Source organism: Stenotrophomonas sp. MH181796 (assembly GCF_009659995.1).
GTDB lineage: Bacteria > Pseudomonadota > Gammaproteobacteria > Xanthomonadales > Xanthomonadaceae > Stenotrophomonas > Stenotrophomonas riyadhensis.
Window position 1 is genome coordinate 1 of record NZ_RAHU01000004.1, and the last position, 57,160, is coordinate 57,160.

Consider the following 57,160-nt stretch of genomic DNA (forward strand, 5'->3'; position numbering starts at 1 on the left):
GGCGATTTATCGCGCGCCGTTACACCAAGCTGGCCGCTGCCGCCGTCGCCGGGTCGGCGGTGATCACCAAGGTGATCCCGATGCCGGCCGAGCTTGACGAAAACGACATGGAAGCCCAGATCGAGCTGGAAGCGGTCAACTACATTCCGTACCCGATCGAGGAAGTGAACCTGGACTTCGAGGTGATCGGGGCGATCCCGAACAACCCGGAGATGGTCCAGGTGCTGCTGGCCGCGTCGCGTTCGGAGAACGTGGAACTGCGCCAGTCGGCGCTGGAGCTGGGTGGCCTGCAGGCCAAGGTGATGGACGTGGAGGCCTTCGCGGTCGAGAACGCCTATGCCCTGGTCGCCAGCGAGCTGCCGGTATCCATCGAGGGTGTGGTCGCGCTGGTCGACATCGGTGCCACCATGACCACCCTCAATGTCCTGCGCGGCGGCCGCAGCCTGTACAGCCGCGAACAGGTGTTCGGTGGCAAGCAGCTGACCGACGAGATCATGCGCCGCTACGGCCTGAGCTACGAGGAAGCCGGACTGGCCAAGCGCCAGGGCGGGCTGCCGGAAAGCTACGAGATGGAAGTGCTGGAGCCGTTCAAGGAAGCCACGGTCCAGCAGATCAGCCGCCTGCTGCAGTTCTTCTATGCGGGCAGTGAGTTCAACCGCGTCGACCACATCGTGCTGGCCGGCGGCTGCGCCGTGCTCGGCGGTCTGCCGGAAATGGTCGAGGAACAGCTGGGTGTGCCGACCGTGGTCGCCAACCCGCTGGCACAGATGACCCTGGGCCCGAAGGTGAACGCGCATGCGCTGGCCCAGGATGCCCCCGCGCTGATGATCGCCACCGGTCTGGCGCTGAGGAGCTTCGACTGATGGCACGCATCAATCTATTGCCCTGGCGCGCCGAACGGCGCAAGCAACGCCAGCGCGAGTTCTACGCAATGCTGGGCATGGCCGCGATCGGTGGCCTGCTGCTGTCGCTGCTGATCTGGTTCTACTACGACCGCCAGGTGAGCGGCCAGATGGACCGCAACGCCTATCTGGAAGCCGAGATCGAGAAGGTCAAGGAACAGAACAAGGAGATCGATCGCCTCGACGCCCAGAAGGACCGCCTGCTGGCCCGCAAGAAGGTGATCGAGGAACTGCAGGCCAAGCGCTCGCAGATGGTGCACCTGTTCGATGCGTTGGTGCGCACGATCCCCGATGGCCTGGTGCTGACCGCGCTGAAGCAGGAAGGCGATGTGCTGACCCTGGAAGGCCGTACCCAGTCCAATGCCCGTGTTTCGGCCTACATGCGCAACCTGGAGACCTCCGGTTGGATGACCAACCCGGAGCTGTCGATCATCGAAGCGCGTGACCCCGAGAAGGACAAGGACGGCAAGACCGGCCCGGTTGCGGATATCAAGGCGCTGCCGTACGTGTTCGTGGTCAAGGTGAAACTGCCGGCACAGAGCGAGGAAGTGGCGGCGACGCCGGGCCTGAACGCCGACGGTTCGGTGGCGACGGCTGCGCCGGCGCCGGTGGCACCGCTCGCCGCTGGCCCGGATGCGGCCACGCCTGCGGCTCCGGCTGCAGGTCCTGCAGCGAACCCGGCTGCGCCGACGCCGGCGGCACCTGCTGCCGCGCCGGCAAGTGCGCCGGCCGCTGCTCCGGCCAAGCCGAACCAACCGGCCGCACCGGCTGCCCAGCCTGCCCCGAAGCCTGAGGGCAGCCGCCTGGCGCAGCCGCCGCAGGCCTTCAATGCCCCGCTGCAGGGGGACCGCGCATGAGCCAGAAGATCGATCTGAAGAACCTGGATTTCAACGACATCGGCAACTGGCCGCAGAAGGCCAAGATCGTCTTCTGCTCGCTGCTGGCACTGGTGATCATGTTCCTGGCGTGGATGCTGCTGATCAGCGGCAAGCGCGAGGAACTGGCCGGCCTGGAATCGAAGGAAACCGAGCTGCGTTCGGAGTTCACCAAGCAGCAGGAACGCGCGGTGAACCTGGCGCCGCTGAAGCAGCAGCTGGCGCAGATGGAGCAGGTGCTGCAGCAGATGCTGCGGCAGCTGCCCAGCAAGACCGAAATGCCGGACCTGATCATCGACATTTCGCAGACCGCGCTGTCCAGCGGCCTGACCAACGAGCTGTTCGAGCCCGAGCAGGAGCAGGTCAAGGAGTTCTACGCCGAGAAGCCGATCAAGCTGCGGATGGTGGGCAGCTACCACCAGTTCGGCGCGTTCGTCAGCGGCGTGGCCTCGCTGCCGCGGGTGGTGATCCTGACCATGCACGACATCAACCTCAAGCCCAAGGACAAGACCAGCGGCAACGTCCGCAGTGGCGCGCTGGAACTGTCCGGCACGGTCAAGACCTATCGCTACCTGGACGAGACCGAGGTGCAGGAACAGCAGAAGGCTGAAGCCGGCAAGGAGGACAAGAAGTGATCCGTTCCTTCTTTGCACGTTGTGGAATGGTGGCTGCCGTGCTGCTGCTGGCCGCATGCGGCCGCGGCGTGACCAGCACGCCGGGTGATGCGCCGAATCTTGAAAAGTGGGTGGAGGGCGAGCGTGCACGACCGGCACAGCCGCTGGAGCCGCTGCCGGTAATGCAGCAGTTCGAGACCTTCGAGTACTCCGCGCAGGGCATGCGCGACCCGTTCACCGATGCCTGGACCAATCCGCAGCAGGGGAATGGCGGAATGCGTCCGGATCCGAACCGGCGCAAGGAGCCGTTGGAAGGCTTCCCGCTGGATGCACTGGACATGGTCGGTACCATCGGCACCGGTGCAGGCACCGTTGCGCTGGTGATGGGGCCGGACAAGGTGACCTACCGGGTGCGCCCGGGCGGTTACCTCGGGCAGAGCGACGGGCGGGTCACGGCGGTCTTCGAAGACCGCGTGGAGCTGATCGAACTGGTGCCGGATGGCGCGGGCGGCTGGCTGGAACGGCCGGCAACGCTCTCGCTTGAAGATCAATGATCGTTTACTGGGGATAGCACGATGACCTTTCACCAAGCCAAGGGGCTGCGTCCCATCCGGCGCTCTACCTTGAACCGTGTCAGCGCGTTGGGAGTCGCGCTGATGCTGGCCTGCGCTCCGGCGCTGGCCGCCGCACCGGCGGAAAAGCCGGTGGGCGCTACCGTGGCCCCGGCGACCGCGCCGGCCGGCCTGTCGGTGGCCAAGATCGATTTCAAGCGTGGCGATGATGGCGCCGGGCGCCTGATCGTCCAGTTCGACGGCCAGGGTGCGATCCCGGACCTGCGCACGCAGGGCAACAGCGTGGTGGTCGATGTCGGCAACGCCCGACTGCCGGCCAACCTGCAGAAGCCGATGAACGTCACCGACTTCGCCACGCCGGTGCAGCGCATCGACGCCAAGCCGTCCGGTGCCGGCACCCAGCTGGTGCTGAGCACCGGTGGCGCCGTGGAATCGCTGGCCTACCAGAGCGGCAACGAGTACGTGGTGGAGATCAGCCCGCGGCAGGCTCCGGCCGCCGTCGGTGCGGTCACTGCCGGCAGCGTCACCCAGGCCGCCAAGGCTGTCGGCCAGCGCGGTTTCACCGGCAAGCCGGTGACCTTCAACTTCCAGGACGTGCCGGTGCGCACCGTGCTGCAGTTGATCGCTGAAGAATCCAATCTCAACGTGGTGGCGTCCGATTCGGTACAGGGCAATGTGACCCTGCGCCTGGTCAATGTGCCGTGGGACCAGGCGCTGGACATCGTGCTGCGTGCCAAGGGCCTGGACAAGCGCCGCGACGGCAGCGTGATCTGGGTCGCTCCGCAGGCTGAACTGGCCAAGTTCGAGCAGGAGAAGGAAGACGCGCGCATCGCCATCGAGAACCGCGAGGACCTGGTTACCGACTACGTCCAGATCAACTACCACAGCGCCACCCAGATCTTCAAAGCGCTGACCGAAGCCAAGGGTATCGGCGGCAGCGGAAGCGGTGGTGCGGGTGGCTCGGGCTCGCCCTCGCAGGAAGACAGCGGCTTCCTGTCCTCGCGTGGCCGCATCGTCGCCGACGAGCGCACCAACACGCTGATGATCAGCGACATTCCGAAGAAGATCGCGCGCATGCGCGAGCTGATCGGGGTGATTGATCGCCCGGTCGACCAGGTGCTGATCGAAAGCCGCATCGTCATCGCCACCGATACCTTCGCCCGCGAGCTGGGTGCGAAGTTCGGCATCAGTGGCAGCCGTGACAATGTCTACTTCAGCGGCAATCTGGAATCCAATCGCCTGACCCGCGAATCGCAGGTCAAGACGGCGCAGGACAATGCCAAGGCCGAGCGTGACTGGATTGCTGGCGGCCGCGTCGGTCCCCCGCCGGTGCCGACGGGCTCGACCATCACCCGTGGCCTGAACTGGAGCCTGCCGGTCGCGACGGCCAGCAATCCGGGTTCGCTGGCCCTGTCGATCCTCAACGCCGGCTACCTGCTGGATGTGGAGCTGTCGGCCATGCAGGAAGAGTCCCGTGGCGAAGTGATCTCCAACCCGCGCGTGGTCACCACCAACCAGCGCGAAGCGCTGATCAAGCAGGGCAAGGAAATCGGCTACGTCACCATCAGCGGTGGTGGTGCCGGCGGCATTGCCACGCCGAACGTGCAGTTCAAGGAAGTGGTGCTGGAGCTGAAGGTCACCCCGACCATCACCAACGACAACCGCGTCTTCCTCAACATGCAGGTGAAGAAGGACGAAGTGGACCAGCTCATCCAGCTGGACGGTTACGGCACGGTGCCGTCGATCAACCGCCGCGAGGTCAACACCGCGGTACTGGTCGAGGATGGGCAGACCGTGGTCATCGGTGGCGTATATGAGTTCACCGACCGCAACAGCATCAACAAGGTGCCGTTCCTCGGCGACGTGCCGTTCCTCGGCAACCTGTTCAAGAAGCGTGGCCGCAACAAGGACAAGGCCGAGCTGCTGGTGTTCGTCACCCCGAAGGTGCTGCGCGTGGCCAAGCAGAACTAAGCCCGCGCAACCCACGATGCGAAGAAGGGCCGCCGCGTGCGGCCCTTCTTCGTTTCCGCCGGTAGATCCACGCCATGCGCGGATGGGCCGTTCAGCCGTTCTTGATGCCAATCGCAGGGCACCCTGCGATGATGTCGGGAACCCGTGCCGTCCCGCGCCGGTCAAAGGCCCCCATGAACCTGCCACCGCCGATGCCCGAAACCGCCTCGCCGCCGCCTGCGCCGGCCACCTCCCGCCTGCATGCCGCCTTCACCCAGCTGCGCGACGCGCTGTCAGCGGAGATCGTGGGCCAGGCCGCACTGGTCGAACGTCTGTTGATTGCCCTGCTGGCCGACGGCCATCTGCTGGTGGAAGGTGCCCCGGGCCTGGCCAAGACCACCGCCATCCGCGCGCTGGCCGCGCGCCTGGAGGCCGATTTCGCCCGTGTGCAGTTCACCCCCGACCTGCTGCCGGCCGATCTGACCGGCACCGAGATCTGGCGCCCGCAGGAAGGCCGCTTCGAATTCGTGCCCGGTCCGATCTTCCATCCGATCCTGCTGGCCGACGAAATCAACCGCGCACCGGCCAAGGTGCAGTCGGCGCTGCTGGAAGCGATGGGCGAGCGCCAGGTCACCGTGGGTCGCCACACCTACGCACTGCCGTCGCTGTTCCTGGTGATGGCCACGCAGAACCCGATCGAGCAGGAAGGCACCTTCCCGCTGCCCGAAGCGCAGCTGGACCGTTTCCTGATGCATGTGCGCATCAGCTACCCGGACCAGGCCGCCGAATCGGAGATCCTGCGGCTGGCCCGCGAGCGTGCCCGCGGCGCGCTGGGCGAGGCGGCACCGGCACCGGAGAAGCTGCCGATGCAGGATGTGTTCGACGCCCGCCGCGAAGTACTGGACCTGCACATGGCGCCGGCGCTGGAGCGCTACCTGATCGAACTGGTGCTGGCCTCGCGCGATCCATCGCGCTATGACGCCGGTCTCGGCCGCCGCATCGCCTGGGGTGCAAGCCCGCGTGGATCGATCGCGCTGGAACGCTGCGCACGTGCGCGCGCCTGGCTGGCCGGCCGCGATTTCGTCACCCCTGATGACGTGCGTGCGGTCGCTGCCGACGTGCTGCGCCATCGCGTGCTGCCCAGCTACGAGGCCACCGCCGAAGGCTGGGATGGTGAGCGCCTGGTGCAGGAACTGCTGGCCCGGGTGCCGGCACCCTGAGCCTGCGCATGACCGATCCGTCCCTGGAACCTGCATCCAACGCCAGTGATGGCGACGGGCTGCGCCCGCAGCTGTCCGAACTGGTGGCGCTGCGCCGCCTTGCACAGCGGCCGCCACCGCCGCGCCGTGGCCGTGCGGGCAACGCCGGGCAGGCGCCGTCGCCGCTGCGTGGGCGCGGCATGGAATACGCCGAGTCACGCGAGTACGTGGCCGGTGATGATGCGCGGCATATCGACTGGCGGGTGACCGCGCGGACCGGCCGTGCCCACACCAAGCTGTTCCAGGCCGAGCGCGAGCGGGTCAGCCTGATCGTGGCCGATACGTCGCCGGCCCTGTATTTCGGCACCCGCGTGCGCTTCAAGTCGGTGCAGGCCGCGCGCGCGGGCGCCGTCGCCGCATGGTCGGCGCAGCGTCGGGGCGACCGCATCGGTGCATTGCGCGGCAGTGATCGTGAGCCGCCCATCGCACCCGCCGGCGGCCCCCGTGGCGTGTTGCGCGTGCTCGATGCACTCACCCGCTGGTATGCACAGCCGCCTGCCGATGACCTCGGCCTGGAGCGCGCGCTGGACCACGCCGCCCGCGTGCTGCGCCCGGGTGCGCGCATGCTGGTGCTGGCCGATCCGCAGCAGGCCATCCGCATTCCACCGGCGCGCTGGGGCGCGCTGGCCCAGCACCATGACCTCAGCCTGGTGCTGCTGGTCGATCCGTTGGAGATGCAGCCGCCCTCGGCCGCGCTGCAGTTCCAGACCGCGCAGCAGCGCATCGGTCTCGACCTGCGCCGCAGCGAGGTGCAGGCACATTGGCAGGCGCACTTCGTCGAACCGTTGCAGGCGCTGCGGCGCCAGCTCGGCGCACGCCGCGTCGACGTGCAGGTACTGTCCACCGATGCAGCCAGCGACGCCTGGCTGGCGCCGTCACCGACCGAGGTGCCGGCATGAGCGCGAACCTGCCGCTGCGCGACGTGCAGCTGCCGCCCGCGCCCTCATGGTGGCCGCCGGCACCGGGCTATCTGATGATCGCAGGTGCGGTCCTGCTGGTGCTGCTGGTGGTCGCATTCTTCGGCTGGCAGCGTCGCCGTCGCCGCCAACGCTGGTTGCAGCTGTTCGACCGGGAGCTGGCATCGACCGCCGATGCTGCTGCGGAACTGGCGGCGATCGCAGGATTGCTGCGTCGCGCCGCACGTCAGGCACGGCCTGGCAGTGAATCCCTGCGCGATGATGCCTGGTGGCGGCGGGTGGATCCGCAGGGCACGTTGCCCGATGCCCGCCGCAGCCTGCTGGCCGAAGGGGCCTACCGTCCACGCGTTGACGCCAGCGAAGTGGCCGCCGTGCGCAGTTGGGCGCGTGAGCGCTATCTGGCCATGCTGCTGGAGCGCCGTCGATGAACCTGCTGGCGAGCTACTGGCCGTGGCCGGACCTGCAGCTGGCGTGGCCGCTGGCGCTGCTGGCGTTGCCGTTGCCGTTGCTGATGCATTGGTGGAAACGTCGTGCCGATCCGGGCGCTGCGCTGCGCGTGCCATATGCGGCCACCGAACTGGAAGCGTTGGCCGGTGGTGGACGCGTTGATGTGTCGTGGCTGCGTACGCTGCTGCTGTGGCTGGGCTGGTGCGCGCTGTGCATCGCGCTGACCCGTCCGCAGCAGTTGGGTGAGGCAGTCACGCCACCGCAGGAGGGCCGGCAGATGATGCTGGCGATGGACGTGTCCGGCAGCATGGGCGAGGGCGACATGGTGCTGGGCGGGCAGGCGGTCGATCGCCTCACCGCCGCCAAGGCCGTGCTGGCCGATTTCCTCGACCGCCGTGCCGGTGACCGCATCGGCCTGCTGGTGTTCGGCGACCGCGCTTACACACTCACGCCGCTGACTGCCGATCTGGCCAGCGTGCGCGACCAGTTGCGCGACAGCGTGGTTGGTCTGGCCGGGCGCGAGACCGCCATCGGTGATGCCATCGGCCTGGCGGTGAAGCGCCTGCGCAGCCAGCCCGAAGGCCAGCGCGTGCTGATCCTGCTGACCGACGGCGTCAGCAATGCCGGCGTGCTGGAACCCCTGCGTGCCGCCGAAGTCGCGCGTGCGGAAGGCGTACGCATCCACACCGTTGCGTTTGGTGGCGATGGCAGCATGCGCCTGTTCGGCATTCCCATTTCCGCCGATCAGGACCCGGTCGACGAGGCCACCTTGAAGAAGATCGCGAGCATGACCGGCGGCCAGTTCTTCCGCGCCCGCGATACCGCGCAGCTGGCCGGCATCTATGCCGAGCTGGATCGGCTGGAGCCGATCGCGGCGAAGGGGCCGAGCCTGCGCCCGCGCGAAGAACGCTATGCATGGCCGTTGGGCCTGGCGTTGCTGCTGGGCGCATTGGCCTGGCTGTGGCCGGAGCGACGCCGATGATCGCATTGGCTTCGAATCTTCCCGACTGGAACGCGCTGCACTTCCTGCGCCCGGAATGGCTGTGGGCCTTGCTCGCGTTGCCAGTGATCCTGGTGCTTGCGCTGTACCGGCAGCGACGCAGCGATGTGTGGCGACAGGCGGTGGATGCACACCTGTTGCCGCATCTGCTGGCTGCCGGAACGCGCCGTCGTGCGCGCCTGCCGTGGGCACTGCTGCTGGGCTGGGCGCTGGCCTCGCTGGCGATGGCCGGACCGAGCTGGCGCCAGCAGGCGCAACCGATGTTCCAGGCCAGCGCGCCGTTGCTGGTGGTGCTGGACCTGTCCAGCCGGATCACCGCCACCGATCTGCCGCCCTCGCGCCTGCTGCAGGCGCGGGCCAAGGTGGGTGAACTGCTGCGCGCACGCCAGGGCGGACAGGTCGGCCTGGTGGTGTATGCCGACGATGCCTATACCGTCGCGCCGCTGACCGACGACGGCAGCAATGTTGCGTTGTATCTGGATGCCTTGTCGCCCGATGTGATGCCGCGCGAGGGCCAGCGCGCCGACCGCGGCATCGACTGGGCCACCCGGTTGATGCGACAGATTGCTGCGCCGCAGGGGCAGATCCTGCTGGTCACCGATCAGGCCGACGGTGAAGCGACGCTGGCGGCCACGCAGGCGCGCAGTCTCGGCATGCAGGTGTCGGTGCTGGGCCTGGGCACGCCAGCCGGTGCCGCCTATCGCGACAGCAGTGGCCAGGTCCGCCAGGCCGCGCTGGATGAAGGCAGCCTGCGCGCGCTGGCCACGGCAGGCGGTGGGCGCTATGCGCGCATCGCGGCCGATGACAGTGACCTGCGCGCACTGGGCGTGCTGGATGCGCGCGAGGGTACGGCAGCGCAACGGCCGGGCGAAGGCAAGCAATGGCGTGACGAGGGCTTCTGGCTGCTGCCGCCGGTGATGCTGCTGGCGCTGCTGGCCTTCCGTCGCCGCGCGGTGCTGGCCGCCGTGCTGGCGGTTGGCCTGTTGCCGTGGATGACGGATGTACAGGCACAGACGCCTGCTGCACCGTCTTCGCCGCCCGTGCAGGGCACCCTGTGGAAGCGCGCCGACCAACTGCAGCACCAGCGCCTGGCCGAAGGCGTACAGGCCTACCGCAATGGCGACTTTGCCAGTGCACGCAAGCAGTTCGAAGGCATCGACAGCGATGCAGGCTGGTACAACCTGGCCAACGCGCTGGCACGCCAGGGCAACTACGATGAGGCCATCGCCGCCTACGACCGCGCGCTGGCACTGCATCCCGGCATGGCCGATGCGGTGGCCAACCGTGCCGTGGTCGATGCCGCGCGCAAGCGCAAGCAGTCGGGGGGGCAGGGCCAGGATCAGCAGAAGCCGCCGCAGAACGGCCAGCAGAAGCAGCAGGACGATTCGCGCGGCAAGCAGAACCCGCAGGGCCAGCAACCGCAGCAGGGCCAGCAGGATCCCGGCCAAGGGCAGCCGCGGTCGGGCCAGCAGGGGCAGCCCAAGGCGGGTGACGACACATCCCAGTCGAGCCCGCAGCCCGGCGAGCGTGGCCGCGATGGCCAGCAGGCACCGCCGCAGGTGGAAGATGCCAAGGCACAGGCGCAGGCCGACCAACAGCAGCGCCAGCGCATGCAGCAGGCAATGCAGCAGGCGCGCGAGGGCAAGGCTGACAAGGACGGCAAGCCGGTGCCGGGCAGTGAGGGCAGCACCCCGCGCCAGCGCGAGGAGCAACAGGCGGTGGAGGCGTGGATGCGGCGTGTACCGGATGATCCGGGTGCGCTGTTGCGGGCCAAGTTCCAGCTGGAAAACGAACGCAGGAAGAGGGAAGGGCGATGACGCGGGCGATCAACATGCACGGGCGCTGGCCATTGCAGGTACTGGCGGCACTGCTGCTGTGGCTGCCGCTGCTGGCCTGGGCGCAGCCGCGTGCCTGGCTGGACCGCGACCGCATCGCGATGGGCGACACGGTCACTCTCAATGTCGAGAGTGATCAGGGCGCGCCAGACTTCACACCGCTGCGTACCGACTTCGATCTCAGCGGGCAGACCAGCAGCCGCCAGGTGGAGTGGAGCAACGGCAGCATGCAGCAGCGCAACCTGTATGGCGTGGCGCTGACGCCACGGCGCAGCGGCGCGCTGGTGGTTCCGGGCCTGCAGGTGGGTAGCACGCGCACCGCGCCGCTGACCCTGCAGGTGGATGCGGCCGTCGTGGCCGGTCCGGACAGCAATGCGATGGCGTTCATCGAGACCGTGGTCGATGACGAGACGCCTTACGTGCAACAGAGCGTGGGCGTGGTCGTGCGTCTGTACTTCGCGTCGCAGTTGGCGTCGGGCGAACTGGTGCTGGATACCCCGGCGGGTGCGTCGCTGCAGCGGGTAGGTGACGACCGCACCGATGTGCGCCAGGTCAACGGCCGCCGCTACAACATGGTCGAACGCCGCTTCCTGCTGATTCCGGAGCGCAGTGGTGCGTTGCGCCTCGCCGGTGCCCGCTTCAACGGGCGCAGCGCTGGCGGTTTCTTCGATGACTTCTTCGGTGGCGGCGACGGCCGCATGAATGCCACCGGTGCGGACCGCACGCTGCAGGTGCAGGCACAACCGGCACAGGCGCCGCAGCCATGGCTGCCGCTGCAGAGCCTGCAGCTGCGCTACACCAGCGCGCCGACCAGCGCCCGCAGCGGTGAGGCCGCCAACGTGGTGGTGGAGGCGATTGCCGAAGGCGCGACCCGCGCGCAGTTCACCGACCTGCCGGTGCCGGACGTCGGCAACGCTGCGCAGGTGTTCGCCGAACCTGCGCAGTACGAAGAGACCTTCAACGGCAGTACGCCGCGGCTGAAGATCACTCGCCGCTATTCGATCGTGCCGCGCCAGCCGGGTTCGCTGGTGGTGCCGGGGCCGCGCCTGCCGTGGTGGGATGTGCGCAACGGCAAGGCACAGGAAGCGAAGCTGCCGGACCTGACGTTGGTCGTCGCCGCGGGTAATGGGGGTGGCACGGCCACACCGGCACCGTTGCCGCCGATCGACACCGATGCGGCGCTGCCCGGTGCCGATGGCCAGGACAGCCGCATCGCGGCGGCCGATCCACGCGCTAGTGGCCTGGCCGAACGTCCGTGGCCATGGATGGGCGCCGCCATCGGCCTGGCATTGCTATGGCTGTTGACCCTGCTGTGGGGCTGGCAGCGTGGCCGGCGCCCGCGTGCAGTGGCGCCTGTGGCGGGCAAGCCCGCTGTGCCGACTATGGCGAGCGGGCGTGCCGGCCTGGCCGAACTGCGCCGCGCGCTGGATGGCGAAGGCTTCGACCAGGTGGAAGCACAGCTGTGTGCGATGGCCGGCGTTGAACGCATCGAGCAGGTCATCGCGCGGCTTGAGGATGCTGCCCAGCGCCAGGTGCTGCAGGACCTGCAGCAGGCGCGCTGGGGCGGGCAGGGTGATCTGGCGCCGCTGCGTGCGCGCCTGCGCGAGGTCTTCCGTGACGGACCGCACTGGTCGGCGGCTACGGGTACCGCCGACACTGGCCTGGCGCCGCTGTATCCGCCACGGCGAACCTGAACCGGCGCCGCTTGCGCGCTTTGTTAGAGTGCATTCATTTTTCGAGGAAACCCGCGTATGACAGCAGCTGCTGCCGACAAGAAGAAGTTGCCCCTGCATTGGAAGATGGGCATCGGCTTTGCGATCGGCCTGGTCCTGGGACTGATCGTGCACGCCCTGGGCGGCAGCGTCGATGGTCTGCAGGCCGGTGCCAAGTGGGTAATGGACTACGTCACCACCCCGGCGTCGGGCCTGTTCCTCAATCTGATCTTCATGCTGATCGTGCCGTTGATCTTCTCGGCGCTGATCATGGGCGTGTCGGAGATGGGCGACATCCGCGCCCTCGGCCGCATCGGCTGGAAGACCCTGGCCTACACCGTGCTGCTGTCCGGCATCGCCGTGGGCATCGGCCTGGTGCTGGTCAACCTGCTCAAGCCGGGTGCAGGCGTCGACCCGCAGGTCGCCGCGATGATGCTGTCTGAGAACGCCGAGCGCAGCAAGGAAATCGTCGCGGGCATCCATGGCACGCCGAAGGGCATGGACATGCTGCTGTCGATCGTGCCGAGCAACGTGCTGCAGGCGGCGTCGGACAACGGCGCGATCCTGTCGCTGATGTTCTTCGCGCTGATGTTCGGCATCGGCATGGTGCTGACCGACAACGAGAAGGTCGCCCCGCTGCGCCGCGCCATCGAAGGCGTGTTCGAAATCTCGATGACCCTGATCAACCTGGTCATCCGCCTGGCCCCGTATGCGGTGGCCTGCTTCATGTTCAACCTGGCCGCACTGTTCGGCTTCGAGCTGATCATCCGCCTTGGTGCCTACGTGGGCGTGGTGGTGCTGGCGCTGGGCCTGCACATGATCGTGACCTACGGTACCGCGGTGTGGCTGTCCGGACGTTCGCCGCTGTCGTTCTTCCGCGATACCCAGGAAGCGACGGTGATGGCGTTCTCCACCGCGTCCAGCAACGCTACACTGCCGACCGCGCTGCGCGTGGCCGACCAGATGGGCCTGCCGCAGCGCGTGTCGCGCTTCGTGCTGACCGTGGGCGCCACCGCCAACCAGAACGGCACCGCGCTGTTCGAGGGCGTGACGGTGATCTTCCTGGCCCAGTTCTTCGGCGTGGACCTGAGCATCGGCCAGCAGATCATGGTGATGGCGGTCTGCATCCTCGGTGGCATCGGCACGGCCGGCGTGCCGTCGGGCTCGCTGCCGGTGGTGGCGATGATCTGCGCGATGGTGGGCGTGAACCCGCTGGGCATCGGCCTGATCCTGGGCGTGAACCACTTCCTGGACATGTGCCGCACCGCCCTGAACGTGACCGGCGACCTGGCCCTGACCACCCTGGTGGCCAAGGGCGAATCGCACGACGGCCCGGCGCTGGGCCCGCAGCAGGACTGAGTCCAACGCCACTGCTGGCGACCTGATCGGGGTCGGATTCCTTTCCGCAGGGAAAGGGCTCCGACCCCGTTTCACATGCGGAATCCGGCGGAGGTGACGACGTTGCCGGCCAGCGGCCGGCACGACCGGGCAAGGTGAACCGACCCCCCGCCCGGCGACTATGGGACAATAGGCCGCCCGCACGTCCGCGGCCGCCTCCCGATTCCGACAGAACCATGACGCAGCCTACCCGTCGCCAGTTGGCCAACGCCATCCGCTTCCTTGCCGCCGATGCGGTTGAAACCGCAAAGTCCGGCCACCCCGGCATGCCCATGGGCATGGCCGACATCGCCGAAGTCCTCTGGAACGACTACCTCCGCCATAACCCGAGCAACCCGCACTGGTTCAACCGCGACCGTTTCGTGCTGTCCAACGGCCACGGTTCGATGCTGCAGTACGCGCTGCTGCACCTGAGCGGTTACGACCTGCCGATCGAGCAGCTGAAGCTGTTCCGCCAGCTGGGCAGCCACACCGCCGGCCACCCGGAACGCCACGAGACCCCGGGCGTGGAAACCACCACCGGCCCGCTGGGCCAGGGTTTCGCCAATGCCGTGGGCTTCGCCCTGGCCGAGAAGCTGCTGGCACAGCGCTTCAACCGCCCGGAACTGGAAGTGGTCGACCACCGCACCTGGGTGTTCATGGGCGATGGCTGCCTGATGGAAGGCGTGTCGCATGAAGCCGCTTCGCTGGCCGGTACCTGGGGCCTGCACAAGCTGGTCTGCTTCTGGGACAACAACCACATCTCCATCGACGGCAACGTCGAGGGCTGGTTCACCGACAATACCCCGGAGCGTTTCGAGGCCTATGGCTGGAACGTCGTGCGCGATGTCGATGGCCACGACCCGGAAAGCATCAAGGCCGGCATCGAGGCCGCGCTGTCGCAGAGCGACAAGCCGACCCTGATCTGCTGCCGCACCACCATTGGTTTCGGTTCGCCGAACAAGGCGGGCAAGGAATCCAGCCACGGCGCTCCGCTGGGCAAGGACGAGCTGGAAGCCACCCGCAAGCAGCTGGGCTGGGAATACGGTCCGTTCGAGATCCCGCAGGCGATCTACGACGGCTGGCGCGCCAATGGCGCTGGCACCCTGCGCCAGGCCGAGTGGGAACAGCTGTTCGACAAGTACGCCAGCCAGTACCCGGCTGAAGCGTCCGAGCTGACCCGCCGTTCGCACGGCGAGCTGCCGGCCGACTTCGTTGCCAAGGCCGATGCCTACATCGCCCAGGTGGCCGCTGAAGGCCCGACGATCGCTTCGCGCAAGGCCTCGCAGCTGGCCATCGAAGCCTACGCCCCGCTGCTGCCGGAAATCGTCGGTGGCTCGGCCGACCTGGCGCACTCCAACCTGACCCTGTGGAAGGGCAGCAAGTCGGTTGCCAGCGACGACGCCAACGCCAACTACGTGTACTACGGCGTGCGCGAGTTCGGCATGACCGCCATTGCCAACGGCCTGGCCCTGCACGGCGGCTTCATTCCGTTCGACGCCACCTTCCTGGTATTCAGCGACTACGCCCGCAACGGCGTGCGCATGAGCGCACTGATTCCGGCGCACGCCATCCACGTCTACACCCACGACTCGATCGGCCTGGGCGAAGACGGCCCGACCCACCAGCCGGTGGAGCACCTGGCCTCGCTGCGCTACATCCCGAACAACGACGTGTGGCGTCCGTGCGATGCGGTCGAGTCGGCGGTGAGCTGGAAGGCTGCGATCACCCGCCAGGACGGCCCGAGCTGCCTGGTGTTCAGCCGCCAGAACCTGCCGCACCAGCCGCGCAACGCCGAGCAGATCGCCCAGATCGAGCGCGGTGGCTACGTGCTGGCCGATGCCGCCGGTACCCCGGACGTGATCCTGATCGCCACCGGTTCGGAAGTTTCGCTGGCCACCGAAGCCAAGGCCCAGCTGGACGCGGCCGGTATCAAGACCCGCGTGGTCTCGATGCCGTCCACCGACGTGTTCCTGCGCCAGGATGCGGCCTACCGTGAATCGGTACTGCCGAACGCCGTGCGCAAGCGCGTGGCGGTGGAAGCCGGTGTCACCGGTTTCTGGCGCCAGTTCGTCGGCCTGGACGGTGCCGTGATCGGTATCGACACCTTCGGTGCCTCGGCCCCGGCCGACCAGCTGTACAAGCACTTCGGCATCACCACTGCCCACGTGGTGGAAGCCGCCAAGGCGCTGTAAGCAGCCTCGCGAAGCAGGAAGGGAAAGGCCGGCGCAAGCCGGCCTTTCTCGTTGCCGGAAGAAAAAGGGGACGGAGGGGATTAAGTCGTTTTTGCACAAACGACTTAATCCCCTCCGTCCCTTTTTTTGTCCGGCATGTTGCCCCCCGCGGCACCAGTGTCGCGTTGGCCTCTTCATCTAACCTGCATTCCTTGCGAAAAGGAGGGCCTGCCGAGGTACCCCCGGAAGTAGTCATGGACAAGAAGAGCGGCGCAGAAACCCATGGTGGATTTGCGGGGGTGTAAGGTGATGCCTTACACTGGGGCCGCATGATCGTCAGCTTCAGGCACAAGGGCCTGAAAGCGCTCTATGAGCGGGGCGACATTTCCGGAGTCCGTGCCGATCATGTGGCTCGGTTGCGGCGTTTGCTTCTGCAGCTGGATCAGGCACGCGTGCCTGGGGACATGGGGCTGCCCGGAAATCGCCTGCATCCCCTGCGCGGGAGCTATAGCGGCTACTGGGCTGTAAGTGTCTCGGCGAGTTGGCGATTGGTGTTCCGCTTTCGTGGGCTCGACGTCGAACTGGTCGATTACCTTGATTACCACTAGGAGTCTGCTCGATGCCGTTGCATGATCCGCCGCATCCCGGGGAATCGCTGCGCGAAGACATCCTGCCAGCGATCAGTATGTCGATCAGTGCGCTGGCGCAGCATCTTGGCTATTCGCGCGGACAGCTGTCGACAATCATCAACGGGCACGCGGGCATCTCCGCGGAACTCGCATTCCGCCTTGAGCTTGCAGGTCTGGGCAATGCCCGCATGTGGCTGGCGATGCAGGCGGCATATGACCTGTGGCAGGTCGAGCATCGAGCGCATCCACCGATTGCCCGTCTGTATCTTGAGGATGCAGTGAGGATAGAGCGGTAGATCCACGCCATGCGTGGATGAGAAAAAGGGGACGGAGGGGATTAAGTCGTTTATGCACAAACGACTTAATCCCCTCCGTCCCCTTTTTTTCAGGCGGTGCGTGCCAGTGCGAGGCGCAGCAGTCGCGCGTCCAGGCGTTCGGCGAAATCCTTCGGGGCCTGCAGGCCCATGCGCTGCAGGTACACCGCATCGCCGTCGCCAGCCGGTTGGCGCAGCGCTGACCAGACGGTACGCAGCTTGTCGCCACGGGTCTGCGTGTTGGCCTTCAGCCAACCCAGCGCCTTCACCAGCACCTGCTCGATCTCGTTGAAGTCGCTGCCCAACGGATAGTCGGGCAGGCTGCCATCGGTGCGGAATGGGGCCAGTGCCGCAGCCAGTGCCTGCGGCGTGTTGCGTTGCTGATGCTGTGGATCCGGCTGCGTGGCCGCCAGCAGCTTGCGCGAGGCGTGTGCCTGCTGCAGCAGGCCTCCCTGGAACGGGGCTTCGGTGATCGCCGTCATCGCATGCACGCAGTCCTCGTCGGTCAGTCCACGCAGGTCGGCGATGCCGTACTCGTTGAGGTAGATGTCGCGCAGGTGGCGCGGGATGGTGGTGTGCCCGTAGTTCCAGCGCACGTTGGATTCGCGCCGGCCCTTGTCATCGCGCGCCGCGCGGAACATCAGGACGCTGCGCGCTTCCGGCAGGGCATGTGCCATCGCCACGAAGTTGTACTGGCCACCCACGCCGGACACCACACGTCCGTCGTCCAGCGCATCCGACACGGCCGCGCCCAGTGCAGTGGCCATCATGCAGGAGTTGAAGAAGCGCGCATGGCGGCGTTGCAGGCGCTCCAGCGTCTCGTTGCCGCCGTAGAGCTGGTTGATCTCGCTGATGCGGCGCATGCCGATCGCACGGCATTCGTCTTCCGGTAGCGTGCGCAACCACTCGTAGAATTCCGGCGAACCCAGGTAGAAGGCGCCATGCAGGTACTCGCCTTCGGCGGCCAGGGTGGCGTGGTCGATGGACAGCGTGCTGCCATTCTCGATGCGCTGCATCAGCGCCAGGTCGTCGTGCACCTTGCGCTTGATCACGCCGGTCTGCACCAGCCGGCGGAAGCCCTCGTTGAGCATCTCGCTGCAGCCATACAGGCCGACCTCGAACGGATCCAGTCCGCCGATCTCCTGCACCAGCGGGTGGCTGGCCAGCTGTGGATCCAGCGCATGCAGCACGCGGCGGTAGCGCGCGTTGTCGGTGTGGCGCAGCACCAGCGCATGGCTGAGCGCGTCGGCCAGCGTGCCGATGCCGATCTGCAGGGTGCCGCCGTCGCGCACCAGTGTGCTGGCGTACAGGCCAATGGCGTAGTCGGCATCGCCGACCGGCTGCCGCGGCAGCCCGAACAGCGCCGGGTACGGCGGCGGTGGGGTGATCACCAGATCGAAGAACGACACATCGACCGTCGCCGAGCCCCCCAGATAGGGCAGCTGGGGATCGATCTCGGCGATCATCAATGGGCGCGGCAGGCCGCGCGCGGTCATCGCATCCAGCGTGTCCTGGGTGATGTCGTTGTTGCACGACAGCGAGAGCCGGCGGTCATCCGGGCGCATCGCCACCTTCTGCACGATCACCTGCGGCGCGCGCTGCGCTACGGCATCGGCGGCGTGGGTGTAGTTCAGGCTGGTATAGCTGGACTGCGCTTGGCGCGAACCGAGCAGGGCGCCGGACTGCATGTAGAACTCCTCCACCTGCACATGTGCCGGCAACGCGTCGCGCGCGATCGCATCGCCATAGGCCAGGCGCGGGAAATCGTCGCCGAAGTGACGCTGCGCGAACGGTGCCATGAAGCGCGCTTCCAGGCCGTTGCCGCGCGCCTTCGGCGGGTTCAACGACAGCGCGGTATACAGCTGCAGCGGCCGCGAAGGATCGTGTTCGACGCGTGCGTAGAGGGCATTGAGCAGCCGATGCGGCTTGCCCAGTGCCAGCGGTGCCCCGATCCGCAGCGGCCCGTCCACGCGCGCAAACAACCAATCGACGGCGGCGTCCAGGTCGGTGAGGTGTTCGGTCATGCGCGGTGGTCCTGCGTGTGGGGGAGTGCGGGCATTACAGCATGTCGGGCTTGAACCGCCGTCGACGCGAGACTTCCGCACCGGACACCATGAACTGCCCATCGCCGCGGTAATGCACCGTGCGTGGCAGCTTCGGCCGTGGCGCCACGTGGGCGCGCACGATTTCCCAGATGAACAGGTTGTTCGCTGCGACCTGGCTGTCGTCGTAGAGGCGGCATTCGAAGCAGGAATGACACTGCCCGACCAGCGGTGCGCCAACCTCACGCGCGGGCTGCGCATCGAGCCCGAAACGGGCGAATTTGTCGACCTCGCGGCCGCTGCAGTTGCCGATGTCCACGACGGTATCGAGCAGTTCCACCCCCGGCACGTTGATAACGCATTCGCCGCTGCCGCGCGCCAATGCGTGGCTGTGGTTTTCGTGCCACAGGTAGGTGGCGACCAGCGAAGGCGACATGCCCATCACCATGTGCCAGCCCATCGTCATCAGGTTGTGCTGGCCACGCCACGCCGTGCTGACCAGCACGATCGGGCCGGGTTCGAGGAAGCGGCGGGCGTGCTCGACCGGGACGTCCTTCTTGGGCAGCGCTTTCATCCGGGGCCTGGGGCGGGAGGCATCGATGCTGGCGCAGGTGCGATGAACCTGGAGTCGAGGGGGTTGACAAGGCTTTCGATTACGCGCGTAATCAAATCGTCGATTACGGATGTAAATCATGACCCCGATCAGCGAAGCCGAAGCCGTTGTGATGGAGGTGCTCTGGCAGCAGGCACCGCGCAGCGCCGACGACGTGGTGGCCGCGCTGGCCCACCGTGACTGGGCCGAGCCGACCATCAAGACCCTGCTCAACCGCCTGCTGACCAAGGGCGCGATTGCTGCCGAACGTGATGGCCGGCGCTACCTGTACCGGCCGTTGCTGCAGCGCCAGGCGTGGGTGGAGGCGCAGAGCCAGGACTTCATCGGCCGTGTCTTCGAAGGGCGCGTTGCGCCGTTGGTCGCGCACTTCAGCGAACGCGGCCAGTTGAGTGCGCAGGATATCGCCGAACTGAAGAAACTGATCCAGGAGCTGGACCATGACTGAGCTGCTCAACGGAGTGTGGCAGGCCAGCCTGTGGTTGGCGGTGGGCGTGGTCCTGCTGGCGGTGATGCGGCCGCTGCTGGTGCGATTGGGGGGCGTTGCGCTGGCCTATCGCAGCTGGTGGCTGCTGCCGATGCTGCTGCTGGCACTGATGCTGCCGTTGCCGCAGGTGGCACTTCTGGAGCATGTGCCGACGTTGCCGCTGAAAGTGGTACCCGGCGCCGTCGAAGGCATGGCGGGGCAGTCGCTGCCGTGGGCCGGGCTGTTGCTGCTGGCATGGACGCTGGGGGCGGTCCTTTGTCTGCTACGCGATCTACGTGCGCAGCGGCGCTTTGAACGTGGCATGGGCCAACTGTGTGCACGCGCAGATGGCAGCTGGCAGGCCAGCGCTGATCCCGGGCTGCCCGCGCTGGTCGGCCTGTGGCGTCCGCGCATCGTGGTAGGCCCGGACTTCGACCAGCAGTTCACCGCACAGGAACAGGGCCTGATCCTGCAGCACGAGCGCAGCCACCGTCGCAATGGCGACCACTGGGCCAACGGCGCGCTGCTGCTGGTGCGCGCGCTGTTCTGGTTCCACCCGTTGCTGCCCTGGGCCGCACGCCGCTTCCTGCGCGACCAGGAACTGGCCTGCGATGCCCGCACCATCGGCCCGCAGCCTGCGCTGCGCGGCCTCTACGCCAGCACGCTGCTGAAGGCGCAGCTGGTCCACCCGGTTGCGCCCGCGGTCTGCCATTGGCGCAGCCAACCCGTGTTGAAGGAGCGCATCGCCATGTTGAAGCAGTCCAAGCGGAAGGCATTGCCGTGGGTGTCGGGACAGGTACTGGTGGTCGGGGTGTGCCTGGGAATGGGAGCGGTGGCGTGGGCCAGCCAGGGCGGAGGCGCGGGAGGCGCGGGAGGCGCCGCAGGGTCCGTCATGGACCGGGAGATCCAGGTCGACAAGATGCCGCCACCGTCCTATCCGAAATCTGCGGTCGAGCAGCGCCAGGTGGGCGTGGTGAACCTGCGCGTGGAAGTGGATGCCCAAGGCCATCCCACCGACGTCCAGGTGCTCAGCGCCACCAATCCGGGGGTGTTCGATGCTGTCTCGATTGCTGCGGCGCGCAGCTGGACCTATCGGCCCGCAGTGAAGAACGGCAAGCCGGTGGCCGGTGCCGTGCGCGTCCCGATTACCTACGCCATGGATGACACCGAGGACACGAAGTGAAGCGAGCGCCGCTGCTGATGATGGCGGTGCTGCTGGCGGCATGTGCAACCCAGGATCGCCTGACCACGGCCGATACCCGCAGCGAGAATGTCGGTCACCAGCGTCTGCGACCCGATGCGGGGGGAGGGACCGGTCAGATCCAGCCCTACGCACTGGCCGCCAGCGAAGGCTACCGCATGCCACAACTGCATACGGCACCGGACCCGGTAGTGGGCGAGCGTGATCCACGCACCTCGCTGCCGCCGACTACGGTCTGCCTGCAGGTGGTGGTGGATGCGCAGGGCAGCGTTGAGCGCAGCATCCCGCTGACCGACCGCAGCGAATGCAGTGCGGGTGAGGCACCGGAGAATGCGCCCTTGCTGCAGGCAGCGCAGGAGGCGGTTGCCATGTGGAAGTACTCCTCCGCCGCAGTCTGTCACTTCGCGGCAGGCAAAGTGCCGGCTGATCGCGGCGACTGCCGCAGTGCCGAGCGGGTCGAACCGGTGGCCGTCACCCTGCAGTACGCCTTCACCTTCGAGGTCGTGAAGGGCCGGCAGACGGTCCGCACGCAGGGAAAATGATCGCGCGTGATGCCGGGTGGCGCCGGGCCATGCCCGGCCAATACAGCGGCGTCGATCAGGCCCCGCCCTGGATGTTGGCCTTCACTGCGGGCTGCATCAGTTTCGGTTCTTCCAGCGTGGCATCGCGGGCCTGTCGCACGCTGACGAACTCCGCCTCGGCCACACCGTCATGCACGTGGATGTTGTGCGCGCGCTGCTCGCCGATGGTGGTTTCGTTGGCGAGGTCGCGACCGCCCGGGCCGTAGTCGTGGCAGACGAACACGCGGGTGGCCTCGGGCAGGGCCAGCAGTCGCTGGATCGAGCGGTACAGCTGCGCTGCATCGCCACCCGGGAAGTCGCAGCGCGCGGTGCCGCCGTCAGGCATGAACAGCGAGTCGCCGGTGAACAGCGCGTCGCCGATCAGGTAGGCGATGCTGTCGCTGGTGTGCCCGGGCACGGCGATCACCTGGCCGCGCAGTTCGCCGAGGGCGAAGGTCTCGCCATCGCTGAACAGGTGGTCGAAGATCTCATCGGACGCCGGAAGCTGCAGGCCATAGCGCGGTGCGAACGTGGCCTGCACCGAGCGGATGCCTTCGCCGATGGCCAGCGTGGCCTGCGGGAAACGATGCTTCAGGCGGCGCCCGGCCGACACATGGTCAGCGTGGGCATGGGTTTCCAGCAGCCAGCGCAGCTGCAGGCCTTGTTGCTCGATGGCCTGCAACGCGGCATGCAGCGGCGCTTCACTGCTGGCGTCGGTATCCGGGTCGTAGTCCAGGACCGGGTCGATCAGCGCTGCCTCGCCGCTGGCCGGGTCGCTGACCAGGTAGCTGAAGGTGTTGCTGTCACGGTGGAAGAACGACTGCACCTGGACCGACATCGGAACTCTCCTCAGCGCGCGCCGAGCACGCGGTTCAGCAACTGCGCCAGGTTCTCACCGGCCAGTCGCAGCTGCGCTTCGGCCAGCGGCCGGTAGCGCTCGGTGTACTCGTCACCGATTTTACGCGTGGCCGGATAAACGCCAGCTTGCATGGAGATGCGGCAGCTGGCCTCGGCCCACGTCTGCGGGTCGCGCTGCGGGTTGGACTGGCGCGCCAGCTTCGGCGCGCGCTGGCTCTGCAGCAGCGGCAGATAGCCTGCGTCATCCAGCTTGCGGGTGTTGAGCATGCCGCTGTCCCACAGCGAGTGCAGGTTGGTACCGCGGTTGCCGAACTGCAGCTGGAAATCGTTGCCGCCCTTGTCGTGGGCGTAACCGGCGTGCATCGGCTGGTGGATGTCGCCGACCAGGTGCACGACGAACTTCAGTGCCTGCAGGCGCTCGCCGTCGGTCAGGCTGCGGTCGCCGAGGATGGCGCTCTGGGCCTTCAGGGCCTCGACGATGCAGTTGCCGTTCTTGCAATGCTTCGGTGCTTCGTAATGGCAGTTGTCCTCGGCGATGTTGACGTAGTGCCAGCCGGCCGAGCGACGGCCCAGGCCCGGGTCCTTGGCACGCAGCTGGTCGGCCCACGGCGCGATGCTGGCCAGGGTGGCATCCGGTTCGATGGCCAGCAGGCGGTCCACTTCAGCGCGGGCGGTGGGGGTGAGGCGGGCGTCGGCGACTTCGGCGACCAGACGGTGGCCTTGCGCGCCCCAGGCATGGGCGGGGGCGGAGAGGGACAGCAGGGCCGGCGCCAGGGCGGCGGCGAGGAAGAGGGAGTGCAGGGCTTTCATGCGCACATTCTAGCGGGGTAGGTGGATTGAAGAGCGGCGCGTTCCTGTCTGCTGGGGCGGGCTGCAGCGCCTGCCCCTGCAGCCCCCATCCAACATGGCAGCGAAGGCGGATGCAAACGTCAAAGGCAACATCAAAAGCAAATGCAGGATCAAAACCTGCCGCTCGCAACTGCAGACACCCACTACCCCTTGGAAGTACGCGGCTTGTCCTCGCCTTTGCTTGAGCTGGCGCGCGCAGATGGGAAGGGTGGAGAGGGTGGGGTGATCGGGACCGTTCGCCGCATGGATGCGGCGATCGAGCCTACAGGGCCGTATTTACGGCGTGTCCCGATCACCCCACCCTCTCCACCCAATTCCAGATGCCGGTGCCTTTCGCGCAAACAAAAAAGCCCCGGCAATCACCGGGGCAACATGCTGCGAGGGTTTTGCTGGTAGCGGGGGAGCGGGGGCGAAGCCCCCGCGCTCAACACACCGCTTAGAACTTGAAGACGTACGACGCGCCGTAGACCAGCGGATCGATGTTGACCGTGCCGATCTTCTCGCCGTTCAACTTCACCTTGCTGTCGATGTCGATCCAGCGCATGTCCACGCGCAGCGCGCCCTTCTCGCCGATCGCGAAGTCCACGCCCGCATGCGCGGCCAGGCCCCACGAATCCTGCAGCTTCAGGCGGCTGTCCTTCAGCGCACCGGTGGTGTCTTCGCTGAAGAAGGTCGTGTAGTTCACGCCCGCACCGATGAACGGCGACACCTTGCCCTTGCTGTTGAAGTGGTACTGCACGGTCACCACCGGCGGCAGCTGCTTGGTGCTGCCCACGCGGCCCAGGCCATTGATGTTGATGTCGTGCTTGAACGGCAGCGCGGCCAGCACTTCGATGCCCAGGTTGTCGGCGATGAAGTACTCACCGGTGATGGTCGGCTTGACGTCGTTGTCGACGTCGACCTTCAGGGTGTGGTTGGCCAGCCAGCCGTTGTTCGACTTCGGCGCCACCTGGTGGATGCCGGCGGAGAGCGTCCAGTCGCCCTTGGACTGGGCCATGGCCGGGGCGGCGGCGAGGGACAGGGCGGCGGCCAGGCTGGCCACGATCAGGGGGGACATCTTGCGCATGGGGGTGTTCTCGTTGCTGGGTGGATGGCGACAGTCTCGGCCTCACGCCGCGCTAACGCTTTGATCCGGATCAAATCCTGTCCGCCAGCCCGCTGCGGGCCCCGGCCGGCCCACGGTGGCCAGCCCCGGTTTGCTAGACTTGTGGGCCCTATCCATCCCGCCGCACCCGTCGCGGCTGCAGGAGCTTGAGAACATGGCAATCAAGGTTGGTATCAACGGTTTCGGTCGCATCGGGCGTAACGTCCTGCGCTCGGCGGTGCTGAACTTCGGCGACGACATCGAAATCGTGGCCATCAACGATCTGCTGGAGCCGGACTATCTGGCTTACATGCTCAAGTACGACTCCGTGCACGGCCGTTTCAAGGCCGACGTGGCGGTGCAGGGCAACGACCTGCTGGTCAACGGCAAGAAGATCCGCCTGACCCAGGAACGCGACCCGGCCAACCTGAAGTGGGACGAAGTGGGCGCTGACGTGGTGCTGGAAGCCACCGGCCTGTTCCTGACCAAGGAAACCGCGCAGAAGCACATCGATGCCGGCGCCAAGAAGGTCATCATGTCGGCCCCGTCGAAGGACGACACGCCGATGTTCGTGTACGGCGTGAACGACAAGACCTACGCCGGCCAGGCGATCATCTCCAACGCATCGTGCACCACCAACTGCCTGGCGCCGCTGGCCAAGGTCATCAACGACAAGTGGGGCATCAAGCGCGGCCTGATGACCACCGTGCATGCGGCCACCGCCACCCAGAAGACCGTCGATGGCCCGTCCAACAAGGACTGGCGCGGCGGCCGTGGCATCCTGGAAAACATCATTCCGTCGTCCACCGGTGCGGCCAAGGCCGTCGGTGTGGTCATCCCGGAACTGAACAAGAAGCTGACCGGCATGAGCTTCCGCGTCCCGACCTCGGACGTGTCGGTGGTCGACCTGACCGTCGAGCTGGAGAAGGAAGCCACCTACGCCGAGATCTGCGCGGAAGTGAAGGCACAGAGCGAAGGCCCGCTGAAGGGCATCCTGGGCTACACCGAAGACAAGGTCGTGGCCACCGATTTCCGCGGCGAAACCTGCACCTCGGTGTTCGACGCCGACGCTGGCATCGCCCTGGACGGCACCTTCGTCAAGCTGGTGACCTGGTACGACAACGAGTGGGGCTACTCGAACAAGTGCCTGGAAATGGCCAAGGTCATCGCCGCCAAGTAAGGCCGGCGTAGATCGCAGACGGACCCCGGCCTGGCCGGGGTTCGTCGTTTATGGGGCCGGCCCTGTCGTAGCATGGGGCGGTCGACCGCTGCCGCTGGGGCGCGGGAACGCAATGGAAGCACGCAATGGAAGCACTGATAGCCCTGGTCGTACTGGTCCTGCTGGCCATCCCGCTGCTGCTGGTGGTGGCGCTGGTGATGATTGCCGGCCTGCGCCGCCGCGTCGCCGCGCTGGAAAGCGCCATGGCCGCCGCGCCTGCCGCTGCCAAGCCGGCGGCCGTCACGCCCGCGCCTGAACGGCCGATGGTCACGCCTGCGGCCAGTGCCGATCCACCGTTCCTGCGCCCGGTCGCTGCGGCTGCGCCGCAACCCCCACAACCGCCGGTGCGAGAGGCCCCGCCCACCGAGGCGCCTGCCCCCCGTCCTGCTGCGCCACCGCCGGTACCGCCGGCGCCGGTGCAGCCGCCGTTGCCGCCAGAACCGGTGCTGCCGAATTTCATCGAGCGCGGCGTCGGTGCGGTCAAGCGCTGGTTCACCGAGGGCAACGTGCCAGTCAAGATCGGCATGCTGGTGCTGCTGGCCGGTGTCGCCGCACTGCTGAAGTACGTCAGTGACCAGGGCTGGCTGGTGCTGCCGATCGAGCTGCGCCTGGCCGGCGTCACCGTCGGCGCACTCGGCCTGCTGGCGTTCGGCTGGCACCAGCGCGAGCGCAGGCGCCTGTTCGCGCTGGCCCTGCAGGGCGGCGCCATCGGGGTGCTGCTGCTGACCATCTTCGCGGCCTTCAAGCGCTTCGACCTGATTCCCCCGGGCTTCGCGTTCGTCAGCTCCATTGCACTGGTGGCCGGGCTGTGCGTGCTGGCAGTGGTGCAGAACTCGCGCACGCTGGCGGTGCTGGGCATCCTCGCCGGCTTCATGGCACCGCTGTGGCTGTCCACCGGCAGCGGCAACCACGTGGGCTTGTTCAGCTACTACGCGGTGCTCAACGCCGGCATCTTCGCCATTGCCTGGTTCCGACCGTGGCGCGCGCTGAACCTGCTGGGCTTCGCCTTCACCTTCGGTATCGGTACGTTCTGGGGCGTGCTGCAGTACGCGCCTGACAAGTTCAGCAGCACCGAGCCGTTCCTGCTGCTGTTCTTTGCCTTCTACCTGCTGATCCCGTTGCTGTATGCACGCCGGCAGCCCGCCGGGCGGCGTGACCTGATCGATGGCAGCCTGGTGTTCGGTACGCCTTTGGTCGCGTTCTCGTTGCAGGCGGGCATGCTGTACCAGCAGCCGATGACGCTGGCGCTGTGCGCGCTGGCCCTGGCGGCGATCTACGCGGTGCTGGCACGTGCGCTGATCGCGCGTGCGTCGTACACCGTGCTGGCACAGTCGCACGCGGTGCTGGCGGTGGGCTTCGCCACGCTGGCGGTGCCGCTGGCCTTGTCGGCGCGTGCCACCGGCGCGGTCTTTGCGCTGGAAGGCGCTGGCCTGGCCTGGTTGGGCCTGCGCCAGAAACGCTGGCTGCCGCAGGTGTCCGGCGCGCTGCTGCAGATGGGCGCTGCGTTCGCCTTCGTGGCCGGTGGCGATCACTGGCATGAGGACCTGCGCTTCCTGATCAATCCGACCGCCATCGGGGCGCTGCTGCTGGCCCTGGCCGGCTTCGCGTCGGCCTGGAGCTACCAGCGCAGGTCCCGCCACGAGATTGCCCTGGTCTACTACCTGTGGGGCCTGCTGTGGTGGCTGGGTGGCCTGGTGCATGAGATCACCCGTTTCTTCCCGTACCGCACCGAAGTGGATGCATTGCTGGTGCTGGCTGCCGTCACCGCATGGCTGGCCGCCGAAGTACAGCGGCGCCAGCCGGCGCGTGCGCTGGGGGTGACCGCACTGGCGATGCTGGCGCTGGGCTTCCCGCTGGCGCTGTTGCAGAGCGACGCGCACCATCAGCCGTTCGCCGGCTACGGCGCGCTGGCCTGGGCGGTGTTCGCGGTGCTGGGCGTGCGCACGCTGCTGTGCCTGCGCCAGGGGGGCGACACCGTGGCGCGCATCGCGCAGTTCCTGTGGTGGCTGCTGTGGCCGTCGCTGCTTTCGCTGCTGGCCTTGTGGGGCGGTGGCGAGGCCGATCTGGCACAGGGCTGGACGACGCTGCTGGTGACCCTGCCGTGGCTGCTGATGGCGGCGTTGTCGCTGTGGCGCTGGAATGCGCTGCGCTGGCCGCTGGGTGCAGCGTTCGACCGCGTGCGTCAGCCGCTGCAGTGCGTGCTGTTCGGCCTGTTGTCGATCGGCTGGCTGTCCGGCCAGCTGCTGCCGGGCGATGCTGCGCCGCTGCTGTGGCTGCCGGTGCTGAATCCGGCGGAGCTCGGGCAGTGGCTGAGCCTGCTGCTGCTGGCGCGTTGGCTGTACAGCGATCAGGCGCCGCAGGCGCTGCTGGGTATCCGCATGCCGCTGCTGTCACTGGCAACCTTCGTCGCGCTGACCAGCGTTGTGCTGCATGGCGTGCATCAGTGGGGCGGCCTGTCGTGGAACGCGTCGATGATGCGCTTCAGCCTGGCGCAGACCAGCCTGACCGTGCTGTGGAGCGTGCTCGGCGTGATTGCCTGGGTGTGGGGATCGCGCCGTGGCCAGCGCGTGTTGTGGATGGTCGGTGCCGTGCTGATGGGCGTGGTGCTGGCCAAGCTGGTCATCGTCGATCGCCAGCACCTGGGCAACCTGCTGGGCATCGCATCGTTCATCGCCTACGGCCTGCTGTGCACGGTCGTGGGTTATCTGGCACCGGCACCGCCCAGCGCGGCGCCGTCCGTGGAGGAGAAGCAATGAGGAAGTGGAGCAGGGCGCTGCTGCCGGCGATGTTCGGCATGCTGGCCGCCGTCGTGGTGCAGGCCGCCGATTACCGCACGCAGTACGCCGAACAGTGGCCGCTGACGCTGTCCAGCGCACAGTCCGGTGCGTACAGGGTTGTTCTGGAGCCGGCGATCTATCGCCGTGCAGGTGCCGCCGATCTCGGCGATCTGCAGGTGTTCAATGCCGCTGGCCAGTCGTTGCCATCGGCGCTGCTGGCGCCGGACCAACCGCTGGCGCAGCCGCCGGTGCAGCGTGAACTGCCGTGGTTCGCGCTGCCGCCGTTGGCCGAGGCACAGCGCAATGATCTGCAGCTGCTGACCGAACGCGATACCGATGGGCGCGTACGCCGGGTCGAGGCGCGCGTGAGTGGTGGTGCGGTGGCGAATGGGCAGGGCGGTTGGCTGATCGATGCCAGCGTGCTCGGCCAGCAACCATTGGCGGCGCTGGTGCTGGATTGGGCCGACAGCGGACAGCCGCTGCAGGCGCAGGTGCAGCTGGATGCCAGCGACGATCTGCAGCACTGGCGTGCGGTCGGGCGTGACGTTCCGCTGGTGGATCTGCAGCGCGCTGGCAAGCGCCTGCTGCAGCGTCGCCTGCAGGTGAATGGCGAAGCACGTTACCTGCGTGTGCTGGCACAGGGCGATGCGCGCCTGCCGACGCTGCGCAGCGTGCTGGCCGAACTGCCGCCGGCACCGGCCACGCTGCCGTGGGAATGGCTGTCGCTGGAGCCGGTCTCGAAGGGCAAGGGCGAATACACCTTCGAACTCGATGGTCGTTTCCCGGTAGCACGCGCCGATGTGGCCAGCACCGACAACAGCCTGGTGCAGTGGACGTTGTTCAGCCGCGATGACGAGAGTGCCGAGTGGCAGCGCCGCAGTGCGCCGTGGATTGCGTACCAGCTGCAGCAGGGCACGCTGGGCCAGCGCCAGCAATCAGCGGCCCAGCCGCTGGGTAGCGTGCATCGTGACCGCTATTGGAAGCTGGTGGCGAACCCGGCGGAAACGGCGACCGCACCGACCCTGCGCCTGGGCTACCAGCCGGAGGTGCTGGTGTTCCTGAGCCAGGGGGCCGCGCCGTATGCACTGGCAGTGGGCAGTGCGACCGCGCGCCGCATGGAAGCGCCGATTGGTGTGCTGATCGAGGAACTGCGGCAGCGCAATGACCCGTCGTGGCAGCCGACGCTGGCGCGCCTGGAGGGCAGCCCGGAGCCGCTGGCCGGCGAGGCGGCGCTGAAGCCGCAGCGCGATTGGAAGTCGTGGTTGCTGTGGGCGTTGCTGGGGCTGGGGGTGTTGGTTGTTGGCGGCCTGGCGGTCAGTCTGCTTCGGCAGAAGCCGGCGCCTTCGGCGTAGGTTCCGGCGAACGGCGCAGCCCCTCGTGGGTGGGTTGGTCGTGTAAAGCAAAAGCATGAAGCCGCGCTTGGCCGGGCGGGTGGGCTGGGCAGGGGACGCCGTGAATCCGTCCCTGGAGCAACTGTGTTGAGAGATGGGCCTCGGCCCCTCCGACAGTCACGCACGGTAGTGCCGGCCGCTGGCCGGCAGCCTCTTGGAGCGCGCACGGGGCTGGCTTCAGGCGGGGATCGATCCGCCTTGAGCGTCGCGCACCCGGGCGTTGAGAATCACCAGCATCTTCCGCATCACCGCCACGATGGCTACTTTTCCTTCCTTGCCTCGGGCTCGCAGCGACTGGTAGAAATCGCGCAGTCGAGGTTCATGCCGCATGGCCGACATACTGGCCATGTAAAGCACCTGACGGATCTCGGCCCTGCCGCCATGGATGCTTCGTTTGCCACGCATGGTTCCGCTGTCGTGGGACATCGGGGCCACCCCGACCAAGCTGGCGATGCGCTTGCCACTGATCCTGCCAAGCTCTGGCAGATAGCTGACCAGTACCGCCTGCAAGCCCGGGCCGACGCCCTTCATCGACTTCAGGACAGCCAGTTGAGGCTGCTGCGCAACCTGCTCGGCAATCTGCTTTCCCAGGCGCCCAACTATCCCCTGCAGGCGGCTGATGTTGGCTTGCAGCAGTCGGCGCAACTCACGATCGGTCACCATCTCCTGCTGCTGCCGCGCTACGGTCAGGGCTTCCATCGTCTGTCGACGTGCCCGTACGAATTCCCGCATTTTCTGCTGCCAAGGCTCCAGCGGTTGGTAGGTGGGCAGTTTGACCAGGGCCGCCATCTGCGCCAATGCACAGGCATCCAACCGGTCGGTCTTGGCCATCTGACCCAACCCCTGGGCCAGCCTACGGGCCCGCAGGGCATTGGCGCGGACCACCGGATGACCGGCGTTGTGCAGGAAGTTCAGTACTGACTGTTCGTAGCCACCGGTGGCTTCCAGCACAATCTGGCTCGCCGGATGTTTCCTCAACCAGAGATCCAATTCAGCAAAACCCGAAGCGCTATTGCTGACCTGCAGGATCTCGCCGTTCGTCGTGCCGACATCCAGTTGGCGCTTGCTGACATCAATCCCGATCCCGTTCATCACCGGACTCCGTATAGTCTGGAAGGGTCGAGAGCTCCCCCCGCTTGCCCAGTCTTATCACTGCGAGTGTCAGCTCCAGCAACTGTTCGGGCGGATCAAGGGAGATTCCGGCGTGGGCGCCAAGCTCCATGGCGATCGTCGAGATCCAGGCTTACACGGCGGCCCACGCCGGCTCTCGGCACCTACGCTGCCAGATTCCGATCAGATAAGGCTTAGCCGCGCCATCCATGGCGCGGATACCCCTGCCCAGCCCACCCGCCCGGCCTCTGACAATTTCCGGGTGCGTCCACCCACGGAAGAAAAAAGAAGAGCAGAAGCAAAAGCAAAAGCAGCTTGGCTGTGCGCTTCTTGTAGAGCCGAGCCCACGCTCGGCTGCTGTTCGCGGAGACGGCCATCGGGGTCAGATCCGTTTTCCGCAGGAAAACGGATCTGACCCCTTCTTTCTCCATCCGACATCAGAAACTGCTTTTGCCTTTGACATCCGCATCACCTCATGAACCTGTCGAGGCCGGGGTGGTGTGGGCTGGCAGGGGTGTCCGCGGCATGGATGCCGCGGACAAGCCCCCAAGGACGGGTTTACGGCGTCCCCTGCCAGCCCACACCGCCCCGGCCCACCCACAGCATCACAAGGCGCCAGCGCTTTGGCTCTCGCAGTTGCAGTTGCGCCTCTGCCTGCCGCAGGCATCGGCCCTCCCACCACCCGCACCCGATACAATGTCCGTCTGCCGTACCCCGGCATCCCGTCCCTGAGCCAAAGAGTTGCCCATGTCCATCGTCCGCATGACCGACCTCGACCTCTCCGGCAAGCGCGTGCTGATCCGCCAGGATCTGAACGTGCCGATCGAGAATGGCCGCATCACCTCCGAACAGCGCATCACGGCTTCGCTGCCGACGCTCAAGCGCGCGCTGGAGCAGGGCGCGGCGGTGATGGTCACCTCGCACCTGGGGCGCCCGAAGGAAGGTGTGTGGAGCGAAGCCGATTCGCTGGCGCCGGTCGCCCAGCGCCTGTCCGAGCTGCTCGGCCGCGAGGTTCCGCTGGTGCGCGACTGGGTCGACGGCGTCGACGTGCAGCCGGGCCAGCTGGTGCTGCTGGAAAACTGCCGCATGAACGTCGGCGAGGGCAAGGACGATGAAGCCCTGTCGAAGAAGTACGCCGCGCTGTGCGATGTGTTCGTGATGGATGCCTTCGGCACCGCACACCGTGCACAGGCCTCCACCCATGGTGTCATCCGCTTCGCCCCGGTCGCTGCCGGTGGCCCGCTGCTGATGGCCGAACTGGATGCGCTGGCGCAGGCGCTGGATGCACCGGCCACGCCGCTGCTGGCCATCGTCGCCGGCAGCAAGGTCAGCACCAAGCTGGAACTGCTGGCCAACCTGGTCGGCAAGGTCGACCAGCTGATCGTCGGTGGCGGCATCGCCAACACCTTCATCGCTGCCGCCGGCTACAACGTCGGCAAGTCGCTGTACGAGCCGGACCTGCTGGACACCGCGAAGAAGATCGTGGCCGATGCCAAGGCGCGCGGCGCCGACATCCCGCTGCCGGTCGACGTGGTCACCGCCAAGCAGTTCATGCCGGATGCGGTCGCCGAGGTGAAGGCGGTCGACGCCGTTGCCGAAGACGATCTGATCCTGGACATCGGCCCGCAGACCGCAGCGCAGTACGCGCAGCTGATCGAGAAGGCTGGCACCGTGGTCTGGAACGGCCCGGTCGGTGTGTTCGAGTTCGAAGCCTTCAGCAAGGGCACCGAAGCGCTGGCCCGCGCCATCGCCAGCTCCAAGGCGTTCTCCATCGCCGGTGGCGGTGACACGCTGGCGGCGGTCGACAAGTTCGACATCGCCAAACAGGTCAGCTACATCTCCACCGGCGGTGGTGCGTTCCTGGAATTCCTGGAAGGCAAGACCCTGCCGGCGGTGGCCGCACTCGACGCGCGCGGCGCATGAGTGCCGAGCGCAGCAAGGATGTCCTGTTCTTCGACCTCGATGGCACGCTGATCGATTCGCAGGTGGGCATCACCGCCTGCATCGCCTACGCGCTGCAGAAGATGGACCATCCGGTGCCGCCGCAGGAGACGCTGCTGGGCTGGATCGGTCCGTCGCTGCGCACCACCTTCGCGCCGCTGTTCATTGAACCGGCGCGGGTGGAACAGGCGGTGGGCTACTACCGTGAACGCTTCGACGCCGAGGGCTGGCGCGAGCACACGGTGTACCCGCAGGTGGAAGACACCCTGCGCACGCTGCATGGGCGTGGCCACCGCCTGGCGGTGGTCACCGCCAAGAACGAGCCGCATGCGCGCCGCATCCTGGCCCACCTGCCGTTCGGCGGACTGTTCGAGGAAATCGTCGGTTCGACCCTGGACGGCTCGCGCAGCCACAAGCCGGAACTGGTGGGCGAGGCATTGCGCCGCCTTCAAGTGCAGCCGGCGCAGTGCTGGATGATCGGCGATCGCCGCATGGACATCGAAGGCGCACGCCACCACGGCCTGCGCAGTGTCGGTGTGCTGTGGGGCTTTGGCGGTGAGGCCGAGCTCATCGAAGCCGGTGCCGGGCAGCTGGCGCACGCGCCGTCGCAGTTGGAAACGCTGCTGGCCTAGTCCCCTGCAGAGCCGAGCCCATGCTCGGCTCTGCAGAACTCCCTGCGCCAGCGTATGTCCGGACGATGTCCGTTCCATGACCCGCGAAGTCAGGCAGCGCAAGGCTGTAACCGTATACATGCGGCGTGAAGGATGTGCTAATTTCCGTTCTTTATCGGGAGAGGCCCATTCACCATGTTCGAGCGTCAGCGTCGCACCAAGATCCTTGCCACCCTCGGTCCGGCCACTGATCCGCCGGGCGTGCTGGAGGATCTGTTCCGCGCCGGCGTCAACGTGGTGCGCCTGAACTTCAGCCACGGCGATCCCTCCGGCCAGGCCAAGCGCGCCGCCGAAGTGCGCGCCGCCGCCGCCCGCGTCGGCGTGGAAGTCGGCATCCTGGCTGACCTGCCGGGCCCGAAGATCCGCATCGAGCGCTTCGCTGAAGGCAAGGTGCAGCTGAAGGCGGGCAACCGCTTCGACCTGATCGCCAGCACCAACGCCGGCCCCGGCGATGCGACCCAGGTGGGCGTGAGCTACCTCGGCCTGCCGCAGGACGTGGGTCCGGGCGATGTGCTGCTGCTCGACGACGGCCTGATGCAGCTGCAGGTGGTGGAGGTGCAGGGCGAACGCATCATCAACACCGTGCTCAACGACGGTGTGCTGTCCGACCGCAAGGGCCTGAACAAGCAAGGCGGCGGCCTGTCGCTGGGCGCGCTGACCGAGCGTGACAAGGAGCTGATCGGCATTGTCGCCAAGATCGGTGTCGACTTCATCGCCGTGTCGTTCTGCCGCAACGCGCAGGATATGAACGACGCGCGTGAGATCGCCCGCTCGCACGGCTGCGATGCCGCGCTGGTGTCGAAGATCGAGCGCACCGAGGCGATCGAGAACCTGGAAGAAATCGTCGAGGCCAGCGACGTGGTGATGGTGGCCCGTGGCGACCTCGGCGTGGAGATCGGCGATGCCGAACTGCCGGGCCTGCAGAAGAAGATCATCAAGGCCTCGCTGGCGCAGAACAAGGTGGTGATCACCGCCACGCAGATGCTGCAGTCGATGGTCGAAAGCCCGATCCCGACCCGTGCCGAAGTGCTGGACGTGGCCAACTCGGTCATCGATGGCACGGACGCGGTGATGCTGTCGGCCGAGACCGCTGCCGGTGCCTGGCCGGTCAAGGCTGTGGAAGCAATGGCGCGCATCTGCCTGGGGGCCGAGCGCCAGTTCCAGACCGAGACCGACTTCAACGCCTCGCCGCGCAACCTCGAGCGTGCTGACCAGGCCATCGCCATGGCCACCATGTTCCTGTCGCAGCACGTGGGTGTGCGCGCGATCGTGGCCATGACCGAATCCGGTGGTACCGCCCGCTATCTGTCGCGTTTCCGCGCCAAGGCACCGGTGTTCGCGGTGACCCGCCACGACGGCGCACGTCGCCAGATGGCGCTGATGCGCGATGTCTATCCGATCAACTTCGACAGCCGTGGCCTGACCCCGCGCGAAGCCGCACGCGGCAGCATCCGCCTGCTGGTGGAAGCCGAACTGCTGCAGGCCGGTGACCGCGTGGTGTTTACCAGCGGCGAGCACATGGAAACCCTGGGCGCAACCAACACCCTGCGCCTGCTGGAAGTGGGCGACGACGGCCGCGCGATCGGCCTGGGCGATCTGTAAACCCAGTCGGCCCTGGGTCGGAGCCGCGGCGCGGGTCCGACCCGGGGTCAGATTCCCGAAGGGGTTCTGACCCCACGCCGCAGGACATCCCTTGTCCGGTGCGGACATTGGAATCGTTTCCAGACTGGCCTCCACGTCGGGGCAACGGGCAGCGGGGCTATACTTACGTTTTTCCCGCACCCGCCACAGGAAGTACATGAGCATCGAACAGCTGGCTGAAACCGCCCAGGCCATGGTTGCCCCGGGCAAGGGCATCATCGCGATCGACGAATCCACCGCTACCATCGCCAAGCGTTTCGCTGGCGTCGGCATCGAGAACACCGAGGAGAACCGTCGCGCCTACCGCGAGCTGCTGCTGACCACGCCGAAGCTCAACGAGCACATTTCCGGCGCCATCCTGTTTGACGAAACCATCCGTCAGTCGACCAAGGACGGCGTGCCGTTCGCCAAGTACATGGCCGACCACGGCATGATTCCGGGCATCAAGGTGGACAAGGGTGCGCACCCGCTGGCCGGCTGCCCGGGCGAGCTGGTGACCGAAGGCCTGGACGGCCTGCGCGAGCGCCTGCAGGAGTACTACAAGCTGGGTGCGCGCTTCGCCAAGTGGCGTGCGGTGATCAACATCGGCGAGAGCATTCCGTCGGGCACCTGCATCGAGTCCAACGCCCACGCGCTGGCCCGCTATGCCGCCCTGTGCCAGGAATGTGGCCTGGTGCCGATGGTCGAGCCGGAAGTGATCATGGACGGCGACCACGACATCGAGACCTGCTACGAAGTCACCGAAGCCACCCTGCGTTCGCTGTTCGACGCGCTCTACCAGCAGAACGTGCTGCTGGAAGGCACCATCCTGAAGGCCTCGATGGTCATCTCCGGCAAGGGCTGCGATGAGCAGGCCGACGTCGAGGAAGTGGCCGAATCTACCGTGATGTGCCTGAAGAGCACCGTGCCGGCGATCCTGCCGGGCGTGGTGTTCCTGTCCGGTGGCCAGAGCGATGAGCAGTCCACCGAGCACCTGAACGCGATGAACCAGCTGGGCAACCTGCCGTGGCCGCTGAGCTTCTCCTACGGCCGCGCCATGCAGCAGGCCGCGCTGAAGCTGTGGGCCAAGGACATGAAGGGCAACTACGCCGCTGCCCAGAAGACCGTGTACGAGCGTGCCAAGGACAACGGCCTGGCTGCGCTGGGCAAGTGGAACGGTTGATCCGTCCCATCGCTGGATGAACAAGGCAGCGCCGGCATCACGCCGGCGTTTGCTTTTGCGGGTATCTTTTCCGCCCCCGCGTGCCCGGCCGGTACGCGGGAACCACATGGAAGGCCAAGGAGAAACAACATGCGTTTGGCAGCAATCACACTGGCCGTAGCCACGGTCCTGGTCGCCGGCGGGTGCAACCGCATCGGTGGCGGCGGTGCAGAGGCAGGCAAGGCCGCGTCGCTCGATTTCGACAAGCCGGTGTCCGGCGAGATCACCTCGCGCAGCGGCATCAACTTCAATGACGGCAGCCACCACCAGCTCTACCAGATCAAGCTGGAAGACAAGCAGCTGGTTGGGCTGAAGCTGACCGGATCGCTGAGTGGCTCGATCGCGGTATTCAGCAACGGCAGCCTGGTGGCCAGCAGCAACACCGGTTACGAGCGCGAAGGCGACGTCTCGCTGGCCTTCCGTGCCAACGGTGGCGGCACCTACCAGGTGGCGGTCAACGCCAATGGCTCGACCGATTACGGCCCGTACCGCCTGCGCGCCGAGAAGCTGGTGCCGTACGACGGCAAGCCGTTGGCGGGCAGTGGCGAGATCGTCGACATGCTGGCCGGCGGTTCGCAGGACTACACCCTGCAGGTGGACAAGGCAGGCCTGTATGAGATCCGCCTGGTCTCGGATGTCTTCGATCCGGTGCTGAAGCTGTCGGGCCAGGGGGTTGATGCGGAGAATGACGATGGTGGCGACAGCACCAACTCGCGCCTGACCCTGTCGCTGAAGCCGGGCAAGTACACCCTGACCGCGCGTGGCCTGGGCGACGGCGTCAGTGGCATGTTCACTCTGTCGGCCACCCGCATCGAACTGCCGGGCAACCTGGTCGAGCGCGATGGCAGCGCCCTGCCGAAGTCGGGCAGCGTGTACACCATGCTCGACAATGATGGCCGCCGCCGCTTCCTGCTGTCCCTGGACCGCCCGGCCGATGTACGCCTGGATGCGATCTCCAGCCAGGTCGATACCGTGCTGCGCGTGGTGGGCGGCGATGTCGAGCTGGCCGACGATGATGGTGGCAACGGCACCAACGCGCGCCTGGAAGAGACGCTGCCGGCCGGTCACTACACCGTGGACGTGTCCGGCCTGAACAATGGCGCGGGCCTGGTGGAAGTGCGCGTGCAGGTGGAGGGTGCCAGCGCCGATGGTGCTGCGGCCTCGGCTGCACGTGCTGCGGCCGACGCTGCGGCGGCGGTGGCTGATGATGCTGCTGCGGTGGAAGCCGCCAGCCGTTGAGCGTGATCCACGCATGCGTGGATGAAAACAACGGTGTGATGCAGAAGGCCGGGCAATGCCCGGCCTTTTCTCTTGCCTGCAGCGCTGCGGATCAATGCGCTGCAGCGAAGCCTGCATCGCCCAGCGGCGGCAACATCGAAGTGCGCGGTTCACTGTCCGTGTTCTGGCCGGCGGCAGCCAGCGCCTGCTGGTACGCCTTGGCCGTGGCCGTATTGAATGCCACCAGCACGATGCGCATCGGCTGCGCGTGGCTGCGCTGCCAGGCCAGCGTTTCCGTCACCGCGATCTGCGCGGCCTGGTACAGCGGATAGCCATACACGCCGCAGCTGATCGCCGGGAACGCGATCGACTGCACGCCCAGTGATTCGGCCAGCTGCAGCGATTTCCAGTAACAGTTGGCCAGCAGCGCCGGTTCGTCGCGCTGGCCGTCATGCCAGACCGGGCCCACCGTGTGCAGTACGTGGCGCGCTGGCAACGCATGGGCGCCGGTGGCGCGCACTTCGCCGGTCGGACAACGCACGCCCGGACGCAGCTCCGGCAACTGCTCGCACTCGGCCAGCAGTGCGGGGCCGGCTGCGCGATGGATCGCGCCGTCGACACCACCGCCACCGAGCAGTGTTTCATTGGCCGCGTTGACGATCGCATCCACCGCCAGGGTCGTGATGTCGCCCTGCCAAACCTCGATCTTCATGCGTCCGTCTCCTGCCTGTGAGGTGATCCGCGCAGCATCTGCGCCGGCTGTTCCCACGGTAGGGGACAGGGCATCGATATTGCGTCATGACCGTCTCACGCGCTGCGATCCGACGGCCTTCACGCACGATGGCGGGCGGCACCTTCACGCAGGCTGAAGCAGAAGGGGGTCAGAGCCCTTTGCCTGCGGAAAAGGGATCCGACCCCGGGTGTCACGGCAGGCCGGCCAACCACTCGTCGTCGGACCCTTCATTCACATCGGCGAACAGCGGTGTGGAGAAATAGCGTTCACCGGTGTCCGGCAGCATCGCCAGGATCACCGAGCCCGGTTCAGCGCGCGCGGCCACGTCAAGCGCACTGGCGACGGTGGCGCCGGCGGAGATGCCGACGAAGATGCCTTCCTCGGCCGCCAGGCGGCGCGCGGTGGCGATCGCGCGGTCATCTTCGACCGAGACCAGTTCGTCCACCACATCGCGGTTGAGCACGTCCGGCACGAAGTCCGGGGTCCAGCCCTGGATCTTGTGCGGCTTCCAGTCATCGCCCTTGAGCAGGGCGGCGCCGGCTGGCTCGGTGGCGATGATGCGGGTCTGCGGGCGTGCCACCTTCAGCACTTCGCCAACACCGGTGAGCGTGCCGCCGGTGCCCCAGCCGCTGACGAAATAGTCCAGCCGCTTGCCGGCGAAGTCGCGCAGGATTTCCGCGGCGGTGGTGTTGCGGTGATACGCCGGGTTGGCCGGGTTGGCGAACTGGCTGGCCAGGAACCAGCCGTGCTGCTCGGCCAGTTCGGCCGCCTTGCGCACCATGCCGCTGCCGCGCTCGGCGGCCGGGGTCAGGATCACCTTGGCACCATAGGCACGCATCAGCTTGCGGCGCTCGACCGAGAAGGTCTCGACCATGGTGGCCACGAACTTGTAGCCGCGCGCGGCGGCGACCATCGCCAGTGCCACGCCAGTGTTGCCTGAAGTGGCTTCGACGATGGTGTCGCCCGGCTTGAGCAGGCCGCGTGCCTCGGCGTCGAGGATGATCGCCAGCGCCAGACGGTCCTTCACCGAGCCGCCCGGGTTGAACGACTCGACCTTGGCGTAGACGCTGACCTGCGGGGGCGCCAGGCGCTGCAGCCTGACGATGGGGGTGTTGCCGACGGTATCGAGGATGGAGTCGTACAGGGCCATGGAAGCGCTCCGGAAACGGGGCCGCGCCGGGCTTCGGCGGGCGAAGGGGGAGGGCTGGCTGTTCAGGCCAGCGGCTGCCGGCTGACCGTAGCGCCGGCATATGACGCCCGGAAATGACCAGATACCTTTCTTAAACAACCTTTGGTTATAAGCTGGTGACGGCAATTGACCCTAGAGTGGACCTCCGCCCCACGCCGCCTGCCTCCCATGACGCTGACCCAGCTGCGCTACCTGGTTGCCATCGCCGACGCCGAGCTGAACATCACGCTGGCCGCCTCGCGCGTGCACGCCACCCAGCCCGGTCTGTCCAAGCAGCTCAAGCAGCTGGAGGACGAGCTGGGTTTCCTGTTGTTCGTGCGCAAGGGCCGCAGCCTGGAGTCGGTCACCCCGGCCGGCACCGAGGTCATCGCCCGTGCCCGCGCGGTGCTGGCCGAGGCCAACAACATCCGCACCTACGCGGCCAACCAGCGCCGCGAGAGCCAGGGGCAGCTGATCCTGACCACCACCCACACCCAGGCGCGCTTCGTGCTGCCGCCGGCCGTGGCGGCGATCAAGCAGGCCTACCCGCAGGTGAGCGTGCACCTGCAGCAGGCCGGTGAAGCCGACGCGCTGGACCGCTTGAACCAGGGTGATGCCGATATCGCCATCATCAGCACCGCCGGCGGTGAGCCCACCGATGGCATCGCGGTGCCGCTGTTCCGCTGGCGACGTCTGGTGGTGGTACCGAAGGGCCACCCGCTGGACCGCGCGGGCCGCGCACCGGACCTGGCCGCGTTGGCCCGGCAACCGCTGATCAGCTACGAATCCTCGACCCGGCCGAATTCCTCGTTGCAGCGCGCCTTCGCTGCGAACGGCCTGGTGCCGGACCTGGCGCTGACCGCGCTTGATGCGGACCTGATCAAGACCTATGTGCGTACCGGGCTGGGCGTGGGCCTGCTGGCGGAGATGGCGGTCAGTTCCAACGACGAAGACCTGAGATCGTGGCCGGCGCCGGACCCGATCAGCGAATGCATCGCGTGGGCGGTGCTGCCGCGCGACCGCGTGCTGCGTGATTACGCGCTGGAGCTGGTGCACGTGCTGGCACCGCAGATTGATCCGCGCGACCTGCGAAGGGTGCTGGATGGCAACCAGGCGGCGGCGTGGCCGGTGCCACCGACCTGGGAGTCACTGACCCAGACCATCACGGTGTGAGGTGGGTCGAGCAGGGCTTGCAGCCCTGCACCTGCGGTAGTGCCGGCCGCTGGCCGGCAACCTCAGTAGCAACATCAACATCAAATGCGGGTTTTCTGTGGGATGGCGGGGCGGTGTGGGCAGGCAGGACACGCCGTAAACCCCCGCTCCGCGGTCCGGCCCAGCCGCTGGCGGCTGTGCGGGCGCTTGCGAAGCAGTGCTTCGCAAGCAAAGCGCCCTCACCCCTGGGGGCTCGATGGCGCCATCCATGGCGCCAACGGTCCTGCCTACCCACACCGCCCCACCTCTGACAGATTCCGATGGCTGTTGGTAGGTGTCGACCTTGGTCGACACGGTAGATCCACGCCATGCGTGGATGAAATCTGTCAGATATCGAAATACATCTGGGGTCAGATCCGTTTTCCTGCGGAAAACGGATCTGACCCCAAGAGCCGTTCCAACAGACCGCAGCAAACTGTCGAAGGCGGGGTGGGTCCGGTTGCGGGAGTGTCCGCGGCATGGATGCCGCGGCCAAGCCCCCAGGGACGGGTTTACGGCGTCTCCCGCAACCGGACCCGCCCCGCCATCCCACGGGAAGCCAGTTTTTGCTATTGCTGTTGCTTCGGCTCTTGCCGTGGACGTGGCATCTGCAGGTGCAGGGCGCAGCCCTGCCGAACACCCCCGCGACGGGGTGTCGCAAATGCCTGCGACGGTTCGTCGCACAGGGCAACCCTGGACCCGGCTCTAAACTAGCGGGGTGACCCGCCTGTCCCGCCCGCAGCGTCTCCTGCTCCAGCTCGCCGTCCTGGCGACGCTGCTGATGGTGCTCGCGCCGCTGGTCAGCCGCGCGCTGCAGGCATCGCCGATGGAGCACGCGGCGATGGCGGGCATGGACCATGCCGCGATGGGCCATGACATGCACGCCATGGCCGTGCCCGGGCACGATCAGCACGGCGCCGTGCCGGCCGCGCCCAGCCGTCCGCCCGACCCCCACGCCATGCACGGCGAAGCCTGCGAATACTGCGTGCTGGCGATGCGCCTGCTGCCGTGGCTGGCGGTGCTGGTGCTGCTGTTGCCGCTGCTGTGGCGCCCGCGGCTGGTGTTCCCGTGGTCGCAGCAGGTGCTGCCCGCGCTGCGCTGGCCGGCACATGCCGCGCGCGGGCCGCCGCGTTTCTCCATCGTTCGCTGATGTCCCTATCGAATCTGCCGCACGACGCCTGACCGGGCGCCGTGCGCGCGTGCGTACTTTGGAGCTGTTCCGATGAAAATGACTTCCCGCCCCGCGGGCGCCTGCGCGCGCCTGCCGGTTGCCCTTGGCCTGGCCGTGGCCGCGTCACTGGCCCACGCTGCGCCTGCCGAAGAGGCGCGTACCCTCGACACGATGGTGGTCACCGCCGCCGCGCCGTCGTCCCCGTTGCACTGGGTGACCGATCCGCGCCTGCCGCGGCAGCCCGTGCCTGCCAGTGATGGCGCTGATTACCTGAAGACCGTCCCCGGCTTCTCCGCCATCCGCAACGGCGGCACCAACGGCGACCCGGTGCTGCGCGGCATGTTCGGTTCGCGCCTGAACATCCTCAGCAATGACGGCAACCTGATCGGCGCCTGCCCATCGCGCATGGACAATCCGCTGTCCTACATCGCACCGGAAAGCTTCGACCGGCTGACCATCATCAAGGGCCCGCAGAGCGTGCGCTGGGGGGCCGGGGCGTCGGCCGGCACCGTGCGTTTCGAGCGCGATACCCCGCGTTTCGAGGAACCGGGCGTGCGTGCCGATGCCAGTGCGCTGGTCGGTTCGCGCAACCGCAACGACCAGGTGCTGGACCTGACCCTGGGCAACCCGACCGGCTACGTGCGCGCCAGTGGCAACCGTTCCGAAGCCGATGACTACAAGGATGGCAACGGTGACGTGGTGCCGTCGAAGTGGCGCAAGTGGAACGGTGACGTGGCCATCGGCTGGACGCCGGATGCCGACACGCTGCTGGAGATTTCCGCCGGTGCCGGTGATGCCATCGCACGCTACGCGGGCCGTGGCATGGACGGTGCCGCGTTCGAACGCACCAGCTACGCCGCGCGTTTCGAGAAGCGCAACCTGCCGGGGGCATGGGACACGTTGCAGGCCAACGTGTACTACAACAACGCCGACCACGTGATGGACAACTACACGCTGCGCACGCCGAACCCGCACAGCATGATGCCGATGCCGATGGCATCGAACGTGGTTCGCCGAACCCAGGGCGGTCGGGTCAGTTCCGAGTGGCGCTGGCAGGACGTGCAGCTGGTGGCGGGTGTGGATGGCGAAGACAGCCGCCATCGCGGGCGCATGGGCATGGGCCGCGACACCTACCGCCAGGCCGCCTGGGAGACTGATGCCAACTTCCGGCGCTACGGCGTGTTCACCGAGTTGACCCTCGGTGCCGGCACCGATCAGCGCTGGATCAGCGGACTGCGCATCGACCGTGCCAGCGTGCGCGACGAGCGGCAGTCGATCCGCGGAATGATGGGCAACATGCCCAATCCGACTGCGGGCCAACGCCGCAAGGAATGGCTCGGCAGTGGCTTCCTGCGCTACGAGCAGGACCTGGCCGACGGCCTGGCCTGGTATGCCGGCCTCGGCCACAGTGAACGCATGCCCGACTACTGGGAGCTGTTCTCGCCCAACCACGGCCCGGCCGGTGCAGTGAACGCGTTTGCCGGTATCCAGCCGGAGCGCACCACCCAGCTCGATGTCGGCCTGCAGTACAAGGGACCGCGCGTGCAGGCCTGGGTTTCGGCGTACGCCGGGCAGATCCAGGACTACATCCTGTTCACCTACCACGGCAGCGGCATGATGGGCATGAGCCAGGCCAGCAACATTGATGCGCGTATCGCTGGTGCCGAGGCGGGCCTGGAAGTGAGCGTGGCCGAACAATGGACGCTGGGCGGCACGCTGGCCTATGCGTGGGGCGAGAACCGCGACCAGCATCGCCCGTTGCCGCAGATGCCACCGCTGGAAGCACGCCTGAGCGCGAACTGGGAGGGCCAGCGCTGGAGTGCCGGTGCGCTGCTGCGCGCGGTGACCCACCAGCATCGTGTCGCAGATGGCCAAGGCAACGTCGTCGCCCAGGATCTTGGGCCGAGTGCCGGCTTCGCCACTTTCGCGCTCAACGCGGCGTACCGCTTCAGTTCGCAGCTGCAGCTCAGCGCGGGCGTCGACAACCTGTTCGACCGTGCCTACAGCGAGCACCTGAACCTTGCCGGCAGCGCCGACTTCGGCTTCCCGGCCGATCCGGTGCGCATCAACGAGCCGGGCCGCAGCTTGTGGATGAAGGTGAACTACCGGTATTGATCCGTCGGATGCAAAAAAACGGGGCCGGATCCCCGCCAGGATCCGTCCCCGCCCGACGCCCTCCGTCGGGCAGCTTCGACTCTACGATGGCAGCGGCCACAGTGGGCGGCTGGATACACCTCGACACACGCCGACACCGCTGATATCAGCCTTGCACGGAACGGGTTCAAGGCGCTATCGCAGCCCTGGTTCCACGCCGGTAAACGCTTGGCACATACCGCTTTTGCGGGCCCTTGCCTACACTCGGCGGCCGTGGATCACTCAGGACCGTTCATGTTGGCTCGTATCGCTTCGACCCTGGCCCTTGGCCTCAGCCTGGCCGTGCTGGCCGGGTGCGCAGGCAAACAGGAGGCCGCCGCCCGTCGGCAGGGAGAAGCGGTGCCGGTCACCGCGCAGGTCGTGCAGTCCACGCAGTGGAACGACACCCTGCAGGCACTGGGCACGGCCAAGGCACGCGAATCCATCAGCGTGACCGCCAAGGTCAGCGAGATCGTCGAGAAAGTGCATTTCGAAAGCGGCCAGCACGTCGCTGCCGGGGCGCCGATCGTGACCCTGCGCGGCCAGGCCCAGGAGGCTGCGCTGGTGCAGGCGCAGGCCACCTTCCACGAGGCCGACCAGCTGTACAAGCGCCAGCGCGAGCTGGCCACCCAGCGGCTGGTGTCCAGCGCCACGCTGGATACGCAGAAGTCGATCCGCGATGCCGCCGAGGCGCGTGTGGCGCAGATGCAGTCGGATATCGGCGACCGTCGCGTGCGTGCGCCGTTCGCTGGCGTCCTGGGTATCCGCCAGGTCAGCCCGGGCACGCTGCTGACGCCGACCACGGTGATCGCCACGCTCGACGACATCGAGCACATGCACATCGATTTCCAGGTGCCGGAAGTGGAACTGGCCGCACTGGGCGTCGGTGACAAGGTCAGTGCCACCAGCGTGGCGTGGCCCGGCCGCACCTTTGAGGGTGTGGTCAGCACCATCGATGCGCGCATCGACCCGGCCACCCGTGCGGTGACCGTGCGCGCCGATTTCGCCAACGGCGACCATGCGCTGCGTCCGGGCATGTTGCTGGACGTGCGCCTGTTCCGGCCCGAGCGCCCGGCGCTGGTGGTGCCGGAGATCGCCGTGGTGCAGGTCGGCCGCGATACCTTCATGTACCGCATCAAGGCCGACGACAGCGTCGAGCGCGTGGACGTGGTCACCGGCGCGCGCCGTGCCGGCGTGGTCGAGATCAGGCAGGGCCTGGAAGCGGGCCAGCGCATCGTGGTCGATGGCACCGGCAAGCTGCGCCCGGGCCTGAAGGTCGCGGCCAAGGACGCGGCCCCGGCCAGCGGTGCGAAGCCCGCTGACGCTGCAGCGCCGGTCGCGGCCGAGGGCCACGGCGGATGAAGCTGTCCGACATCTCCATCCAGCGGCCGGTGTTTGCCGTGGTGATGAGCCTGTTGCTGCTGGTGCTGGGCGTGATGTCCTTCACCCGCCTGACCCTGCGTGAGCTGCCGGCCATCGATCCGCCGATCGTCTCGGTGTCGGTGGACTACACCGGCGCCTCGGCCGCGGTCATCGAAAGCCGTATCACCCAGGTACTGGAAGACGCGCTGGCCGGCATCGAAGGCATCGATACGATCAATGCGCGCAGCACCAATGGCCGCTCGCAGGTCAGCATCGAATTCACCTCCAACCGCGATATCGAAGCGGCGGCCAATGACGTGCGCGATGCGGCCAGCCGCGTCGCCGACCGCATGCCGGAGGAAGCGCGTCCGCCGGAGATCGCCAAGGTCGAGAGCGATGCCGACCCGATCATCTGGTTCAACATGGTCTCCTCGACCATGGACACGCTGGAGCTGAGCGACTACGCCGACCGCTACGTGGTCGATCGTTTCTCCAGCCTCGACGGCGTGGCCCAGGTCCGCATCGGCGGCCGCCAGCGTTACGCGATGCGGATCTGGCTGGACCGCGACCAGCTGGCGGCGCGCGGGCTGACCACCGGCGACGTCGAAACCGCGCTGCGCAACGAGAACGTGGAACTGCCGGCCGGCCGCATCGAGTCGACCGACCGCGATTTCACCCTGCGCGTGGAGCGCAACTACATCAAGCCGGAAGACTTCGCGACCATCCCGCTGGGCAAGGGACGCGATGGCTACGTGGTGCGCATGGGCGACGTGGCGAAGATCGAGCTGGCCTCGGCCGAGCGCCGCGCGTACTACCGCAGCAACGGCGAGCCGGGCATCGGCCTGGGCATCGTCAAGACCTCCACCGCCAACTCGCTGGACGTGGCCCGTGTCGCGCGTGCCGAGGCGGAGCGGGTCGCACTGACCCTGCCCAAGGGCACGCAGATCTTCGTCGCCTTCGACAACACCACCTTCATCGAAGCCGCGGTGGACCGCGTCTACGCCACGCTGGTGGAGGCGATGATCCTGGTGCTGGCGGTGATCTGGCTGTTCCTCGGCAGCTTCCGCGCCGCGCTGATTCCGGCGGTGACCGTGCCGGTCTGCCTGGTCGCGGCGTTCATCGCACTGTATGCGTTTGATTTCTCGATCAACCTGCTGACCCTGTTGGCGCTGGTGCTGTGCATCGGCCTGGTGGTGGACGATGCGATCGTGGTGGTGGAGAACGTGCAGCGCCGCATCGATCTGGGCGAACCGCCGCTGGTCGCCTCCAAGCGCGGCACGGCGCAGGTCGCCTTCGCGGTGATTGCTACCACCGCGGTGCTGGTGGCGGTATTCCTGCCGGTCGGTTTCCTGGAAGGCAACACCGGGCGCCTGTTCCGCGAGCTGGCGGTGGCACTGGCCGCCGCGGTGGCATTGTCCGCCTTCGTGGCGCTGACGCTGACGCCGATGATGGCCTCCAAGCTGCTCAAGCCGCACACCGGGCACGCGCCGCGTGGCCTGCATGGCTTCGTCAACCGCAACCTGGAGCGCCTGGCAGGGGCCTATGGGCGGGTGCTCGACCATCACGTGGACCGCACCTGGATCTACCTGCTGGTGATGGTGGCCGCACTGGCTGCCAGCTGGGGCCTGCTCAAGCTGCTGCCGTCGGAACTGGCGCCGGCCGAAGACCGCGGTTCGTTCCAGATCATGATCGACGGCCCGGAAGGCGCCGGCTACGACTACACCGTGCAGCAGGTGCAGCAGGTGGAAGCGATGCTGGCACCGCATGTCGGCCCGGACAAGCCAATCGTGCGCGCCAACCCGCGCGTGCCGGGTGGCTGGGGCGCCAGCGAGGAAATGCACACCGGCCGCGTCAGCATCTTCCTGCAGCCGTGGCGCCAGCGCAGCGAAGGGACGCCGGAAGTGGCCAACGAGCTGCAGAAGGAGCTGGATACCATCCGTGGCGTGCGGGTACGCACGCAGGTGGGCGGTGGCCTGGTGCGCAGCGGCGGCCAGCCGTTCCAGATCGTATTGGGTGGTCCGGAATATGCCGAGATCGCGCAGTGGCGCGACCGCATCCTGCTGCGCATGGCCGACAATCCCGGCCTGGTCGGCCCGGACTCGGACTACAAGGAGACCCGGCCGCAGATGCGGGTCAACATCGACCGCCAGCGTGCGGCCGACCTCGGCGTGCCGGTCACCGCGATCGGTTCGGCGCTGGAAACCATGATGGGCTCGCGCCGCGTCACCACCTTCGTCGACAACGGCGAGGAGTACGACGTGCTGGTGCAGGCCGGCCGCGATGGCCGTGCCAGCCCAGCCGACCTGGCGGCGATCCGCGTGCGCGCGACTTCCGGCGAACTGGTGCCGCTGTCCAACCTGGTCACGCTGAGCGAAGTGGCCGAGGCCGGCACCCTGAACCGCTTCAACCGCCTGCGCTCGATCACCATCAACGCCGGCCTGGCGCCGGGCTATCCGCTGGGCGAGGCCATTGCCTGGGCGCAGAACGTGGCTCGCGAGGAGCTGCCGCAGTATGCACAGGTGAACTGGAAGGGCGAATCGCGTGAGTACCAGAGCGCCGGTGGTGCCGTGCTGCTGACCTTCGCGATGGCCCTGCTGGTGGTCTACCTGGTGCTGGCCGCGCAGTTCGAGAGCTTCATCCACCCGCTCACCATCATGCTGACCGTGCCGCTGGGCGTGCTCGGCGCGCTGGTCGGGTTGTGGGTGAGCGGCGGCACGGTGAACCTGTTCAGCCAGATCGGCATCGTCATGCTGGTCGGCCTGGCCGCGAAGAACGGCATCCTCATCGTCGAATTCGCCAACCAGCTGCGTGACGACGGAAGAACCGTGCGCGAGGCGATCATCGAATCGGCGATGGTGCGCCTGCGCCCGATCCTGATGACCTCGATCGCCACCGTGGTCGGCGCGATTCCGCTGGTGGTGGCCGGTGGCCCTGGTTCGGCCAGCCGTGGCACGATCGGCATCGTGATCATCTTCGGCGTGACCCTCTCGACCTTCCTGTCGCTGTTCGTGGTGCCGGCGTTCTACGCGCGGCTGGCCCCGTACACCCGCTCGCCGGAAGCGGTGAAGCGCGAGCTGGAGAAGCAGGAAGCGGAATCGCCCTCGGTGGGTGGCCATGCCTGATCCGACCGCCAACGGGATGGCAGGCGGGGCCGGATCCCTTTCCCAAGGGGAAAGGGCTCTGACCCCACACCTGCAGGGCCAGGGCTTCCTGCTGCGCCCCTGGCGCAATGAAGACCTCGAATCCCTGCTGCACCACGCCAACGACGCCGAGGTGTCGCGCGGCCTGCGCGACCGCTTCCCGTACCCGTACACGCGCGAGGATGGCGAGGCCTTCCTCGCCGGCCGCGTGCTGGCCCCCGGTACCCTGAACCTGGCCATCGAGATCGACGGCCAGGCCTGCGGCAGCGTCGGGGCCCAGCAGGGCAGTGCCGAGCGCGGGCACATGGCCGAGCTGGGCTACTGGTTGGGCCAGGCCTACTGGGGCCAAGGAGTGATGACCCGGGTGGTCGGCCTGTTCGCCCCCTGGGTGATGGACGAACTTGGCCTGTTCAGGCTGCAGGCCGGGGTGGTCGACTTCAACCTCGGCTCGGCCCGGGTGCTGGAAAAGAACGGTTTCCAGGAAGAAGGCGTGGACCGCTGCGCGGTCTACAAGCGCGGCGTGCTGCACGACCTGCGCCGTTTTGCCCGGGTACGCACGCAGCTGCCCTGAACAGGCGTGGGGTCGGATCCCTTTTCGCAGAAAAGGGCTCTGACCCCATTTCACGGATATCGGGGGTCAGAGCCCCTGCGCGCTGCGCAAGGGATCCGACCGCATCCTTCTGGCGCTACCGCAGCGGCCTTCGATCAGGGAGAATCGGTCAGGTCCCTTCCAGCCGACGGGACGTCCTTACAACCCGCCGACTGGAGAGAGCGCGCGTGGAAGCTACCGTACATTTCATCAACAGCATCATCTGGAGCAAGGCACTGATCTTCGTGTGCCTGGGCGCCGGCCTGTTCTTCAGCCTGCGCACGCGCTTCATGCAGATCCGCGGCTTCCTCGAGATGTGCCGCCTCACCGTCAAGGGTGAGAAATCCGACGCCGGCGTGTCGTCCTTCCAGGCCCTGGCCATGTCGATGGCCGGCCGCATGGGCATCGGCAACATCGCCGGCGTGGCCACCGCCATCGCCTTCGGCGGCCCCGGCGCCATCTTCTGGATGTGGGTGATGGGCTTCCTCGGCGCGTCCACCTCGTACGTGGAATGCACCCTGGCGCAGATCTACAAGACCAAGGATGCCGAAGGCCGTTATCGCGGTGGCCCGGCGTACTACATCGAAAAGGCCATGGGCCTGAAGTGGTACGCGCTGGCCTTTGCCATCGCCACGATCATTGCCGCCGGTTTCCTGATGCCCGGTGTGCAGGCGAACGCCATCGCCGACAGCATCATCAACGCCTGCCGCGGCACTGCGCTGTGCGGTCCGCTCGATGGCCAGGCCTTCGGCATGGAATCGGTGCAGGCGCTGAAGCTGGGCATCGGCATCGTGGTCGCGCTGCTGCTGGGCGTGGTGATCTTCGGTGGCGTCAAGCGCATCGCCAACTTCGCCGAAGTGGTGGTGCCGTTCATGGCCGCCGGCTTCATCCTGATGGCCATCGTCATCATGATCATCAACTACGACCGCGTGCCGGAGATGTTCAACATCATCTTCAGCAGCGCCTTCGGCACCCACGCCGCGTTCGGCGCGATGATGGGCCTGGCGGTGGAGTGGGGCATCAAGCGCGGCATCTATGCCAACGAGGCCGGCCAGGGCTCGGGCCCGCACGCGGCAGCGGCCTCGGAAGTCTCGCACCCGGCCAAGCAGGGTTACGTGCAGGCCTTCGCCATCTACTTCGACACCATGATGGTGTGCACCGCCACCGCGTTCCTGATCCTGGCCAGCGGCACCTACAACGTGTATTCGCCAGCAGGTGCCGGCGCCCCGCCGATCTTCCAGGGCCTGGCCGGCATTCCGGAAGGCGCGGGCTACGCCCAGGCCGGCGTGGAAGCGGTGCTGCCGGGCTGGGGTTCGGCGTTCGTGTCCATCGCCATCTTCTTCTTCGCCTTCACCACCATCATGGCGTACTACTACATGGCCGAGACCAATCTCAGCTATGTGAACCACAACAAGAAGCGCCCGCTGACCGTGCTGGTGCTGCGCCTGGGCATCATCGCCATGGTGGTGTTCGGCGCGTTCCATAATGCAACCCTGGCCTGGGCGCTGGGTGACATCGGCGTGGGCCTGATGGCCTGGCTGAACATCATTGCCATCCTCATCATCCAGAAGCCGGCAATGCTGGCCCTGCGTGACTACGAACGACAGAAGAAGCTGGGCCTGGATCCGGTGTTCGACCCTGATGCACTGGGCATCAAGAACGCTGATTTCTGGCGCCAGCGCAAGCAGGAGAGTGTGTAAGTGAACAACCCTTGGAACAACCGCCGCCCGTCCGCCCGTCCGCCGCGCGCAACGCCGTTGCCGCGCCCGGAGGTGCCGGCCACGGGCGGTGGCGGGCGCGGTGGCAGCGATGAGCTGCGCCTGTACGGCCTGAATGCCGTGCTGGCCGCGTTCGAGGCGCGGCCGCAGGCGCTGCGCAAGCTGTACCTGCTGGAGGCGCGCATTGCGCGCCTGCAGCCGCTGCTGAAGTGGTGCGTGGCCAACCGCGTGGGGTACCGCGTGGTTGAAGACGGCGATCTGAACAAGCTCGCCGGCACCACCCATCACGAAGGCGTGGTGGCCGATGTGCTGCGTGCACCGGCACTGCCGCTGGCGCAGTGGCTGGAGCAGGTCGGCGACGGCCCGGCGCTGGCGCTGTGGCTGGATGGCGTGGGCAACCCGCACAACCTGGGCGCGATCCTGCGCTCGGCCGCGCACTTCGGTGCCAAGGCACTGCTGCTGCCGGCCGCCAGCACGCTGGCGTTGTCCGGTGCCGCCGCACGTGTGGCTGAGGGCGGTGCCGAAGCCGTCCCGCTGGTACAGCTGCCGGAGACCGCGCAGGCAATGTCGCAGCTGCGTGCGGCCGGTTTTGGCCTGGCGGCAACCCTGGTCGATGGCGGTGACGACGTATTCCGCGCATCGCTGCCGGAACGGTTGGTGTACGTGATGGGCGCAGAGGGCGAGGGCATGGACCGCAGCCTGGCCGGCCAGTGCGACCTTCAGGTCTCGATTCCCGGCAGTGGCGCGGTGGAGAGCCTGAACGTGGCCTCAGCCACGGCGGTGCTGCTGGCGCAGTGGGCGAGCCGACGCAACGGCTGATCCCGCGGTTTCAATGCCGTGCTGATGCCCGGACCCGGCCCTTGTGGCCGGGTTTTTTTTTGCGCGGTGCAAGAGCGCAAGCGGTGCATGCCAGGAGAATTGGGTCATCTGCGTCAGCTCACGTTGTTTCAAGCACGCTTGACCGAACGACAGGCAATTTTAGAACTTATCTCATTGCTGGGCCGTTTCCCGCGCCGCACGGTGGAGATCCTTCCAACGTCGTACAGGAGTGGTTCCATGCATCGAGTCCAACGCCGCACACGCCGCACTTGCCTGGTGCTGGCACTCGCTGCGCTTGCGTCACCCGCGGTGCAGGCCGGAGAACGCAGCCTCGACGGGATCAATTTCACCGGCCCGTTGATCACGCCGAATCCGGCCGGCCTGCCGCAGGGCAACTGGTACATCGAGCCCTATCTGGTGCGGGTCGACAGCCGCGACCACTACGACAACAACGGGGATCGCCGCCGCAGCGCCGAGCGCAGTGGTGCGTGGGCGACCGTGGTGCCGATCATCTACGGCTTCAGCGACCGGGTGATGGGCCAGGTCAATCTCAGCGCCTCACGCTCGGAATCCGGCAGTGCGCGCAGCAGCGGCTTCCGTGCCGGCGACACCACGGCACGCCTGCAGTACCTGCTGCAGTCACCGAATGCCGATGGCACCCGTCCGGCCATCTCGGTCGCGCTGGTGCAGCGCTTCAGCACCGGCAGCCACGACCGCATCACCGGCAATCCGCTGGATGCGCAGGGCGATGGCGTGCAGCGCACCACCGCCGCGCTGGGCGTGCAGCAGGTGGTGTGGCTGGGCAACGATCGCCCCGTGCGCTGGCGCGCCCAGCTCAGCGCCGGTCCTGCCCCATCGCGCACCGCCATTTCCGGCACCAGCGTGTATGGCACCGACGACAGCTTCCAGGGGCACATTTCGCGCGGCTCGGTACTGGGCCTGTCGGTGGGCGCCGAGTACAGCTTCAACTCACGCTGGGTGGGCGTGATGGAAATGGCCGCAAGCCGCGAGACCGGCCAGCGCCTGAGCGGCTTCGCACGCAACAGCAGTGGTGTGATCGAACGGATTGAAGAGCACCGTCCGGCCAGCCGCAACGTCAGCCTGGCGCCGGCCGTGGAGTACCACTTCAGTCCGTCACTGGGCCTGATCGCCGGCGTCGAATTCACCGTGGCCGGGCGCAACGCCGGCCGCATCATCAGCCCCCAGGTCGCCCTGGGCATGTTCTTCTGAGGGGCGGCCGATGAACATCGAATCCATCGTCAACACGATCCTCGGCGTCGTCTGGAGCCCGTACCTGGTGGTGCTGTGCCTGCTCGCTGGCCTGTACTTCAGTGTGCGCACCCGCTTCATCCAGTTGCGTGCGCTGCCGGACATGCTGCGCCTGATGTTCCGTCATGAGCGCTCCGAATCCGGCGTGTCACCGTTCCAGGCCCTGTCGCTGTCGTTGTCCAGCCGGGTCGGGGTCGGCAACATCGCCGGCGTGGCGATGGCGATCGCCTTTGGCGGCCCGGGCGCGATCTTCTGGATGTGGATCGTCGCCTTCCTCGGCGCGTCCAGTGCCTTCATCGAATCCACGCTGGCGCAGATCTACAAGGACCGCGATGCCAAGGGCCAGTATCGCGGTGGGCCCGCCTACTACATCGAAAAAGGCCTGGGCCAGCGCTGGTACGCGGTGCTGTTCGCACTGGTGACCGTACTGGCCGGCGCGATGCTGGCCGGCACCCAGTCCAACGCAATTACCAGTGCAGTGAACGAAGCCTGGAACGTGCCGGTGATGACCACTACGGCGGTACTGCTGGTGGTGCTGGGCGCGATCCTGATCGGCGGCGTGCGCCGCATCGCGCGGGTTGCCGAATGGGTGGTGCCGCTGATGGCAGTGGCGTATCTGCTGGTGGCGGCGCTGGTGATGGTGCTCAATGCAGAGAAAGTACCGGAGGTGATCATGCTGGTGCTGCGCAGCGCATTCGGTGTGGATGCCGCGTTCGGTGCAATGATCGGTACCGCCATCCAGTGGGGCGTGCGCCGTGGCGTGCTGTCCAACGAGGCCGGCATGGGCAGCGGTGCGCATCCGGCCGCTGCCGCCGAAGTTTCGCATCCGGTCAAGCAGGGCCTGGTGCAGTCGTTCTCGGTCTACATCGACACGATGGTGGTGTGCAGTGCCACCGCGTTCCTGATCCTGTCCACGGGTCTGTACAACGTTTACGACCCGGCAGTGAATGGCATTCCGGATGAGGCGCGCCTGCTGCTGGGCAATCTGCCCGGCGTCGAGGCCGGGCCGCGCTTCGTGCAGCATGCGGTGGAATCCGCGTTGCCGGGCTTCGGCCGCTCGTTCGTGGCGCTGGCGATCCTGCCGTTCGCGTTCACCACCATCCTGGCGCTGTACTACATGGCCGAGACCAACATCAGCTACCTGTGCCGTGATCGTCCCGCGCCGTGGGTGATGGGCGGGTTCCAGCTGCTGTTCCTGGCCGCGACCGGCTACTCGGCGGTGAACAGCGCAACGATCGCGTGGTCGCTGGGCGACATCGGCGTCGGCCTGATGAGCTGGTTGAACATCATCGCCATCCTGCTGCTGCAGAAGCCGGCGCTGGCGGCGCTGCGCGACTACGAACAGCACCGCCAGGCGGGCAAGGATCCGCTGTTCAATCCGAAGCTGCTGGGTGTACGCAACACCAGCGTGTGGGAGGGCTGACAGGACCGGGGGCAGATCCCTCGCCAAGGCGAGGGCTCTGACCGCACGCCATGACCCGGTGGGAGCGCCATTACCCGGTGGGTGCGAACCTTGGTTCGCACCGCTCCCGCCGCTGCGTTCGCCGGGCATGGCCCGGCACTACCGCATCACTCGTTCGGCGGCGTGGTCGCCTTGGCCTCGCTGCCGAAGCTGCCATCGGCTTCCGCCGCCAGGTACGCGAACACGGTGTAGGCAGCCACGTTCTGCGCCAGCGCCTTCGGGTCGATCTTGTCCAGCGTGTCGTCGGCGGTGTGGTGCAGGTGGAAGTAATCCGAGCCGTCCTGCGCCAGCCATGCCCACGCACCGCCCTTGGCAGCCAGCGGACCGACGTCCGGACCCGGGCCACCCTTGTCGGCCTGGTACTCGATGCCCAGCGGTTTCATCACCTCGGCAATCTGCTTCGTCGCTTCGCGCGAGCCTTCCGGGTTCGGCGAACCGGTATTGAAGGCATAGATGCGGCCGGCACCGAAGTCACTCTCGGCAGCCAGCTGGTGCAGGGCCACATCCTTGGCGTGCGCTTCGGCGTAGGCCTTGCCGCCGTACAGCCCCTGTTCCTCGTTGGCGAACGCGATCACGCGGATGGTGCGCTTCGGCGCCTGCTTGAGCTGGCCGATCAGGTGGCCGGCGGCCATGGTGATGCCCACGCCTGCGCCGTCATCCACCGCGCCGGTGCCCAGGTCCCACGAATCCAGATGACCACCGATCACCACCACTTCCTTCGGCAGGCTGCGGCCGGTGATCTCACCGATCACGTTGTACGAGGTGGCGGTGCCATCCCAACCGCAGTCCAGCGCCACCTTCACCGTGGTGCTGCCACGTGCCAGCAGGCGCGCCAGCTGGTTGGCATCGGGCACCGACAGCGCCGCCGACGGCACCGGGGTCAGGCCTTCATCGAAACGGGTGATGCCGGTGTGCGGCACGCGGTGCGAGTCGGTACCGGCCGAGCGCATCAGGAAGCCGACCGCGCCCTTGCGGATTGCTTCGGACGGGCCCTTGCTGCGGATCGCGCCGCCACGGCCGTAGTCGCGGCCATCGCGGAACGGCAGCATCTGGTAATCAACGAAGGCGATCTTGCCCTTCAGCGAACCGGCCGGTGCCGCCTGCAGCGCGGCCAGGTCGGCGAAGCGGACCACTTCGGCTTCAACGGTGCCGCCCGGGCTGCCGCCCAGCGCGGTGATCTGCAGCGGCTGCGGGTTCCTGCCGGTCACCGCGGCGTGTTCACTGCGGCGCTCCCACTTCGGGAACGTCACCGGTTCCTTCCACACCTTGTCGAAGCCGAGGGCCTTGAACTTGGCTTCGGCCCAGGCCACGGCGCGGGCGTCGGCCTCGCTGCCGGCGATGCGCGGACCGATCTCGGTGGTGAGCGATTCGACCACCTTCCAGCCGGTGTCATCGGCCAGCGCCTGGTCGCGCAGCTGTGCGGCGGTGGCCAGCGACGCCGGGGGCAGGGTGGTGGTACGCGGCGCCGCGAAGGCCGGGGCGGCCAGCAGGGCGAGGGAGGATGCGATGGCAAGGACGCGGCGACGCATGGACAACTCCGGGAAGGGACCTAAGCCTTGGAGCTTAACAGTCGTTCAGCCCGGCGCATGGGCGGGAGGTCATGGCTGCCGCGAACGCTGTTTTCCGCCACGTCCGGCAAAGCGAAAGCCCCGCCGGGGCGGGGCTTTCGTGCAGTCGCGGTAGTGCCGGCCGCTGGCCGGCTCCCCGCTTGTTCCGACCTTGCCGGCCAGCGGCCGGCACTACCGGTAGGCCGCCTTATTTCTTCAGGCTGTCGCGGATCTCGCGCAGCAGCACCACTTCCTCGGCCGGTGCGGCCGGTGCGGCTTCCTGCTTTCGCGACAGGCGGTTGATCGTCTTGACCACCAGGAAGATGGCGAAGGCCACGATCACGAACTGGATCAGCGTATTGATGAAGTCACCGTAGCCGATCACCACGGCCGGGATCTCCTTGCCATCGGCGCCGACGCTGGCCGGTGACAACGTCCAGGCCAGCTGCGAGAAATCCACCTTGCCGATCAGCATGCCCAGCGGCGGCATGATGATCTTCTCGACCAGGGCGGTCACGATCTTGCCGAAGGCCGCGCCGATCACCACGCCGACGGCGAGGTCGATGACGTTGCCGCGCATCGCGAATTCCTTGAACTCGGTGAGCATTCCCATTGTTGTTTTTCTCCGGTGGGGGAAGTGGACAGCGCGCAGGGTAGCGCAGGTGATGTCAGCCGGCGATCACGCCGTGGCGCTCGGCCACGTTTTCCAGTCGGGCACTGAAGCGGTCGCCGGGTTTCAGCGCAGCCACCCCGGACGGGGTGCCCATGAACACCAGGTCGCCGGCGCGCAGCTGCCACAGCTTGGACAGCTCGTGCAGGATCTCCGGCACGTTCCAGATCATCTGGTCCAGCAGCGCCTGTTGGCGCACTTCGCCGTTGACCTCCAGCGACAGGTTCAGCGCGGCCAGGTCGCCCACTTCAGCGGCATGGACAATCTCGCTGATCGGTGCCGAGGCATCGAAGCCCTTGGCTGCATCCCACGGATGGCCCTTGTCCTTGGCGGCGGCCTGCAGGTCGCGGCGGGTCAGATCCAGTCCGACGGCATAGCCGTAGACCAGAGCGTCGGCATCGGCCACGGCCAGTTCGCCGGCTGGCGCATCACGGCCGATCGCCACCACCAGCTCCACTTCGTGGTGCAGGTTGGCGGTTGCCGGGGGATAGGGAATGGCATCGTCGTGGCCGACCACGATCGCATCGGCCGGCTTGCTGAAGAACATCGGACGGCCGCGATCGTCGGTCGCCGGCACTGCTGCGCCCATTTCGCGGGCATGGTCGGCGAAGTTGCGGCCGACGCAGTAGATACGGTGCACGGGGAAGCTGCCGCCACCGGCTACCGGCACACGCGGCAGGGCTACGGCAGGGATCACATCGGAGACATCGGACATGCGGGCATCCAGGAAGGGCGTGCCCGCAGTCTAGAACGCATGGCGCCCGCCGTCAGC

At 67.2% G+C, this 57,160-nt stretch carries 47 protein-coding genes; 36 read left to right on the plus strand and 11 right to left on the minus strand.

The window, feature by feature from the left end; all coding sequences use genetic code 11:
* From pilM to D5301_RS10435, 15 genes are all read left to right on the plus strand, one after another.
* The coding region (pilM, locus tag D5301_RS10365) for a type IV pilus assembly protein PilM (RefSeq protein ID WP_153855642.1) at window positions 1–863 on the plus strand (863 nt) is incomplete at its 5' end.
* On the plus strand, window positions 863–1,759 hold the full coding sequence (locus D5301_RS10370) for a PilN domain-containing protein (RefSeq protein WP_153855643.1): 897 nt from the start codon (window positions 863–865) through the stop codon (window positions 1,757–1,759). The genes pilM and D5301_RS10370, both read left to right, overlap by 1 nt.
* Complete coding sequence (gene pilO / locus D5301_RS10375; RefSeq protein WP_110713450.1) at window positions 1,756–2,412, plus strand: type 4a pilus biogenesis protein PilO; 657 nt, start codon at window positions 1,756–1,758, stop codon at window positions 2,410–2,412. Before D5301_RS10370 ends, pilO begins: the two co-directional genes overlap by 4 nt.
* Complete coding sequence (locus D5301_RS10380) at window positions 2,409–2,945, plus strand: pilus assembly protein PilP (protein WP_239496496.1); 537 nt, start codon at window positions 2,409–2,411, stop codon at window positions 2,943–2,945. The genes pilO and D5301_RS10380 overlap by 4 nt, the downstream gene beginning before the upstream one ends.
* A 21-nt stretch (window positions 2,946–2,966) precedes the next feature.
* Window positions 2,967–4,934: a type IV pilus secretin PilQ family protein gene (locus tag D5301_RS10385; protein WP_153855644.1), complete on the plus strand. Its 1,968-nt coding sequence runs from the start codon at window positions 2,967–2,969 to the stop codon at window positions 4,932–4,934.
* 173 nt (window positions 4,935–5,107) lie between these two features.
* Window positions 5,108–6,133: a MoxR family ATPase gene (locus tag D5301_RS10390; RefSeq protein WP_110713444.1), complete on the plus strand. Its 1,026-nt coding sequence runs from the start codon at window positions 5,108–5,110 to the stop codon at window positions 6,131–6,133.
* 8 nt (window positions 6,134–6,141) lie between these two features.
* The gene (locus D5301_RS10395; RefSeq protein WP_110713443.1) at window positions 6,142–7,071 is read left to right on the plus strand and encodes a DUF58 domain-containing protein; all 930 of its coding nucleotides are present in this window, start codon (window positions 6,142–6,144) and stop codon (window positions 7,069–7,071) included.
* Window positions 7,068–7,517: a DUF4381 family protein gene (locus tag D5301_RS10400; protein WP_153855645.1), complete on the plus strand. Its 450-nt coding sequence runs from the start codon at window positions 7,068–7,070 to the stop codon at window positions 7,515–7,517. The genes D5301_RS10395 and D5301_RS10400 overlap by 4 nt, the downstream gene beginning before the upstream one ends.
* Window positions 7,514–8,518: a VWA domain-containing protein gene (locus tag D5301_RS10405; protein WP_153855646.1), complete on the plus strand. Its 1,005-nt coding sequence runs from the start codon at window positions 7,514–7,516 to the stop codon at window positions 8,516–8,518. The genes D5301_RS10400 and D5301_RS10405 overlap by 4 nt, the downstream gene beginning before the upstream one ends.
* Complete coding sequence (locus D5301_RS10410; protein WP_153855647.1) at window positions 8,515–10,353, plus strand: tetratricopeptide repeat protein; 1,839 nt, start codon at window positions 8,515–8,517, stop codon at window positions 10,351–10,353. The genes D5301_RS10405 and D5301_RS10410 overlap by 4 nt, the downstream gene beginning before the upstream one ends.
* Window positions 10,350–12,065, plus strand: a complete 1,716-nt coding sequence (locus tag D5301_RS10415) for a BatD family protein (RefSeq protein ID WP_110713436.1) — start codon at window positions 10,350–10,352, stop codon at window positions 12,063–12,065. Before D5301_RS10410 ends, D5301_RS10415 begins: the two co-directional genes overlap by 4 nt.
* Window positions 12,066–12,122: 57 nt before the next feature.
* Window positions 12,123–13,442: a dicarboxylate/amino acid:cation symporter gene (locus D5301_RS10420; RefSeq protein WP_110713434.1), complete on the plus strand. Its 1,320-nt coding sequence runs from the start codon at window positions 12,123–12,125 to the stop codon at window positions 13,440–13,442.
* Between the two features lie 215 nt (window positions 13,443–13,657).
* On the plus strand, window positions 13,658–15,655 hold the full coding sequence (tkt, locus tag D5301_RS10425; RefSeq protein ID WP_049442708.1) for a transketolase: 1,998 nt from the start codon (window positions 13,658–13,660) through the stop codon (window positions 15,653–15,655).
* A 308-nt stretch (window positions 15,656–15,963) separates the two neighbouring features.
* Window positions 15,964–16,242: a type II toxin-antitoxin system RelE/ParE family toxin gene (locus D5301_RS10430; protein ID WP_093999576.1), complete on the plus strand. Its 279-nt coding sequence runs from the start codon at window positions 15,964–15,966 to the stop codon at window positions 16,240–16,242.
* An 11-nt stretch (window positions 16,243–16,253) separates the two neighbouring features.
* A complete protein-coding gene (locus tag D5301_RS10435; protein ID WP_014038309.1) occupies window positions 16,254–16,559 on the plus strand; it encodes a HigA family addiction module antitoxin in 306 nt (101 codons plus the stop codon).
* An 89-nt stretch (window positions 16,560–16,648) separates the two neighbouring features.
* Here the strand turns inward: D5301_RS10435 and D5301_RS10440 are convergent, their stop codons facing one another.
* Window positions 16,649–18,601, minus strand: coding sequence for an acetyl-CoA hydrolase/transferase C-terminal domain-containing protein (locus D5301_RS10440; RefSeq protein ID WP_153855648.1), 1,953 nt, complete (start codon window positions 18,599–18,601; stop codon window positions 16,649–16,651).
* Window positions 18,602–18,635: 34 nt separating this feature from the next.
* The gene (locus D5301_RS10445; RefSeq protein ID WP_153855649.1) at window positions 18,636–19,193 is read right to left on the minus strand and encodes a flavin reductase family protein; all 558 of its coding nucleotides are present in this window, start codon (window positions 19,191–19,193) and stop codon (window positions 18,636–18,638) included.
* Between the two features lie 118 nt (window positions 19,194–19,311).
* Here D5301_RS10445 and D5301_RS10450 point away from each other — a divergent pair, with 118 nt between their 5' ends.
* From D5301_RS10450 to D5301_RS10460, 3 genes are read left to right on the plus strand one after another with little or no spacing between them, the layout of a single operon-like run.
* The gene (locus tag D5301_RS10450; protein WP_010484077.1) at window positions 19,312–19,677 is read left to right on the plus strand and encodes a BlaI/MecI/CopY family transcriptional regulator; all 366 of its coding nucleotides are present in this window, start codon (window positions 19,312–19,314) and stop codon (window positions 19,675–19,677) included.
* Window positions 19,670–20,878, plus strand: a complete 1,209-nt coding sequence (locus tag D5301_RS10455) for a TonB family protein (protein WP_110713428.1) — start codon at window positions 19,670–19,672, stop codon at window positions 20,876–20,878. Before D5301_RS10450 ends, D5301_RS10455 begins: the two co-directional genes overlap by 8 nt.
* Window positions 20,875–21,438, plus strand: a complete 564-nt coding sequence (locus tag D5301_RS10460; protein ID WP_088431135.1) for a hypothetical protein — start codon at window positions 20,875–20,877, stop codon at window positions 21,436–21,438. The genes D5301_RS10455 and D5301_RS10460 overlap by 4 nt, the downstream gene beginning before the upstream one ends.
* Before the next feature lie 55 nt (window positions 21,439–21,493).
* Here the strand turns inward: D5301_RS10460 and D5301_RS10465 are convergent, their stop codons facing one another.
* The 3 genes from D5301_RS10465 to D5301_RS10475 form a co-directional block, all read right to left on the minus strand.
* Window positions 21,494–22,294, minus strand: a complete 801-nt coding sequence (locus D5301_RS10465) for an MBL fold metallo-hydrolase (protein ID WP_153855650.1) — start codon at window positions 22,292–22,294, stop codon at window positions 21,494–21,496.
* 11 nt (window positions 22,295–22,305) lie between these two features.
* A complete protein-coding gene (locus tag D5301_RS10470; protein ID WP_110713424.1) occupies window positions 22,306–23,124 on the minus strand; it encodes a S1/P1 nuclease in 819 nt (272 codons plus the stop codon).
* A gap of 475 nt (window positions 23,125–23,599) precedes the next feature.
* The gene (locus D5301_RS10475) at window positions 23,600–24,229 is read right to left on the minus strand and encodes an OmpW family outer membrane protein (RefSeq protein ID WP_110713419.1); all 630 of its coding nucleotides are present in this window, start codon (window positions 24,227–24,229) and stop codon (window positions 23,600–23,602) included.
* Between the two features lie 193 nt (window positions 24,230–24,422).
* Between D5301_RS10475 and gap the strand changes: the two genes are divergently transcribed.
* The 3 genes from gap to D5301_RS10490 all read left to right on the plus strand — a co-directional run bounded on the left by gap (window position 24,423) and on the right by D5301_RS10490 (window position 29,595).
* Window positions 24,423–25,427 carry a type I glyceraldehyde-3-phosphate dehydrogenase gene (gap, locus tag D5301_RS10480; RefSeq protein ID WP_005414333.1) on the plus strand — a complete coding sequence of 335 codons (1,005 nt, stop codon included), beginning with the start codon at window positions 24,423–24,425 and terminating at the stop codon, window positions 25,425–25,427.
* A gap of 125 nt (window positions 25,428–25,552) precedes the next feature.
* The gene (locus D5301_RS10485) at window positions 25,553–28,222 is read left to right on the plus strand and encodes a DUF2339 domain-containing protein (protein ID WP_153855651.1); all 2,670 of its coding nucleotides are present in this window, start codon (window positions 25,553–25,555) and stop codon (window positions 28,220–28,222) included.
* Window positions 28,219–29,595: a DUF3999 domain-containing protein gene (locus tag D5301_RS10490; RefSeq protein ID WP_153855652.1), complete on the plus strand. Its 1,377-nt coding sequence runs from the start codon at window positions 28,219–28,221 to the stop codon at window positions 29,593–29,595. The genes D5301_RS10485 and D5301_RS10490 overlap by 4 nt, the downstream gene beginning before the upstream one ends.
* 216 nt (window positions 29,596–29,811) lie before the next feature.
* Here the strand turns inward: D5301_RS10490 and D5301_RS10495 are convergent, their stop codons facing one another.
* The gene (locus D5301_RS10495; protein ID WP_153855653.1) at window positions 29,812–30,726 is read right to left on the minus strand and encodes an IS110 family transposase; all 915 of its coding nucleotides are present in this window, start codon (window positions 30,724–30,726) and stop codon (window positions 29,812–29,814) included.
* 765 nt (window positions 30,727–31,491) lie between these two features.
* Here D5301_RS10495 and D5301_RS10500 point away from each other — a divergent pair.
* From D5301_RS10500 to D5301_RS10520, 5 genes are all read left to right on the plus strand, one after another.
* Entirely contained in the window at window positions 31,492–32,667 is a 1,176-nt protein-coding gene (locus D5301_RS10500) for a phosphoglycerate kinase (protein ID WP_110713414.1), read from the plus strand.
* Window positions 32,664–33,317, plus strand: a complete 654-nt coding sequence (locus tag D5301_RS10505) for an HAD hydrolase-like protein (protein WP_110713412.1) — start codon at window positions 32,664–32,666, stop codon at window positions 33,315–33,317. The genes D5301_RS10500 and D5301_RS10505 overlap by 4 nt, the downstream gene beginning before the upstream one ends.
* A gap of 174 nt (window positions 33,318–33,491) precedes the next feature.
* Window positions 33,492–34,958, plus strand: coding sequence for a pyruvate kinase (pyk, locus tag D5301_RS10510; RefSeq protein ID WP_110713411.1), 1,467 nt, complete (start codon window positions 33,492–33,494; stop codon window positions 34,956–34,958).
* A gap of 196 nt (window positions 34,959–35,154) precedes the next feature.
* Entirely contained in the window at window positions 35,155–36,159 is a 1,005-nt protein-coding gene (locus D5301_RS10515) for a class I fructose-bisphosphate aldolase (RefSeq protein WP_010481439.1), read from the plus strand.
* Window positions 36,160–36,288: 129 nt separating this feature from the next.
* The gene (locus D5301_RS10520; protein WP_110713409.1) at window positions 36,289–37,437 is read left to right on the plus strand and encodes an ABC transporter substrate-binding protein; all 1,149 of its coding nucleotides are present in this window, start codon (window positions 36,289–36,291) and stop codon (window positions 37,435–37,437) included.
* Between the two features lie 91 nt (window positions 37,438–37,528).
* On the opposite strand, the gene D5301_RS10525 is transcribed toward D5301_RS10520, so the two are convergent.
* Complete coding sequence (locus D5301_RS10525; protein WP_110713408.1) at window positions 37,529–38,128, minus strand: O-acetyl-ADP-ribose deacetylase; 600 nt, start codon at window positions 38,126–38,128, stop codon at window positions 37,529–37,531.
* A 211-nt stretch (window positions 38,129–38,339) separates the two neighbouring features.
* On the minus strand, window positions 38,340–39,299 hold the full coding sequence (cysK, locus tag D5301_RS10530; RefSeq protein WP_153855654.1) for a cysteine synthase A: 960 nt from the start codon (window positions 39,297–39,299) through the stop codon (window positions 38,340–38,342).
* 207 nt (window positions 39,300–39,506) lie between these two features.
* Between cysK and D5301_RS10535 the strand changes: the two genes are divergently transcribed.
* From D5301_RS10535 to D5301_RS10580, 10 genes are all read left to right on the plus strand, one after another.
* Window positions 39,507–40,490, plus strand: coding sequence for a LysR family transcriptional regulator (locus D5301_RS10535; RefSeq protein ID WP_010481448.1), 984 nt, complete (start codon window positions 39,507–39,509; stop codon window positions 40,488–40,490).
* 736 nt (window positions 40,491–41,226) lie between these two features.
* Window positions 41,227–41,658 carry a DUF2946 family protein gene (locus D5301_RS10540; RefSeq protein WP_324187305.1) on the plus strand — a complete coding sequence of 144 codons (432 nt, stop codon included), beginning with the start codon at window positions 41,227–41,229 and terminating at the stop codon, window positions 41,656–41,658.
* Between the two features lie 72 nt (window positions 41,659–41,730).
* Window positions 41,731–43,794, plus strand: coding sequence for a TonB-dependent copper receptor (locus D5301_RS10545; protein ID WP_153855655.1), 2,064 nt, complete (start codon window positions 41,731–41,733; stop codon window positions 43,792–43,794).
* A 273-nt stretch (window positions 43,795–44,067) separates the two neighbouring features.
* Window positions 44,068–45,174: an efflux RND transporter periplasmic adaptor subunit gene (locus D5301_RS10550; RefSeq protein WP_110713401.1), complete on the plus strand. Its 1,107-nt coding sequence runs from the start codon at window positions 44,068–44,070 to the stop codon at window positions 45,172–45,174.
* Entirely contained in the window at window positions 45,171–48,296 is a 3,126-nt protein-coding gene (locus D5301_RS10555) for an efflux RND transporter permease subunit (RefSeq protein ID WP_153855656.1), read from the plus strand. Before D5301_RS10550 ends, D5301_RS10555 begins: the two co-directional genes overlap by 4 nt.
* On the plus strand, window positions 48,289–48,885 hold the full coding sequence (locus D5301_RS10560; RefSeq protein ID WP_153855657.1) for a GNAT family protein: 597 nt from the start codon (window positions 48,289–48,291) through the stop codon (window positions 48,883–48,885). The genes D5301_RS10555 and D5301_RS10560 overlap by 8 nt, the downstream gene beginning before the upstream one ends.
* A gap of 206 nt (window positions 48,886–49,091) precedes the next feature.
* Window positions 49,092–50,603, plus strand: coding sequence for an alanine/glycine:cation symporter family protein (locus tag D5301_RS10565; protein WP_164162783.1), 1,512 nt, complete (start codon window positions 49,092–49,094; stop codon window positions 50,601–50,603).
* On the plus strand, window positions 50,604–51,440 hold the full coding sequence (locus D5301_RS10570) for a TrmH family RNA methyltransferase (protein WP_180846455.1): 837 nt from the start codon (window positions 50,604–50,606) through the stop codon (window positions 51,438–51,440).
* 237 nt (window positions 51,441–51,677) lie between these two features.
* Window positions 51,678–52,670 carry a hypothetical protein gene (locus tag D5301_RS10575; RefSeq protein WP_153855659.1) on the plus strand — a complete coding sequence of 331 codons (993 nt, stop codon included), beginning with the start codon at window positions 51,678–51,680 and terminating at the stop codon, window positions 52,668–52,670.
* 10 nt (window positions 52,671–52,680) lie between these two features.
* Window positions 52,681–54,132 carry an alanine/glycine:cation symporter family protein gene (locus D5301_RS10580; RefSeq protein WP_093999603.1) on the plus strand — a complete coding sequence of 484 codons (1,452 nt, stop codon included), beginning with the start codon at window positions 52,681–52,683 and terminating at the stop codon, window positions 54,130–54,132.
* A gap of 146 nt (window positions 54,133–54,278) precedes the next feature.
* Here the strand turns inward: D5301_RS10580 and D5301_RS10585 are convergent, their stop codons facing one another.
* The 3 genes from D5301_RS10585 to D5301_RS10595 all read right to left on the minus strand — a co-directional run bounded on the left by D5301_RS10585 (window position 54,279) and on the right by D5301_RS10595 (window position 57,103).
* Entirely contained in the window at window positions 54,279–55,700 is a 1,422-nt protein-coding gene (locus D5301_RS10585) for a M28 family peptidase (protein WP_153855660.1), read from the minus strand.
* A gap of 226 nt (window positions 55,701–55,926) precedes the next feature.
* Complete coding sequence (mscL, locus tag D5301_RS10590; protein WP_153855661.1) at window positions 55,927–56,331, minus strand: large-conductance mechanosensitive channel protein MscL; 405 nt, start codon at window positions 56,329–56,331, stop codon at window positions 55,927–55,929.
* Between the two features lie 55 nt (window positions 56,332–56,386).
* A complete protein-coding gene (locus D5301_RS10595) occupies window positions 56,387–57,103 on the minus strand; it encodes a fumarylacetoacetate hydrolase family protein (protein ID WP_110713389.1) in 717 nt (238 codons plus the stop codon).
* Window positions 57,104–57,160: the final 57 nt, after the last annotated feature.

What these genes read in the sequence shown, in the direction of transcription:
- D5301_RS10370 (WP_153855643.1), top strand. Translation starts at nt 863, where the DNA reads ATGGCACGCATCAATCTATTGCCCTGGCGCGCCGAACGGCGCAAGCAA.
- pilO (WP_110713450.1), top strand. Translation starts at nt 1,756, where the DNA reads ATGAGCCAGAAGATCGATCTGAAGAACCTGGATTTCAACGACATCGGC.
- D5301_RS10385 (WP_153855644.1), top strand. Translation starts at nt 2,967, where the DNA reads ATGACCTTTCACCAAGCCAAGGGGCTGCGTCCCATCCGGCGCTCTACC.
- D5301_RS10390 (WP_110713444.1), top strand. Translation starts at nt 5,108, where the DNA reads ATGAACCTGCCACCGCCGATGCCCGAAACCGCCTCGCCGCCGCCTGCG.
- D5301_RS10395 (WP_110713443.1), top strand. Translation starts at nt 6,142, where the DNA reads ATGACCGATCCGTCCCTGGAACCTGCATCCAACGCCAGTGATGGCGAC.
- D5301_RS10400 (WP_153855645.1), top strand. Translation starts at nt 7,068, where the DNA reads ATGAGCGCGAACCTGCCGCTGCGCGACGTGCAGCTGCCGCCCGCGCCC.
- D5301_RS10405 (WP_153855646.1), top strand. Translation starts at nt 7,514, where the DNA reads ATGAACCTGCTGGCGAGCTACTGGCCGTGGCCGGACCTGCAGCTGGCG.
- D5301_RS10410 (WP_153855647.1), top strand. Translation starts at nt 8,515, where the DNA reads ATGATCGCATTGGCTTCGAATCTTCCCGACTGGAACGCGCTGCACTTC.
- D5301_RS10415 (WP_110713436.1), top strand. Translation starts at nt 10,350, where the DNA reads ATGACGCGGGCGATCAACATGCACGGGCGCTGGCCATTGCAGGTACTG.
- D5301_RS10420 (WP_110713434.1), top strand. Translation starts at nt 12,123, where the DNA reads ATGACAGCAGCTGCTGCCGACAAGAAGAAGTTGCCCCTGCATTGGAAG.
- tkt (WP_049442708.1), top strand. Translation starts at nt 13,658, where the DNA reads ATGACGCAGCCTACCCGTCGCCAGTTGGCCAACGCCATCCGCTTCCTT.
- D5301_RS10430 (WP_093999576.1), top strand. Translation starts at nt 15,964, where the DNA reads ATGATCGTCAGCTTCAGGCACAAGGGCCTGAAAGCGCTCTATGAGCGG.
- D5301_RS10435 (WP_014038309.1), top strand. Translation starts at nt 16,254, where the DNA reads ATGCCGTTGCATGATCCGCCGCATCCCGGGGAATCGCTGCGCGAAGAC.
- D5301_RS10440 (WP_153855648.1), bottom strand. Translation starts at nt 18,601, where the DNA reads ATGACCGAACACCTCACCGACCTGGACGCCGCCGTCGATTGGTTGTTT.
- D5301_RS10445 (WP_153855649.1), bottom strand. Translation starts at nt 19,193, where the DNA reads ATGAAAGCGCTGCCCAAGAAGGACGTCCCGGTCGAGCACGCCCGCCGC.
- D5301_RS10450 (WP_010484077.1), top strand. Translation starts at nt 19,312, where the DNA reads ATGACCCCGATCAGCGAAGCCGAAGCCGTTGTGATGGAGGTGCTCTGG.
- D5301_RS10455 (WP_110713428.1), top strand. Translation starts at nt 19,670, where the DNA reads ATGACTGAGCTGCTCAACGGAGTGTGGCAGGCCAGCCTGTGGTTGGCG.
- D5301_RS10465 (WP_153855650.1), bottom strand. Translation starts at nt 22,294, where the DNA reads ATGTCGGTCCAGGTGCAGTCGTTCTTCCACCGTGACAGCAACACCTTC.
- D5301_RS10470 (WP_110713424.1), bottom strand. Translation starts at nt 23,124, where the DNA reads ATGAAAGCCCTGCACTCCCTCTTCCTCGCCGCCGCCCTGGCGCCGGCC.
- D5301_RS10475 (WP_110713419.1), bottom strand. Translation starts at nt 24,229, where the DNA reads ATGCGCAAGATGTCCCCCCTGATCGTGGCCAGCCTGGCCGCCGCCCTG.
- gap (WP_005414333.1), top strand. Translation starts at nt 24,423, where the DNA reads ATGGCAATCAAGGTTGGTATCAACGGTTTCGGTCGCATCGGGCGTAAC.
- D5301_RS10485 (WP_153855651.1), top strand. Translation starts at nt 25,553, where the DNA reads ATGGAAGCACTGATAGCCCTGGTCGTACTGGTCCTGCTGGCCATCCCG.
- D5301_RS10490 (WP_153855652.1), top strand. Translation starts at nt 28,219, where the DNA reads ATGAGGAAGTGGAGCAGGGCGCTGCTGCCGGCGATGTTCGGCATGCTG.
- D5301_RS10495 (WP_153855653.1), bottom strand. Translation starts at nt 30,726, where the DNA reads ATGAACGGGATCGGGATTGATGTCAGCAAGCGCCAACTGGATGTCGGC.
- D5301_RS10500 (WP_110713414.1), top strand. Translation starts at nt 31,492, where the DNA reads ATGTCCATCGTCCGCATGACCGACCTCGACCTCTCCGGCAAGCGCGTG.
- D5301_RS10505 (WP_110713412.1), top strand. Translation starts at nt 32,664, where the DNA reads ATGAGTGCCGAGCGCAGCAAGGATGTCCTGTTCTTCGACCTCGATGGC.
- pyk (WP_110713411.1), top strand. Translation starts at nt 33,492, where the DNA reads ATGTTCGAGCGTCAGCGTCGCACCAAGATCCTTGCCACCCTCGGTCCG.
- D5301_RS10515 (WP_010481439.1), top strand. Translation starts at nt 35,155, where the DNA reads ATGAGCATCGAACAGCTGGCTGAAACCGCCCAGGCCATGGTTGCCCCG.
- D5301_RS10520 (WP_110713409.1), top strand. Translation starts at nt 36,289, where the DNA reads ATGCGTTTGGCAGCAATCACACTGGCCGTAGCCACGGTCCTGGTCGCC.
- D5301_RS10525 (WP_110713408.1), bottom strand. Translation starts at nt 38,128, where the DNA reads ATGAAGATCGAGGTTTGGCAGGGCGACATCACGACCCTGGCGGTGGAT.
- cysK (WP_153855654.1), bottom strand. Translation starts at nt 39,299, where the DNA reads ATGGCCCTGTACGACTCCATCCTCGATACCGTCGGCAACACCCCCATC.
- D5301_RS10535 (WP_010481448.1), top strand. Translation starts at nt 39,507, where the DNA reads ATGACGCTGACCCAGCTGCGCTACCTGGTTGCCATCGCCGACGCCGAG.
- D5301_RS10545 (WP_153855655.1), top strand. Translation starts at nt 41,731, where the DNA reads ATGAAAATGACTTCCCGCCCCGCGGGCGCCTGCGCGCGCCTGCCGGTT.
- D5301_RS10550 (WP_110713401.1), top strand. Translation starts at nt 44,068, where the DNA reads ATGTTGGCTCGTATCGCTTCGACCCTGGCCCTTGGCCTCAGCCTGGCC.
- D5301_RS10555 (WP_153855656.1), top strand. Translation starts at nt 45,171, where the DNA reads ATGAAGCTGTCCGACATCTCCATCCAGCGGCCGGTGTTTGCCGTGGTG.
- D5301_RS10560 (WP_153855657.1), top strand. Translation starts at nt 48,289, where the DNA reads ATGCCTGATCCGACCGCCAACGGGATGGCAGGCGGGGCCGGATCCCTT.
- D5301_RS10575 (WP_153855659.1), top strand. Translation starts at nt 51,678, where the DNA reads ATGCATCGAGTCCAACGCCGCACACGCCGCACTTGCCTGGTGCTGGCA.
- D5301_RS10580 (WP_093999603.1), top strand. Translation starts at nt 52,681, where the DNA reads ATGAACATCGAATCCATCGTCAACACGATCCTCGGCGTCGTCTGGAGC.
- D5301_RS10585 (WP_153855660.1), bottom strand. Translation starts at nt 55,700, where the DNA reads ATGCGTCGCCGCGTCCTTGCCATCGCATCCTCCCTCGCCCTGCTGGCC.
- mscL (WP_153855661.1), bottom strand. Translation starts at nt 56,331, where the DNA reads ATGGGAATGCTCACCGAGTTCAAGGAATTCGCGATGCGCGGCAACGTC.
- D5301_RS10595 (WP_110713389.1), bottom strand. Translation starts at nt 57,103, where the DNA reads ATGTCCGATGTCTCCGATGTGATCCCTGCCGTAGCCCTGCCGCGTGTG.